The sequence below is a fragment of the Paenibacillus tengchongensis genome (genome assembly GCF_008973665.1).
Taxonomy (GTDB): Bacteria; Bacillota; Bacilli; order Paenibacillales; family Paenibacillaceae; genus Paenibacillus_AQ; species Paenibacillus_AQ tengchongensis.
Genome location: NZ_WACP01000009.1, coordinates 173,015 through 230,685, shown reverse-complemented (window position 1 = coordinate 230,685; position 57,671 = coordinate 173,015). Strand labels below are relative to the sequence as shown.

Annotated in this window: 50 protein-coding genes and 1 other annotated feature (2 of these 51 running past the window's edge); of the genes, 32 read left to right on the top strand and 18 right to left on the bottom strand. The window is 53.6% G+C overall.

Going from position 1 to position 57,671, the window contains the following annotated elements; translation table 11 throughout:
* On the bottom strand, positions 1-333 hold the 5' portion of the coding sequence (gene mnmA / locus F1381_RS16595) for a tRNA 2-thiouridine(34) synthase MnmA (RefSeq protein ID WP_151735962.1). Its footprint begins 789 nt before the window's first position; the window shows 333 of its 1,122 coding nt (coding positions 1-333); it begins with the start codon at positions 331-333; the stop codon falls past the left edge of the window.
* Positions 334-646: 313 nt separating this feature from the next.
* On the opposite strand from mnmA, the gene cymR reads away from it, so the two are divergent.
* Entirely contained in the window at positions 647-1,066 is a 420-nt protein-coding gene (gene cymR / locus F1381_RS16590; RefSeq protein WP_151735961.1) for a cysteine metabolism transcriptional regulator CymR, read from the top strand.
* Between the two features lie 448 nt (positions 1,067-1,514).
* On the opposite strand, the gene F1381_RS16585 is transcribed toward cymR, so the two are convergent.
* The 9 genes from F1381_RS16585 to F1381_RS16545 all read right to left on the bottom strand — a co-directional run bounded on the left by F1381_RS16585 (position 1,515) and on the right by F1381_RS16545 (position 12,612).
* Positions 1,515-2,531 (bottom strand): ABC transporter ATP-binding protein, encoded by a 1,017-nt coding sequence (locus F1381_RS16585; protein ID WP_281349923.1) that lies wholly within the window; start codon positions 2,529-2,531, stop codon positions 1,515-1,517.
* A complete protein-coding gene (locus tag F1381_RS16580; protein ID WP_151735960.1) occupies positions 2,528-3,544 on the bottom strand; it encodes an ABC transporter ATP-binding protein in 1,017 nt (338 codons plus the stop codon). The genes F1381_RS16585 and F1381_RS16580 overlap by 4 nt, the downstream gene beginning before the upstream one ends.
* Positions 3,511-4,521, bottom strand: a complete 1,011-nt coding sequence (locus F1381_RS16575; protein WP_151735959.1) for an ABC transporter permease — start codon at positions 4,519-4,521, stop codon at positions 3,511-3,513. Before F1381_RS16575 ends, F1381_RS16580 begins: the two co-directional genes overlap by 34 nt.
* A complete protein-coding gene (locus F1381_RS16570) occupies positions 4,518-5,489 on the bottom strand; it encodes an ABC transporter permease (RefSeq protein ID WP_151735958.1) in 972 nt (323 codons plus the stop codon). Before F1381_RS16570 ends, F1381_RS16575 begins: the two co-directional genes overlap by 4 nt.
* A 115-nt stretch (positions 5,490-5,604) precedes the next feature.
* A complete protein-coding gene (locus F1381_RS16565; protein WP_151735957.1) occupies positions 5,605-7,344 on the bottom strand; it encodes a peptide-binding protein in 1,740 nt (579 codons plus the stop codon).
* Positions 7,345-7,853: 509 nt separating this feature from the next.
* On the bottom strand, positions 7,854-8,288 hold the full coding sequence (locus tag F1381_RS16560; RefSeq protein WP_151735956.1) for a hypothetical protein: 435 nt from the start codon (positions 8,286-8,288) through the stop codon (positions 7,854-7,856).
* Between the two features lie 36 nt (positions 8,289-8,324).
* Complete coding sequence (locus F1381_RS16555) at positions 8,325-8,774, bottom strand: hypothetical protein (protein WP_151735955.1); 450 nt, start codon at positions 8,772-8,774, stop codon at positions 8,325-8,327.
* A 205-nt stretch (positions 8,775-8,979) separates the two neighbouring features.
* The gene (locus F1381_RS16550; RefSeq protein ID WP_151735954.1) at positions 8,980-9,648 is read right to left on the bottom strand and encodes an SOS response-associated peptidase; all 669 of its coding nucleotides are present in this window, start codon (positions 9,646-9,648) and stop codon (positions 8,980-8,982) included.
* A gap of 105 nt (positions 9,649-9,753) precedes the next feature.
* Positions 9,754-12,612 carry a glycosyl hydrolase 115 family protein gene (locus tag F1381_RS16545; protein WP_151735953.1) on the bottom strand — a complete coding sequence of 953 codons (2,859 nt, stop codon included), beginning with the start codon at positions 12,610-12,612 and terminating at the stop codon, positions 9,754-9,756.
* A 324-nt stretch (positions 12,613-12,936) separates the two neighbouring features.
* Here F1381_RS16545 and F1381_RS16540 point away from each other — a divergent pair, with 324 nt between their 5' ends.
* The 5 genes from F1381_RS16540 to leuS all read left to right on the top strand — a co-directional run bounded on the left by F1381_RS16540 (position 12,937) and on the right by leuS (position 19,059).
* A complete protein-coding gene (locus F1381_RS16540) occupies positions 12,937-14,082 on the top strand; it encodes a cysteine desulfurase family protein (protein WP_151735952.1) in 1,146 nt (381 codons plus the stop codon).
* Positions 14,083-14,180: 98 nt separating this feature from the next.
* Positions 14,181-14,702 carry a PRC-barrel domain-containing protein gene (locus tag F1381_RS16535; protein WP_151735951.1) on the top strand — a complete coding sequence of 174 codons (522 nt, stop codon included), beginning with the start codon at positions 14,181-14,183 and terminating at the stop codon, positions 14,700-14,702.
* Between the two features lie 14 nt (positions 14,703-14,716).
* The gene (locus F1381_RS16530; RefSeq protein WP_150266502.1) at positions 14,717-14,926 is read left to right on the top strand and encodes a hypothetical protein; all 210 of its coding nucleotides are present in this window, start codon (positions 14,717-14,719) and stop codon (positions 14,924-14,926) included.
* Between the two features lie 193 nt (positions 14,927-15,119).
* Positions 15,120-16,199 (top strand): AI-2E family transporter, encoded by a 1,080-nt coding sequence (locus F1381_RS16525; protein WP_151735950.1) that lies wholly within the window; start codon positions 15,120-15,122, stop codon positions 16,197-16,199.
* Between the two features lie 66 nt (positions 16,200-16,265).
* Positions 16,266-16,527 (top strand) — a binding site (T-box leader).
* Between the two features lie 81 nt (positions 16,528-16,608).
* A complete protein-coding gene (gene leuS / locus F1381_RS16520) occupies positions 16,609-19,059 on the top strand; it encodes a leucine--tRNA ligase (protein ID WP_151735949.1) in 2,451 nt (816 codons plus the stop codon).
* Positions 19,060-19,203: 144 nt separating this feature from the next.
* Here leuS and comER read toward each other — a convergent pair whose 3' ends face one another.
* Positions 19,204-20,055 carry a late competence protein ComER gene (comER, locus tag F1381_RS16515; RefSeq protein WP_151735948.1) on the bottom strand — a complete coding sequence of 284 codons (852 nt, stop codon included), beginning with the start codon at positions 20,053-20,055 and terminating at the stop codon, positions 19,204-19,206.
* 186 nt (positions 20,056-20,241) lie between these two features.
* On the opposite strand from comER, the gene F1381_RS16510 reads away from it, so the two are divergent.
* From F1381_RS16510 to F1381_RS16500, 3 genes are all read left to right on the top strand, one after another.
* Entirely contained in the window at positions 20,242-20,853 is a 612-nt protein-coding gene (locus tag F1381_RS16510; RefSeq protein WP_151735947.1) for a ComEA family DNA-binding protein, read from the top strand.
* 91 nt (positions 20,854-20,944) lie between these two features.
* Complete coding sequence (locus tag F1381_RS16505) at positions 20,945-21,463, top strand: deoxycytidylate deaminase (RefSeq protein ID WP_151735946.1); 519 nt, start codon at positions 20,945-20,947, stop codon at positions 21,461-21,463.
* A gap of 140 nt (positions 21,464-21,603) precedes the next feature.
* A complete protein-coding gene (locus F1381_RS16500; RefSeq protein WP_151735945.1) occupies positions 21,604-24,255 on the top strand; it encodes a ComEC/Rec2 family competence protein in 2,652 nt (883 codons plus the stop codon).
* A gap of 275 nt (positions 24,256-24,530) precedes the next feature.
* On the opposite strand, the gene F1381_RS16495 is transcribed toward F1381_RS16500, so the two are convergent.
* A complete protein-coding gene (locus tag F1381_RS16495) occupies positions 24,531-25,106 on the bottom strand; it encodes a hypothetical protein (protein WP_151735944.1) in 576 nt (191 codons plus the stop codon).
* Positions 25,107-25,122: 16 nt separating this feature from the next.
* The gene (locus F1381_RS16490) at positions 25,123-26,052 is read right to left on the bottom strand and encodes a M43 family zinc metalloprotease (protein ID WP_151735943.1); all 930 of its coding nucleotides are present in this window, start codon (positions 26,050-26,052) and stop codon (positions 25,123-25,125) included.
* 87 nt (positions 26,053-26,139) lie between these two features.
* Here F1381_RS16490 and F1381_RS16485 point away from each other — a divergent pair, with 87 nt between their 5' ends.
* From F1381_RS16485 to F1381_RS16465, 5 genes are all read left to right on the top strand, one after another.
* On the top strand, positions 26,140-26,805 hold the full coding sequence (locus F1381_RS16485; protein WP_151735942.1) for a hypothetical protein: 666 nt from the start codon (positions 26,140-26,142) through the stop codon (positions 26,803-26,805).
* Between the two features lie 179 nt (positions 26,806-26,984).
* A complete protein-coding gene (locus F1381_RS16480) occupies positions 26,985-28,217 on the top strand; it encodes an MFS transporter (RefSeq protein ID WP_151735941.1) in 1,233 nt (410 codons plus the stop codon).
* Positions 28,218-28,417: 200 nt separating this feature from the next.
* Positions 28,418-28,954 (top strand): RNA polymerase sigma factor, encoded by a 537-nt coding sequence (locus F1381_RS16475; RefSeq protein ID WP_246188069.1) that lies wholly within the window; start codon positions 28,418-28,420, stop codon positions 28,952-28,954.
* A complete protein-coding gene (locus tag F1381_RS16470) occupies positions 28,951-30,048 on the top strand; it encodes a hypothetical protein (protein WP_151735940.1) in 1,098 nt (365 codons plus the stop codon). Before F1381_RS16475 ends, F1381_RS16470 begins: the two co-directional genes overlap by 4 nt.
* Before the next feature lie 102 nt (positions 30,049-30,150).
* A complete protein-coding gene (locus F1381_RS16465; protein ID WP_151735939.1) occupies positions 30,151-31,173 on the top strand; it encodes a LacI family DNA-binding transcriptional regulator in 1,023 nt (340 codons plus the stop codon).
* Between the two features lie 453 nt (positions 31,174-31,626).
* On the opposite strand, the gene F1381_RS16460 is transcribed toward F1381_RS16465, so the two are convergent.
* Positions 31,627-32,580: a sugar kinase gene (locus F1381_RS16460; RefSeq protein ID WP_151735938.1), complete on the bottom strand. Its 954-nt coding sequence runs from the start codon at positions 32,578-32,580 to the stop codon at positions 31,627-31,629.
* Between the two features lie 349 nt (positions 32,581-32,929).
* Between F1381_RS16460 and F1381_RS16455 the strand changes: the two genes are divergently transcribed.
* The 5 genes from F1381_RS16455 to holA all read left to right on the top strand — a co-directional run bounded on the left by F1381_RS16455 (position 32,930) and on the right by holA (position 37,353).
* On the top strand, positions 32,930-33,571 hold the full coding sequence (locus F1381_RS16455) for a bifunctional 2-keto-4-hydroxyglutarate aldolase/2-keto-3-deoxy-6-phosphogluconate aldolase (RefSeq protein WP_151735937.1): 642 nt from the start codon (positions 32,930-32,932) through the stop codon (positions 33,569-33,571).
* A 172-nt stretch (positions 33,572-33,743) separates the two neighbouring features.
* A complete protein-coding gene (locus tag F1381_RS16450; protein WP_151735936.1) occupies positions 33,744-33,986 on the top strand; it encodes a hypothetical protein in 243 nt (80 codons plus the stop codon).
* Positions 33,987-34,263: 277 nt separating this feature from the next.
* A complete protein-coding gene (locus tag F1381_RS16445; protein ID WP_151735935.1) occupies positions 34,264-34,812 on the top strand; it encodes an RNA polymerase sigma factor in 549 nt (182 codons plus the stop codon).
* Positions 34,809-36,047 carry an anti-sigma factor family protein gene (locus tag F1381_RS16440; protein WP_151735934.1) on the top strand — a complete coding sequence of 413 codons (1,239 nt, stop codon included), beginning with the start codon at positions 34,809-34,811 and terminating at the stop codon, positions 36,045-36,047. Before F1381_RS16445 ends, F1381_RS16440 begins: the two co-directional genes overlap by 4 nt.
* 283 nt (positions 36,048-36,330) lie before the next feature.
* The gene (holA, locus tag F1381_RS16435) at positions 36,331-37,353 is read left to right on the top strand and encodes a DNA polymerase III subunit delta (protein ID WP_151735933.1); all 1,023 of its coding nucleotides are present in this window, start codon (positions 36,331-36,333) and stop codon (positions 37,351-37,353) included.
* A gap of 172 nt (positions 37,354-37,525) precedes the next feature.
* On the opposite strand, the gene rpsT is transcribed toward holA, so the two are convergent.
* Complete coding sequence (gene rpsT / locus F1381_RS16430; RefSeq protein WP_151735932.1) at positions 37,526-37,798, bottom strand: 30S ribosomal protein S20; 273 nt, start codon at positions 37,796-37,798, stop codon at positions 37,526-37,528.
* A 270-nt stretch (positions 37,799-38,068) separates the two neighbouring features.
* Between rpsT and gpr the strand changes: the two genes are divergently transcribed.
* The 10 genes from gpr to dnaJ all read left to right on the top strand — a co-directional run bounded on the left by gpr (position 38,069) and on the right by dnaJ (position 50,638).
* Complete coding sequence (gpr, locus tag F1381_RS16425; protein WP_151735931.1) at positions 38,069-39,085, top strand: GPR endopeptidase; 1,017 nt, start codon at positions 38,069-38,071, stop codon at positions 39,083-39,085.
* Positions 39,086-39,860: 775 nt separating this feature from the next.
* Positions 39,861-41,228 (top strand): stage II sporulation protein P, encoded by a 1,368-nt coding sequence (locus tag F1381_RS16420; protein ID WP_151735930.1) that lies wholly within the window; start codon positions 39,861-39,863, stop codon positions 41,226-41,228.
* A gap of 55 nt (positions 41,229-41,283) precedes the next feature.
* The gene (locus F1381_RS16415; protein WP_151735929.1) at positions 41,284-41,778 is read left to right on the top strand and encodes a hypothetical protein; all 495 of its coding nucleotides are present in this window, start codon (positions 41,284-41,286) and stop codon (positions 41,776-41,778) included.
* A gap of 124 nt (positions 41,779-41,902) precedes the next feature.
* The gene (gene lepA / locus F1381_RS16410; RefSeq protein WP_151735928.1) at positions 41,903-43,717 is read left to right on the top strand and encodes a translation elongation factor 4; all 1,815 of its coding nucleotides are present in this window, start codon (positions 41,903-41,905) and stop codon (positions 43,715-43,717) included.
* A gap of 90 nt (positions 43,718-43,807) precedes the next feature.
* Positions 43,808-44,980, top strand: a complete 1,173-nt coding sequence (gene hemW / locus F1381_RS16405; RefSeq protein ID WP_151735927.1) for a radical SAM family heme chaperone HemW — start codon at positions 43,808-43,810, stop codon at positions 44,978-44,980.
* Positions 44,981-45,054: 74 nt separating this feature from the next.
* On the top strand, positions 45,055-45,567 hold the full coding sequence (locus F1381_RS16400) for an N-acetyltransferase (protein WP_151735926.1): 513 nt from the start codon (positions 45,055-45,057) through the stop codon (positions 45,565-45,567).
* Between the two features lie 165 nt (positions 45,568-45,732).
* Positions 45,733-46,764, top strand: a complete 1,032-nt coding sequence (gene hrcA / locus F1381_RS16395) for a heat-inducible transcriptional repressor HrcA (protein WP_151735925.1) — start codon at positions 45,733-45,735, stop codon at positions 46,762-46,764.
* A 50-nt stretch (positions 46,765-46,814) separates the two neighbouring features.
* Entirely contained in the window at positions 46,815-47,390 is a 576-nt protein-coding gene (gene grpE / locus F1381_RS16390) for a nucleotide exchange factor GrpE (protein WP_151735924.1), read from the top strand.
* A gap of 161 nt (positions 47,391-47,551) precedes the next feature.
* Entirely contained in the window at positions 47,552-49,396 is a 1,845-nt protein-coding gene (gene dnaK / locus F1381_RS16385) for a molecular chaperone DnaK (protein WP_151735923.1), read from the top strand.
* Between the two features lie 117 nt (positions 49,397-49,513).
* Entirely contained in the window at positions 49,514-50,638 is a 1,125-nt protein-coding gene (dnaJ, locus tag F1381_RS16380) for a molecular chaperone DnaJ (protein WP_151735922.1), read from the top strand.
* Between the two features lie 182 nt (positions 50,639-50,820).
* Here the strand turns inward: dnaJ and F1381_RS16375 are convergent, their stop codons facing one another.
* Positions 50,821-54,972 carry a S8 family serine peptidase gene (locus F1381_RS16375; protein WP_151735921.1) on the bottom strand — a complete coding sequence of 1,384 codons (4,152 nt, stop codon included), beginning with the start codon at positions 54,970-54,972 and terminating at the stop codon, positions 50,821-50,823.
* A gap of 526 nt (positions 54,973-55,498) precedes the next feature.
* Between F1381_RS16375 and F1381_RS16370 the strand changes: the two genes are divergently transcribed.
* Both F1381_RS16370 and F1381_RS16365 read left to right on the top strand, forming a co-directional pair.
* Positions 55,499-55,870 (top strand): hypothetical protein, encoded by a 372-nt coding sequence (locus tag F1381_RS16370; RefSeq protein WP_151735920.1) that lies wholly within the window; start codon positions 55,499-55,501, stop codon positions 55,868-55,870.
* 29 nt (positions 55,871-55,899) lie between these two features.
* Complete coding sequence (locus tag F1381_RS16365) at positions 55,900-56,085, top strand: YfhD family protein (RefSeq protein ID WP_151735919.1); 186 nt, start codon at positions 55,900-55,902, stop codon at positions 56,083-56,085.
* A 96-nt stretch (positions 56,086-56,181) separates the two neighbouring features.
* Here the strand turns inward: F1381_RS16365 and F1381_RS28905 are convergent, their stop codons facing one another.
* A complete protein-coding gene (locus F1381_RS28905; RefSeq protein ID WP_246188068.1) occupies positions 56,182-56,430 on the bottom strand; it encodes a hypothetical protein in 249 nt (82 codons plus the stop codon).
* On the opposite strand from F1381_RS28905, the gene F1381_RS16360 reads away from it, so the two are divergent.
* A complete protein-coding gene (locus tag F1381_RS16360) occupies positions 56,410-57,342 on the top strand; it encodes an LCP family protein (RefSeq protein ID WP_246188067.1) in 933 nt (310 codons plus the stop codon). The genes F1381_RS28905 and F1381_RS16360 overlap by 21 nt on opposite strands.
* Positions 57,343-57,441: 99 nt before the next feature.
* Here F1381_RS16360 and F1381_RS16355 read toward each other — a convergent pair whose 3' ends face one another.
* Positions 57,442-57,671, bottom strand: partial view of an ATP-binding cassette domain-containing protein gene (locus F1381_RS16355; protein ID WP_187355385.1) — the 3' end only. 1,387 nt of this gene lie beyond the right edge of the window; only the last 230 of its 1,617 coding nucleotides appear in the window; its start codon lies beyond the right edge, outside the window; it ends in the stop codon at positions 57,442-57,444.

Genomic DNA, 57,671 nt, shown 5'->3' with positions numbered 1-57,671 from the left:
CCCGAATTTGATCTCCCGGTTGCACATGACATCCGGATTCGGCGTCCGGCCCGCCTTATATTCATCGAGAAAATAGGAAAAGACTTTATCATAGTATTCCTTCTCGAAATTAACGGTATAGTAAGGAATATCGATCTGCTCACACACGCGGCGCACATCTTCAGCGTCGGTCTCGGCCGTGCATACGCCGAATTCGTCGGTATCGTCCCAGTTCTTCATGAAGATACCGATGACGTCATAGCCCTGCTGCTTGAGCAGAAGCGCCGTAACGGAGGAATCCACACCTCCGGACATGCCGACGACGACACGCGTATCCTGAATTGCTTTGGTCATCGCTTCATCACCATTTTCTATGCGAAAATACCGGTTCTCCTTGCAGAGCATCCGGCTCAAACCATATTATATCATACCTGTCTACCTGTAGCGGTCTCCGGCGGATGAAAGGCCCGGCTGGCGCCATAAATTGTGGGCATTTGTCCGCCAGGGGTGTACATCTGGACAAAAAATTGCGTTTGCCGCTGCAAAAGTAACGGGGGATATGTTAACATAAACTTAGAGCAAATATCGGAATAGGGTGATATCGCCATAACTCATTTTTGCCCAATCCCTGAAATTTAAGCACAACTAAACTGAAAGAGGTGCCCCTTTGAAAATATCGACAAAAGGACGTTACGGATTGACCATTATGATGGAGCTTGCGCTGAAATTCGGCGAAGGTCCGACCTCTCTGAAGAGCATCGCCGAGAAGAATGGGTTGTCCGAGCATTATCTGGAGCAGCTGATCGCCCCTCTGCGCAATGCAGGACTGGTGAAGAGTATCCGCGGTGCTTACGGCGGCTATATTCTTTCCCGCGATGCCGGCACAATTACCGCCGGTGATATTATCCGTGTGCTGGAAGGCCCAATCTCACCGGTGGATTTCACCGAAGAAGACGATCCGGCCAAGCGCGACCTGTGGCTGCGCATCCGAGACAGCATCGCCGGGGTGCTGGACTCCACGACGCTACTCGACCTGATCAATTACAAGGAAGAGGCGCATGTGGACAACTACATGTTTTATATCTAGAGGTACAAGCAAGAGTCCACCGAATGCGGCGGGCTCTTTTGATTTAACCAATACCTCTAGGTAAATTGTACGAAGGTCAGGGAGTTGGAAAAGCGGGTCTCGGAATTGGAGAAAACAACCGGTCACGGCCCGCGAAAATTTGTATGGATTACTCTGAGCATATTCCTTACAGTATTTGTGTTATTAACGTTACTTGGCATAATTCAATTCGTGTCTGCAGGCTAGGATATCATTCGGATAAACTATTTCTTACATTTCCCGGATATTCCCTTAACAAACGGATGGTAGTCTAAACCTATCCCCAGCATGTATGTAACGCATACGTTCATGAACCTCTTGGCCCTGCCGGTTTCCCGGCGGGGTCCTTTTTTTGGCGGAATGCGCATAGGCCAAAAAAGCAGCGCCTGCCTGAAGCCGGCAGGTGCTGCTTCTGATAAGAGGCCGGGCCTCAGCCCAGCGGATAATGACAGGCGGCCCAGCGTCCCGGGACCTTCTGCTCCAGCGGAGGCTCCTCCCGCCGGCATTTATCCTGCACGAAGGGACACCGTGTATGGAAGCGGCAGCCTTCGGGCGGATTGGCCGGTGACGGCACATCGCCCTGCAGGACGATCCGTTCCTGCTTGCGCCGTACGTTCGGCTTGGGAATGGCCGAGAGCAAGGCTGCCGTATAAGGATGCAGCGGTGCGGCGAACAACGCCTCCGTTTCAGCGACCTCCACGAGCTTGCCCAGATACATGACGCCGACACGGTCGGAGATATGGCGGACGACATTCAGGCCATGCGCGATAAACAGAAAGGTCAAACCCAGCTCGCGCTGCAGCCGCATCAGCAGATTGATTACCTGAGACTGTACGGATACATCCAGCGCGGAGACTGCTTCATCGGCAACTATGAACTGGGGATTCAGCGCAATCGCCCGGGCAATGCCGATCCGCTGGCGCTGGCCGCCGGAGAATTCATGCGGGTAGCGGTTTCTGCGGCTGGCATCAAGACCTACCAGTTCCATCAGCTCCACGACACGGGCGTCAATCTCCCGGGCTGACATGCTGCGGTGAATTCGCAGCGGTTCTCCAATAATGTCATTGACGAGAAAGCGCGGATTCAGTGAACCGAACGGGTCCTGGAAAATGATCTGCATCTCTTCGCGCAGCTTGCGCAGGTCCTTCTGGCTGACCGCGTGAATATTGCGCCCGCCAAACAGCACCTCGCCGTCAGTCGCACTCTGCAGCCGCAGCAGCACGCGCCCGAAGGTGGATTTACCGCAGCCGGATTCACCGACAAGGCCGAAGGTCTCCCCTTTGCGGATGGACAGATTGACCCCGTCCACGGCCTTCACCTGGCCGACGGTGCGGTTGAACAAGCCTTTGGTGATCGGAAAATACTTCTTAATATTTTTAGCTTCCACCAGAATCTCATCCGGTGAAGCAGGACGTTGCTCCGGTAGAGCAGCTGGCTCTTTCATCATCGCTTTCCACCTCGCTCGTTAGTGCCGCTCCAGACCGGCTTATCTTCAAACAGCCAACAGGCCGCCCGGTGCTCTCCGGAGATCAGGAAATCCGGCGGCTCCTGACTGCGGCAGATGTCCATGGCATGGGGGCAGCGCGGATGGAAACGGCAGCCTGACGGAAGCTGGCCGAGCGGAGGAATGGTACCCCGGATCGTATACAACTCGCTGCCCCGTTCGCCTTCAAACCCGGGGATGGACTGCAGCAAGCCTACGGTATAAGGATGGCTTGGCTGGTCGAAGATTTCCAGGGCGCTGCCTTCCTCCACGATGGCACCGGCGTACATGACGGCGATCCGGTCTGCCATCTCTGCGGCTACGCCCATATCGTGAGTGATGAGCAGAATGGACATGCCGAACTCCTCCTGCAGGTTGCGCAGCAGGTCAAGAATCTGCGCCTGAACCGTCACGTCCAGCGCCGTCGTCGGTTCGTCGGCAATCAGCAGCTCCGGCCTGCAGGCCAGTGCAATGGCGATGACCACCCGCTGGCACATCCCGCCGGACAATTCATGCGGGTATTGCTTGGCCCGGATTTCGGGCGCGGGAATACCGACCAGCCGCAGCAGCTCTACGGCCATTTTCATCGCTTCCCCCGCGCTTTTATCCTGATGCAGCCTTAGGCTTTCGGCAATTTGCTCGCCTACCGTAAAGACCGGGTTCAGGGAGGACATCGGGTCCTGGAAGATCATGGCGATCCGGTCCCCACGGATACTGCGCATTTCCTCCTGTTTCTTGGAGGCCAGGTCCTGTCCCTGGAAGTGGATGTCGCCGCCGAGAATCATGCCTCCGGCATATTCGATCAGCCGCATAATGGCGAGCGAGGTGACGCTCTTACCGCTGCCGGATTCGCCGACCAGACATACCGTCTGGCCTTTGCCGATGGATATGGAGATTTCGTCTGTTGCTTTGACGAGCCCATGCTCTGTTGCAAAGCCGGCGGTCAGTTTTCGGATTTCGAGTAGGTTTTCCGCCATTTGTCGAGCCTCCTCCGGGATTGGATGACTTGCTGTCTGGGATCAAGGGCATCCCGTATGCCATCGCCGATAAAGTTGACGGCCAGCACTACAATAAGAATGCACAGGCCTGGATACAGGGCCTGTCTGGGATCAATGAGCATAAATTCCTGGGCGTTACTGAGCATCAGTCCCCAGCTTGTGGCCGGTGCCTGGATGCCGAGGCCCAGATAGGACAACGCCGATTCGCTTAAGATCGCGCTGCCCACCATAAGGGTGGCATTGACAATAATCGGAAAGCTCGAATTGCGCAGCAAATGCCGGAAGATAATATCCCAGTTTGACACGCCGATCGCTTTGGCGGCTTCGACATACTGCATTTCACGCAGCTGCAGAAAGTTTCCGCGCACCAGCCGGGCAATGCTCATCCAGCTGGTCAGCGCCAGAATCATAATCATATACTTGATCTGCGTTCCGAAGATCGCCATCACGAGAATGTTCAGGAATAGGGTGGGTACGGAATTCATGACATCGACAATCCGCATAAATACAGTATCTACCCAGCCGCCAAAATAGCCGGAAACAGCTCCGATTACCGATCCGACAAGCACGGAGACGAGCGCAACCGAGAATCCGATAAGCAAGGAAATACGTGCACTGTACAGCAGACGGGTAAAAATATCGCGGCCGAGTTCGTCTGTCCCCAGCAAGTGTCCGGCTGCACCTGGACCCAGATTGGCGTTCATCAAATCGATTGCCGCCGGATCATAGGGAGTCAGCAGAGGAGCGATAGCGGCAATGACGATAAAAAAGAGCAGCACCGCCAGTCCGCCCATGGCAAACGGGTTACGGGAAAACTTCTTCCACAGCATGATCCAGGGTCCGGGCGGACGTTTGCCAACAGCTTCTGCCGGCGTTAGGGGCTTCGGATCAAGCGGAGACGGGCCGGGGCTATGGCCGGACAGGACTCCGGAAAGTTCGGTTTTATCGATACTCATGCTGCTTTACCCCCTTGCTTGCCCAGCTTCACGCGGGGATCGACGATAGAGTAGAGAATATCGGCCAGCAAGTTGCCAATGACAACCATAACCGAGATGACGATCGTAATCGCCATCAGAACTGAATATTCGCGGGAGATGGCCATATCGACGTACCAGCGGCCCATGCCGGGCCAGTTGAATACGTTTTCGGTCAGCACCGCGCCGCCGACAAGAATTGGCAGATCCATCCCGAGAAGCGTAATGATGGGAATCAGGGCATTGCGCAGCGCATGGCGGAAGATCACCTTGCGTTCCACGACTCCCTTGGCGCGTGCGGTGCGGATATAGTCCTGATCCAGCACTTCCAGCATACTAGCCCGTGCGTATTTCATATAAGAAGCCAGGAAGCCGAGCGATAATACCGTAACAGGCAGCACCAGATGCATAAATAAATCGCCGAGATCACCCTCGCGGCCTCTGGAATGCATGTCGGAGAGCGGAAACCAGTCCAGCTTGAGAGAGAAATACTGCTGGAGCAGGATACCAAACCAGAAGGTGGGCATGGCAAAGCCTAGATATGAAATAAAGGAAGCCGTCTGATCCGAGAGCCCGTACACCTTGGTGCTGTTATAGATCCCCCAGGGAATGGCAATCAGGATAGAGACCACCCAGGCCGAGCCCATCAGTATGAGTGTGTTGGCGATTCTGGGCCACAGCAGCTCGCCGATCGGAAGATGATTTTTAAATGTATACCCGAGATCCCCCTGCAGCAGACCGCTGACCCAGTGAAAATATTGCACAGGCAACGGCTTGTCGAGCCCGAGGTTCTTAGCCTGCTGTTCCATGACCTCAGGCGTAAGCCCCGGTGAAAGCATGATCTGTGTAGGGCCCCCGGGAGCGGCGTGGATCAGAATAAAGGTAACGATGGTGATCAAAAAAATGACCAGTACAGACTGCATAATTCGACGGATCAGATATTCTGTCATGGATGCTCCTCCTAGAAATTAAAAGGGGGATAAGAATCCCCTCTGGAAATAAAAGGAGAAGGAGAAAGAGAAACTCTTTCTCCTCCGCAATTTCATTTTCCTGAATCCGTATAGCCTAGTCTGTTACCCACCATTTAATAGCGTGGAAGAACTGGCCGTAGCCGAGCGATGGTTCCGGAGCATCCTCCTCCGCCCACTGCACTCTAGGACCGGTGCCGATGGCTGTTCCGTACTGGTACATGAAGATATATGGCAGGTCAGTGGATATTTCCTTGCCCAGTTCCTTGTATACAGCCTTGCGTTCTTCTTGATTGACTGTGGAATATCCGTCAATCCAAAGCTGGTCAAGCTTCTCGTTCTTATACCAGCCGGTGTTTTGTCCGGCAGGCGGGAAGTACTTGGAGGAGTAAATGCTTTCAGCGTCTGGGTCCGGGTTATTGAGCGACCAGGACAACAGGATCGCCTGGTATTTACCCGGGTTCACGTTGTTCTCAATCCAGGCGGCGAAGTCAATCGCCTTCGGCGTAACTTCGATGCCGACTTCCTTCAGGTTCTGCTGGATGACTGCAGCTACCTGCTCGCGGCGGCTGTTCCCGGCATTGTACTGCAGCTCAAAGGAGAAGCGGTGGCCGTCTTTGGCCAGAATGTTGTCCGTGCCGGCTACCCAGCCGTCTTCGGCCAGCAGCTTCTTGGCGGTTTCCACATTGTAGTCGTAGTTAACGGCGGCTTCACCGGGATCTGCCCAGGTATCAGGCAGGAAAGGCGCGTTCATCAGGGCGCCGACACCTTTAAGAATGTTGTCGACCATCCCTTGACGGTTCAAGGCATGGGCAATGGCCTGACGGGTCTTCTGGCCTTCGAACAAACCGAAGTTGCCTTCAAAGTTCTTGGGATCGAAGTTGAAGCCCAGGTACTCATAGAGAGGTCCCGGTTTGTCGATAACGGAGATGGAGTCATTGGCTTTGACAGCTTCAACCTGTGTTACCGGAATTGCACTGACAAAATCTACGTCACCCTTAAGCAGGGCCTGAACCTCGGTGTTCTGGTCGGCGTAGATTTTGTAGACGATTTGGGCGATATGTGGCTTCACTTCGCCCCAGTAGTTCGGGTCCGCATCCAGGGTCTGGCCTTCGCCCTGCTTCCATTCCGTCCATTTCCAAGGACCGCTGGTTACCGTCTTGGCCGGGTCTGTTCCGAAACCGCTCTTCGCGATTTCAGCCGGGGCAACATCCTTCAGTACATGCTCAGGCACGATAGCCTGGTAAAGGGAATACAGGAACGGTGCATATACCTGCTTCAGCGTGAACTTGACAGTCTGGTCATCCACTTTCTCGACCGTTTGGACCTTGTCGTATTGGCTGATCAGCGGGGAGCCCGTTTCCGGGTTGATGGCAGTTTGTATGGTATAGACAACATCGTCGGCCGTAATGGCTTCGCCGTCGGTCCACTTGATGTTATTTTTCAATTTAACGGTATAAGTAAGGCCGTCCTCGGAAATTTCCGGTAAATCGGCTGCCAGGGACCAAGGCTCAGCAACTACATTGCCGGAGCGGTCAAGGTCATACAAGCTGGCAAAAACAAATTGGGCAACATCGCCCGAGCTGGTGTCACCAATCAGGAGAGGATTAAGATTGACGATATCGGAGAAGGTACTGAAGACGATCGTGCCACCGTCAACCGGGCCGTCTGCGGCCGGTTCAGCGCTTGCCGGAGCCTCGCTGGCGGTGGGAGCTTCAGTGCTTTCCGCCGTAGCGTTAGGGGTATTTGCGGTGTTGTTGGTGCTGCAGCCTGTAAATAAGATTCCGATTAATGAAACGATAAGTAAGATGGACCACCAATTTCTCTTTTTCGCCATTCCTGTTACTCCTCCTTTTTACGATTAGGAAAATGAGTACTGCCGGAGATTGGGCTTGGAGGTGTTAATCTAAGAGGTTATCCAATCTGAATGTTCCACATGCTGTTATAACTTTGTAAGCTTGGTTCGACCTCCTCTGTATCCTCAGCGGCTATGATAATAGTGTCTTTAAATACAAGAAGAGTTCGGCTTCCAGTTCAGGCAGCCAAATGACCGAAGGTCAATTCACGGCAAAACTCCAGCCCCGGATTGGTAAGCTCATCCTGTACGTTTAAATTATGGTTTATGATACATGTGAATAAATATTACGTCAATATATAATTATTCTTTTTTGGGGCTGTTTTTTGACGGTTGAATATGTAAACACTTAACTTTTAATAGGACATTGGTTGTAACGGTTTCATTAAGTTATATAAATGTATTTATATGGTTGTTATCTTTAATTACTTTCTTAAAGAAAGCTCCCTTGGCTATAACGCCGATACGGGAGCTGTAAGATAAATATATGATTATCCTGCCACTGCTATACCGCTGAAGCTGCGGGCTCCAAGGTCTGCATTACGGATCGCCGATACGACAGCGGTATATTGAATTTGGCCGGCCAAAACATCCGCCGCAGGCGGATAATCGACGGCTGTAATGTTCACCAGTTTGTATATGTTGTTCAGTTCTGTAATATCTCCGGGATATACCGTAGAGAAGATCAGTGAGTTGTTGCGGTAGATTCCGAAGGTAATATCATTGCTTACAATCACGCTGGGATAGACGGTCAGGCGTACATAAGCACTAAGGGTAACTCTGACCAACGCGGCGTTGCCGGGCGCAAGGCCCGCCGTCTGAAGTCCGATGTTACCGAAGACATAACCGTTCCTCGCCAGGCTGACTGGCGGGGTATCCATGGTGCTGTCTTGTGACATTCGCATATCGAGGAATTGAATGCTCATTCCGATCTCCCTTTCTGCAAGCCGCAATACGGCATATTAATTCGTGCCCGCAACAGCAAAGCCGCTGAAGGACCTGGCGCCCAGCGTAACGTTTCGGAAGGTCGTGAGTACAGCCGTGTACTGTATTTGCCCTCCCAGAACAGCGGCTGCAGGCGGATAGTCGACGGCCGTGACGCCTGCAAGCTCGTACGCGGTTCCGGCAGCGGTTAAATCTCCGGGATAGCTGCTGGCAAAGATCAATGTGCCGTTGCGGTAAATGGAAAGGATGACATCGTCTGTTCCCATACCGGTGGAGGGCCCTACGGCCATCCGCACGAAGGCGTTCAGCGTTACGCGGACAAGACCGGTGTTTCCGGGAGCGGCCTGAACGGTCTGAAGACCGATATCGCCAAAAGTATAAGGCGCGGCCCCGGCTGCCAGCGGCAAGCCCGGTAAATCACTGGTGCTGGTCTGCGCAATCCGCATATCCAGGAATTGAATTGCCACTTGTCCTCACCTAACCTTTCATAGAACATAGTGCAATCTATGATTAAGGTTAATAGAGTGTTTGGATTGCTGCTGATGGCTAGCAGAAAATGAGAAATTTGGCGAAAGGAAAGAGAGGAGGGGAGTGCCGGGGGCTGGGACGGCCTGGAAAGCAAGTCTCTGAAGCGCCTTGCGGGTAGGAAGAGCCCGGACAGGCTTGTCCCTGTTACGCTTCCTTGATGAGTTCCTTGTAATTATTGCGTACATTGCCGACCTCGGGCGAGACCGGATATGCGCGCATAAGCCCGGCGTCAAAAGGCCGCAGCAAATCCATCAGTGCCGGGACATCGCGGTTGCCGCGGTCCAGCCACTCGGCCTCCGCTTCCCGGGGGAGGATGACCGGCATGCGGTCATGGATTTCAGCCATTAAATGGTTGGGCTCGGTAGTGATAATCGTACAGGTGCCAAGCTTGTTCCCGTCGGTGTCGACCCAAATATCATAGAGTCCGGCCAGTGAAAAGATGCTCTCATCCCGCAGCATAATCCGCATCGGTTGCTTGCTGCTGCCTGAGGACTTCCACTCGTAGAAGCTGTCTACAGGAATAATGCAGCGCCGCGAGACGACGAGCTTGCGGAATGAAGCCTTTTCCAGGAGCGTTTCAGCGCGGGCGTTGATCATTTTGCTGCCGATCCGCGCGTCCTTCGCCCAGGAGGGGACAAGGCCCCAGCGCAGTTGGCCGAGCTTGTTATGCATGCCGTCGTGAATCACGGCCGGTACCATCTGCATCGGCGCTGCGTTGTACATGGGTGCATAATGGACGAGCGCCGCTTCGCTGGTCAAATAACGCAGCATGAGTTCATCCATGGTTACAGTTATCGTATATCTGCCGCACATATGGGCTTCGCCTCCCCGAATTGTTTCTGATCGAATGCATCTTCCTTCAAATTGTAACGAATACCGCCCGCCGGTTCAACACGGCGGGCGGTAACGGGAAATATTTCATTCCGGAAGCCGATAATAGCTTTCCGGAGGGCCTAAATAGCTTGGCTGCAATCCGCCTGTGTCGATAATGATCTTCTGCAGAACGGCGATCGGATCGACCATCCAGATCCGGAGGGTGTGATAGCCGGCTTCAGCCAGCTCGCAGATTGCCGAAGCCGTGCGGATATTATAAATGACGCTGTGCTCCCAGTCCTCCGCTTCGGTGGATACCTCTTCGCCCGGCTGCAGCGCGGCTGCGATCGTCACCGGTCCGCCGTCAAAGGATACGCCGGCACGCAGGCCGGAGCCCGGCACGAAATTCAAAGAAGGGGCGAGCAGCAGCGAGACTACGACTTTGCCCGGCCGGCGCAGATACACCCTATACTCCAGACTCGGCGAACCGGCCGGTTCCGGATGATCCGCAGCCGGTATATCAGGCGGGAACACGGCTACAGCCGACAGCGTGCGCCCGTAATCGGGAATTACCTGCCACTGCGCGCCGCGCGCCGTATGCCTGGCGGTGTAATGCTCCGCTTCAATGGAGATGAAGCCGCCGCTCTCGATATGCCCGCTGACCTCTTCGCGCTTCGGAGCGGCCGGATGGTCGAGGACAACAGTGATCGGGACACTCACGCCTTCCGGCCCTGACACGTGCAGCGCAACTTCTTCTTCCCTGTAGCCGACCGGCGCCAGCGCCCAGTCAATCTCCACCCAGACGACGGTTTGTTCTGTGACTTCCCCTGCAGCCGTAGAGAGCAAAATCCAAGGTGCGCTGCTCTCCACGGAGTAAGCGAACGGATCTCTGCGTTTGTTGAAGATTTCGATATAATGCTTCTCGCGGGCGTAGACACTGAATTCGGGGAGGCGGCAAGGGATACCGTCCGCTGACGGCCACGTTAGCTCGGAGCCTTCGACGGCGATGCCCATCTCGGACCCTTCAAGCAGGTCGCTGGACCCCAGTTCCGGCATTTCATTAACTGGCGGCTGATTCCAATAGGTATACCCGATATGGGTCTGATCCATCATATGATTCCATTTTCCGCCGGCTAGCACATGGTTGTAATAATAAGTCAGCTCTGCATCCGCTTCGAACAGGCGTCTTGCCGCCGCAGCTTCACTGTCGGCTGCGGCTCTGCCCTGCTTGGCGTACAGCAGGCTGCGCGCCGCCCGCAGGTGCAGCTCCAGCACGGTTGCCGAAGCCTTGGCCGGATAAAGTACGAGCTGATAGAAGGCATCCCGGGGGGCTTCCGGCATCTCCCGGTATAGGCGCTCCGCCTCGCCGGCGATTTCGTTGAAATCGGACACTACCGTTTCAGCTTCATTGTAGTGGAGCAGACTGTACTGGGAAACAGCATTCAGCAGCTCCGGCTTCAGGCGCCCATTGTATTTGGTGTAGCGGAGCAGGATATCGGCCGCCGCTTCGCCGTAAGCCGCGCCGAACTGCCGTATGCTCCATTCCACGGCGTATTCTTTAATATTGTCTGCAGTAAAGGCGTTGATGTTCCAGGCGAGGCGCAGGAAATACTCCAGCGGAAATTCCATTGGCTTTAAATCGCCGACATTCAGTACCCAGATCCGGTCGGCGCCGAAGGTATAGGCTTTATGCATCTGCTCCCAGATTTTCGGAAGCGGAACCGTGCACAGCCATTTATAGGAGCGCGGTCCGCCGACATAATCCAGATGGTAATAGATGCCTGCACCGCCCGGACGGGAACGCTCGCCTGCAGCAGGGACACGCCGCAGATTACCATGGTTGTCGTCCGACCACAGCAGGGTTACATCATCCGGGACAGTCATGCCGTGATTGTAATAGTCCTGTACCTCTTTGTACAGCGCCCACAGCTGCGGGGTGTCCGCCGGTTCACGGCCGGTTTCCTGCGCAATAATTGTACGCTGGTCCTCCACGATCCGCTCCAGCAGGGCGATTTTGCCTTCAAAGGTCAGATCGCCGCCCATGGCCTCGTCGCCGTCGCCGCGCATCCCAATGGTGACAATATTCTCGTATGCGGCACTGCGGCGGATGCCTTCCTGCCAGAAGGGATACAGGTTCTCTTTGTTCACGGCGTAATCCCACGGGCCTTTCTTGTGCTTCTTCCAGTCGCCGTGCGGACGCTGCATCGGCTCATGATGGGAAGTGCCCATTATAATCCCGTATTCATAGGCGGCTGCGGCATTGCGCTCATCGTCTTCATAGAAGGTGTTGTCCCACATGGCCGGCCACAGAAAATTGGCCTTCAGCCGCAGCAGCAGTTCAAACACCTTCTCATAAAAGCTGTGGCCGAAGTCACCGAAATTGTCGCGGACCCAGGCCATGAGCGACGGTCCTTCATCATTCAGGAAGATGCCGCGGTATTTCACGGAAGGCTCACCCTGCTTGTAGACACCTGGTTTGACATACAGGGATTCCTGTGCCGGCACAGGTACGTCTGCCCACCAGTACCAGGGGGAGACACCGATTTGCCCGGACAATTCATAGATACCGTAGATGGCGCCGCGCCTGTCGCTTCCGGCGATCACCAAGGCCTGATCAAGGCCTGCAGCGGGAGCGGATACCGTCTGGATGACAAAGCTTTCCCATTTTCCGGCCAGGCCGGCCGCATCCAGCTTTCCATCCGTGATCAGTGAACCAATCAGCTGATCCTGGACAGTTCCGATGATGACAAGCGGGCCATGAGATTCTTTCTGCGGGTCCAGCCGGGAGATCAGCTGCGGCCTAACCCCGGTAACCCGGGAAATATCCTGCACCAGGTCTTGAGCAGCGCGCCGGATGCCCGGCGGTTCTTCCGGAGCAACCAGTAAGGCTGCCGGTATATGCCCGTGGACAAGCGGAAAGTAACCGGTTTGTTCCGAGTTGCCGATAAATTTTGCAGTAAACATTCCCATCCTCCAAGTTGATTTTTACATGAAACGCTGTTCTGACTGCACAATGCCCCATCATGCTAACACAACCGTACGGCCATCCGGTAGAATAAATGAAAAGGGTTACACGAGATAATTATAGGTATTATCCGTACCGCTCTATGCGCGGACCGGTTTATATCAACTATTTGTTATTTAAACAATTTAATGAAGGAATCGGAATGCGCTTTTCCTAAATGTTACAATATTGTGTTTATTGGTCGGTAGCAATGGAGACGGTTCAGCAGTATAATCGAATAGCCTGTAAGAACTTAGAGAATGAATAGAAGCGGAGATTAATATATGAAGCCAATCTATCTGGATCACGCCGCCTCAACCCCGGTTCATCCCGAGGTGGCCAAGGTCATGTATCATATGCTTATGGAGCAGTACGGCAACGCCTCCAGTGTGCACGCATTCGGACGCGCCGCCAAAAAAGTCGTGAACGGCGCGCGCGATACCATCGCGGGCTTTTTGGGCTGTGCGCCAGATGAGTGGATCTTCACGAGCGGAGGCACGGAGAGCGACAATCTGGCGCTGTTCGGGGCAGCTGCAGCGTCGGCGCATAAAGGCAGACATATCATCACCACAGCCATCGAGCATCATGCGGTGCTGCATACTTGTGCAGAGCTGGAGAAGCAGGGCTACAGCGTAACCTACCTGCCGGCGGATGCCACGGGACGTGTCTCGGTTTCCGATGTGGAGACAGCGTTACGTGAGGATACGGTTCTGATCAGCGTCATGTATGCGAACAATGAGGTCGGTACAGTACAGCCGGTTGAAGACATAGGCAGACTGGCGCGTGAGCGCGGAATTCTTGTTCATGTCGATGCCGTTCAGGCTCTTGGCGCATTGCCCATAGCTCTACGCGATCTGCCGGTTGACTATATGAGCTTTGCGGCACATAAAATCAACGGCCCGCAGGGCATCGGCGGACTCTATGTACGGCGCGGCGCTCCGCTTGCGTCCCGGCAGCACGGCGGATTGCAGGAGCGCGGCCGGCGGGCCGGTACGGAAAGCCTGGCCGGTACCGCCGGCTTTGCCAAAGCGGTGGAGCTGGCGGCCGGCGGTGTGGCCGAACGGCGGGCGAAAGCACTGGAGCTGCGGAACACGCTGCTCGCTGAACTGAACCTGCGAATCGGCGGGGACAGGTATGTCCTGAACGGCAATCCGGAGCATTTTTTGCCTGGCATTATCAATGTAAGCTTTCCGGAGGTCCGGACTGATGTGCTGCTGATGAACCTGGATATGGAGGGGATTGCGGCCGCCAGCGGCTCCGCCTGCACCTCGGGTTCGCTGGAGCTGTCCCACGTGCTGCAGGCGATGCAGCTTCCGGAGGAAGTTTTGTACTCGGCGGTTCGCTTTAGCACAGGTTTGGGTAATACTAATGAAGAAATGCGGCTGGTTGCTCAAAAAGTTGAAACCATTCTGAACCGGCTGCGTAAATAACACTAGGCTTTTTCCAGTCTTGTGTCCGAAATGATGTAGGTATGCGCTTAATAGCCCTGCAAACACGTAACAATTTACTAAGTAAGGGGACTGGGGCCATGAAACTTCAGGACATGATCGGCCTGACTGTATATGAGGTTGAAGAAGGTAACGAAATCGGCAAAATTGTTGATTGTTTACTGGATTCAAATTGGAATATTACGGGTATTGAACTGGAAAGCAAATCTTTCTTCTCCGGTCATGTGAAAGTTGTGGCATGGGAAGACATCGTCGCTTATGGCGAAGATGCGGTGATGATCCGCAGTAAAGATGCTATTGTTAAGGCCGACACTGACCATATACCATATACTTTTCTTTCCGGAAAGAACAAACTGAAGGATATGCAGGTGCTTACCGCCTCCGGGACGATACTCGGAAGAATATCCGATGTTTATTTTGACCAGAAGTTGGGAAACACAATAGTAGCGCTGGAAATCAGTGACGGACTGGTTACGGATTTGATCGAAGGCCGCAAATGGCTGCCTTGTTCTCACGAAATGTCCATTGGGGAGAATGCGGTATTGGTACCCGCCAAGAGTGAAGAACGGCTGCAAAAAGCCATTAATATTGCAAACGGATAGGTGGAATGTATGTTATGAAGTGTCCAAACTGTGGCTCCAAGGATATCGGCAAGATCGGTTCACACCAGTTCTATTGCTGGGGTTGCTTTATCGAACTGACGGTTAACGGCGAGAAAATGTCGGTGTATCAGGTGGAAGAAGACGGCACACTCAGTTCTCTGGACGATTTGTTCTCGGGAGAAGATATTGCGCAGGATTTCCCGCAAATTCACGCGTCTTCCTAAGTTTGAACGTCTGTAAGCTGCCCTGAGCGGGTACATATTATAGTCAGAGGAAGCGTCAATTCCCTTTCAGCAAGCTATTTGCTGAGGGGTATTGGCGCTTTTTGCATTTGCCGTTCCTAGAGCGGTTAATTTGGTTCAAGCGGACACATACTTATGGAGAAGCCTGTCCAGATTGCCGTTAGGAGGTTCACTCATGGAGCGATGGTTCCAAAGCAAAGGGTTCCGCTGGATGATCGGATTGCTGCTGGCCCTGATCATTTTATATTTGGTATGGCTGCTTCGGCCGATGTTGCAGGTCATTTTCCTGTTCCTGAAAGCGATTCTTGCCCCGTTTCTGGCGGCGATTATTCTATCCTATGTGCTGAATCCCGTCGTCAAAATGCTGGGCAAACGCAAGATGCCGCGCGGGGTCGCGGTTCTGCTGATTTATGCCGTATTCCTGCTTGCGCTTGCGGTCATCGCCATCAATCTGATTCCGATGTTCATCAGGCAGCTTGAAGAGCTGAACGAGCATCTGCCGGAGATCACACTGCATGCCCAGGGCCTCATGAATAATATGAACACCGAGCTGATGCCGCGCGGTGTGGAGATGGGGATGAACAATTGGTTCCTGCAGCTGGAGAGCCGGCTGGCCAAAGGCATTTCGCATTTTCTCGATAATATCGGCACCACGATCGGCCTGGTATTCAATGCGTTCATTGTGCCGTTTCTTGTCTTTTATATTCTCAAGGATTTCGACGTCTTTGAACGGCTGCTTGTCTCCTGTCTCCCGCGGTCGCGCCGTAAATCGATCGTCCGTCTGCTGAAGGATATCGACGATGCGCTGGGGAGCTATATCCGCGGCCAGCTGTTTGTCTGCCTGATCATCGGCATCCTCGCTTACATTGGCTATGCATTGATCGGTATGCCTTATCCGCTGCTGTTTGCCTGCCTCGTGGCGCTGTTTGATATCGTCCCTTATCTCGGGCCGTTTCTAGGGGCAGCTCCTGCCGTAGTGATGGCTTCGACGGTTTCTTTCAAGCTGGTGCTGTACGTAGTGGTTGTAAATACCCTATGCCAGATGATCGAGAGCAATATTGTCTCGCCGCAGGTGGTGGGGCGGACCCTGCATCTGCATCCGCTGCTGATTATTTTTGCCCTGCTGGTCGGCGGAGAACTCGCAGGTATGCTCGGGCTGATCCTGGCCGTACCGGTGTTTGCCGCCGGTAAGGTAGTCCTTCAGCATTTGCTCACCTATTACATCCGGCGCAAGCCGGTAAGGGGAGACGGTTAATCATTGACTCCGGCCGCGGCTTTTGTATATAATATGTTGTAATCTTATGAAAAAACATTGCCATATTGCAATTCGATGATGAGGAGCAGTAATTCGCGGGACGTTATCCAGAGAGCCGGTGCTTGGTGGAAGCCGGTTAATGAATCGGAATGAACTCGCCTCGGAGTAACGGCGCAAGCCGCGTATCCTCCGCAGTGACATGCGGAATACGCCGGTGAACAGTTGTCGGCTCACCCCCGTTAAAGGGTGTCTAAAGTGAGTGGCCGGATAAAGTATATCCGACGCTAACTAGGGTGGTACCACGGGAATTCAACCTCTCGTCCCTAGCGATCATACGCTGGGGATGGGAGGTTTTTTGTATGACCTTAAAGTTGAAGAATAGCAGCTATACTCCAAGGAGGAGCGTATCATGAGTGACAACCAACAGAGCGGTGCAGCCCCTGCGGGCTACCGCGCCCAGCAAATCGAGCCGAAATGGCAGAAGTACTGGGACGAACACAAGACCTTTAAGACCGGAGAAGAAACGGGCAAGCCGAAGTTCTATGCCCTTGACATGTTCCCTTACCCTTCCGGCGCCGGCCTGCATGTAGGCCACCCTGAAGGGTATACTGCTACGGATATCGTCTCCCGCTACAAGCGGATGCGCGGCTACAATGTGCTGCATCCGATGGGCTGGGATGCTTTCGGCCTTCCGGCAGAGCAATACGCTATGGACACCGGGCAGCATCCGCGGGAAATCACGATCAAGAACATCGACAATTTCCGCCGCCAGATCAAATCGCTCGGGTTCTCCTATGACTGGGACCGTGAGATCAGCACTACCGATCCGGGCTACTATAAATGGACGCAGTGGATCTTCATCCAATTGTACAATCGGGGCCTGGCTTACGTGGATGAAGTGTCGGTGAACTGGTGCGAGGCGCTGGGCACGGTGCTGGCCAACGAAGAGGTTATCGACGGCAAGAGCGAACGCGGCGGCCATCCGGTAGTGCGTAGACCCATGCGCCAGTGGGTGCTGAAGATCACCGAATATGCGGAACGCCTGCTCCAGGATCTCGATGAACTGGACTGGGAGGAAAGCATCAAGGATATGCAGCGCAACTGGATCGGTAAATCGACCGGCGCCGAGGTGACCTTCGCCATCGATGGCCACGACGCTTCGCTGGAGGTATTTACGACCCGTCCGGATACATTGTTCGGTGCAAGCTATTGCGTGCTGGCTCCGGAACATAAGCTGGTTGACCGGATTACGACTGATGCGCAGAAGGCTGCGGTAGCCGACTACCGTGACCAGGCTGCCCGCAAGAGCGATCTGGAGCGGACCGACCTGGCCAAAGAAAAGACCGGGGTATTCACCGGCGCTTATGCCGTCAATCCGGCGAACGGCGCCAAGCTGCCAATCTGGATTGCCGATTATGTACTCGCGGGTTACGGAACAGGCGCAATTATGGCCGTCCCTGGCCATGATACGCGCGACTGGGAGTTCGCCAAGCAGTTCGGGCTGGATATCATCGAAGTCGTTGAAGGCGGCAACGTGCAGGAAGAGGCTTACACCGGCGATGGCCCGCATGTCAATTCCGGGTTCCTGAACGGCCTGAACAACGCTGAGGGTATCGCCAAGATGATTGCGCACCTGGAAGAGCAGGGCAGCGGCAAAGGCAAAGTGACTTACCGGCTGCGCGACTGGCTGTTCAGCCGCCAGCGCTATTGGGGCGAGCCGATCCCGATCCTGCATCTGGAGGACGGTACGATGAAGACGGTTCCTGTAGATCAGCTGCCGCTCCTGCTGCCTGAAGTGGATTCTATCCGCCCTTCCGGTACGGGCGAATCTCCGCTGGCGAATGTGACCGAATGGGTTGAGACCGTCGATCCCGAGACCGGTATGAAGGCCCGCCGCGAGACGAACACAATGCCGCAATGGGCCGGCAGCTGCTGGTACTACCTGCGTTACATTGATCCGCACAACGACAAGGAGCTGTGCTCGCCGGAGCTGCAGAAGGAATGGCTGCCGGTTGACCTGTATATCGGCGGCGCAGAGCATGCGGTGCTTCACTTGCTGTATGCCCGTTTCTGGCACAAGGTGCTGTACGATATCGGAGCGGTCGACACGAAGGAACCGTTCCACAAGCTGGTGAACCAGGGAATGATTCTCGGCAACAACAACGAGAAGATGAGCAAGTCGCGCGGCAATGTCATCAACCCGGATGAGATTGTTGAGGCTTACGGGGCGGACACACTGCGCGTTTATGAAATGTTCATGGGACCGCTGGAAGCCACCAAGCCGTGGAATGAAAAAGGCGTGGAAGGCATTCACCGCTTCCTCTCCCGCGTCTGGCGCCTGTTCGTCGGCGAAGACGGCCGTCTGAACGCCAAGATTACCGAGGGCGGCGGTACCGATGAATTCAAGCGGACCTGGCATAAGACGCTGAAGAAGGTGACCGAGGACTTCGAGCATCTGCGCTTCAATACAGCGATCAGCCAGCTGATGATCTTCGTCAACGATGCCTACAAGCAGGATACCCTGTCCCGCGAGGCCGCAGAGAACTTCGTGCAAATGCTGTCGCCGCTGGCGCCGCATATCGCCGAGGAGCTGTGGCAGCTGCTGGGCCACGAAGAGAGCATCACCTATGTGGCGTGGCCGGCCTACGATGAAGCCTGGACCGTGGATGCCGAAGTGGAGATCGCGGTGCAGGTCAACGGCAAAATCGTACAGCGCGCGATGATTGCCCAGGATATGGGCAAAGAAGCCATGGAAGCATTCGCACTGGAACTGCCGAATGTGAAGACGGCGACTGAGGGCAAAACCGTACGCAAGATCATTGCGGTTCCCGGCAAGCTCGTAAATATTGTAGTGGGTTAAGCGAAAAACGCATGATTGCCCGCAGCTACGGAGAGATCCGTGCTGCGGGCTTTTATGGTTATTGCGGCCCCGAAAGAGATGCGGAAGCCTCCGGGCAGCGTTCTGGACAACGGCAGCCCGGCTTACAGGAAGGGGTTAACGTGTTCAGCGGTCCAGCGGCTCTTGAATAAGGGCGGATGTGCCGAACAGCGCGTTCAGCCGTTCTACATCTTCGCCGTATTTGTCGTGGGTGGTCGTAATGAGCCGCTCGAATACGCCCTCCAGGCTGCTGCGCAGATGGTTCAGCGCTTCGGCTGTAATGCCGCCGCGCACGGCTACCCTCTCCTGCAGCTCTTGCGGGGAGAACTGGCCTTCTGTCAGCAGCCTGCCTGTGCCAAGCAGCATTTCCCCGGCCAGCCGGCTGACCAGCGCTTCGTCAATCCCGGTTGCTTCTACGGCCGATGCGATCCAGCGCTCCAGAAAGAAGCTGATGAATGCCGGACCGCAGGAGGAGAAATCGGAGGCGATCCGCGTGTGGCTTTCAGGAATTTCCGCTGGTACGCTGATGAAAGACAATAGCTGCAGCAGTAGCAGCCTGTCTTGTTTATTGATCCGGCCACCGAACACGCAAAGAGATGTGCCGCTTCGCACGCAGTGGGTGATGCTGGGGATCACCTTGGCTATTTTGGCCGGCAAAGCCGCCTCCAGATGAGACAGCTGCACAGGGCTTGTAATGGAGACGACAATTTGCTCGCTGTGCAGGCAGGGGGCGATTTCATCCGTCAGCGCCTTGAATTCCAGAGGTTTGACGCAGAGGAAGAGAATGTCGCTACCGGCTGCAGTCTCCCTGTTGCTTCCGCACAGGTTGATGCCCGGGTACCGGCTCTCCAGCTGCAGCAGCTTATGCCTGCTGCGGTTACTGGCCAGCACGTCACCGGGAGCCAGCGCGCCTGCAGCCAGAAAGGCATTGATCAGCAGACCGCCCATGCTGCCTGTTCCGATAAAACCCACCTTCATTCAGTGATACCTCCTTTCTGGTATTTCCCTGAGCTTACAAGAATGCTCTTTGTTAAATGTATGCAGGCGCAACTTGGACTAATGCCTGTTGCCGGAGCGGAGTGCCTAATAATTTCTGCCGCTGCCGATGAATAAGTATGTGATAGATGTTTATAAATAATCATTTTGCGTTAGGAGGATGTGACGTTGAATAAAGGCGCAATATTTACCGGTGTGGTGGCGCTGCTGCTGGGCGGAGGGCTGGTGTGGGCCGGGGACCACAGCCGGGAGGGGGGCATAGACGGCTGGGAAACGATGAATGAGGCTATGGCGCAGGCTGTGGGAGCAGCCGGAGATGATACTGCGGCAGCCGGATCGAACAGCGGCAACGGCGGAAATAACGGGGCTGACAGTACTGGGCCGGGTGAAGGAGCCAAGTCTGGAGAAGCCGCCGGTAAAGGTACGGTACAAAGCAGTACAACAGGTACGTCTGCTGTGCCAGCAGGTTCGGGTGCAGAAGCCGGAGAGGGTGCGCCGGGAACAGCCGGACTGCCGGCGGAGGTCGCTACGGATCATCCGGGAATTGCGACGGCAGAGGACCAGTCCGGCCAAACGGCCGCTGCGGACGGTAAGATTAATGTCAATACCGCCGGAGTGGCCGAGCTGATGGACTTGCCGGGCATCGGCGAGAAGAAGGCGCAGGCCATAATTGATTACCGCAACCAGAACGGTCATTTCCGCAGCTTGTCCGATCTGGGCGAAGTCAAAGGCATCGGTGATAAGATGCTGGAGAAGCTGAAGGACAGCGTGATGTTCTGATGGTCTATAAGCAGCGGTTCATCATAGTGTCAAACCGCCTCATTATGCTACAATAGGGAACAACATTAACGAGAGAAAGTGGAGAACGACAATGACAGTAGCTTACCGCAAAAACTGGGATACTTACTTCATGGACATTGCCTGCATGGTCTCCACCCGATCGCGCTGCCCGCGCCGTCATGTCGGCGCCGTACTGGTACAGGGCAAGAAGCTGCTGGGCACGGCATATAACGGAGCGCCGATGGGCGTTCCCGACTGCTCCGAGGCGGGCTGCATGGTTTCCGAGCAGTATGAACGGGAGATGGTGGACGGTGTGGAGACGGTTGTCATGAAGCAGCGCTGCATCCGCACGATTCATGCCGAGCAGAACCTGCTGCTGTTCACCGACCGGAGCGACCGGGAAGGCAGCACCGTGTATGTGACAGACGAGCCTTGCTGGACCTGTGCCAATATGCTGGCCAACAGTGGCATTGTGGAGATCGTCTATTTGCGTCCTTACCGCAAAGATATGGAGAAGGTGGAGGCGATGCTGGCCTCCAAGGGGATCATCTTCCGCCGGCTGGAGAATTACGAGCCGCCTAAGGAAACGATGATCACCGTATCCGAATAGCCGCGCGAAGCGGCTTGAACTAGAAGAGTAGCTGATGGGGAAGAACCCCTGCAGACGCGCACTTGCGGATGCAGGGGTTCTTTGCTGTGTTCAGGGTTGCGGAATAATTGGAAGCAGGATTACTCAAGGAGGGATGAAGCGTGAAAGCAAGACCTCTGCTCAGTTTTACTGTATGGTGGATTGCCGGAAGTGCGGCCGCCTGCCTGTTCTCAGGCGCGCGGCTGCTGCTGGCCGGGGCCGGCTGTCTGCTGCTCATCACGGTGTGGGCGCTTAGCCGCAAATGCGGCTGGAAGTATGCGGCCGCCCTGGGGATAGCGCTGCTGGTGTCTGCGCTGTATTGGGAGTGGAACGAGGGACGGAATCTCAGCGAGCTGCCGGAGCTGTTATCAGCCCAACCCTCTGCCGCAGAGCTTAATGAAATGCTGGTGCGGGCTGAAGGGGTAATCGTGTCTGCCGTAGAACGAGACGGCGACCGGGTGGACTTTACCCTGGAGCTCAGTGGAATTGCGAGCGTTTCAGACGGGGGGCAGTCCGAGGCAACTGCAGCCGGGTGTGCGCTTCGGCCGGTGCACGGAGAACTTGCAGCCGTACAGGTCAAACTCCAGGCGGAGTCAGAGATTGCCGTGACTGCCGGCTGGCAGCGGGGCGACCGGGTGGCGATCACCGGGGAACTGGCACAGCCGTCTGAAGCCCGCAACTTCGGCGGCTTTGATTACCGCGCTTACCTGCATACCCAGCGCATTCACTGGCTGCTGAAGGTTACCGGTGCGGAGACTGTGCGGGCGGAGGCGCCGAGCTCCTTGAGCCCAGTTCTGCTGCTGCGCTGGAACGATGCCGCGCGGGCGGCGCTCGGCGCGGAGCTCGATCAGCTCTTTCAGCCCATTCACGCCGGGTATATGAAAGGACTGGTGATCGGGATACAGGACGAACTTGATCCGGAGACCTTTCGTCAGTTCTCCCAGCTGGGGCTTACCCATATTCTCGCCATATCGGGGATGCATGTGGCGGTATATGTCGGCGTCTTGCTGTTTATTCTGCGGCGGCTGCGGCTGAGCAGGGAGACGGCTTTGACGGTGGTCTTTCTGCTGGTGCCGCTGTATGTGCTGCTCTCGGGTGCGGGGCCGTCCGTGGTCCGCGCCGGGCTGATGAGCATGACCGCTCTGCTTGCGGCCCGGCTGGGTCTGCTTAAGGACGGGATGAATATCCTGGCGCTTGCGGCGCTGCTGATGCTGATATGCAGCCCCTATCTCCTGCTGAGCGTCAGCTTCCAGCTTTCGTTTCTGGTCACGGCCGGCCTGATGGTTTACGTTCCGCTGGCGGCACCGCTGCTGAGCCGCTTGCCCAAGTGGCTGGCAGGATCCTTGAATGTTACCCTGGTCGCGCAGCTAGTCTCTTTTCCGCTGACGATCTATTATTTCAACCAATTCTCGCTGTTATCCTTTGCGGCCAATTTGGTGCTGGTGCCGTTTATTACTTTTCTTGTGCTCCCGCTGGGTACGGGGGCGCTGCTGCTGGCCCGGCTCTGGCCTGCAGCCGCGCACAGGGCAGCGCAGGCGGCAGAGCTACTGAATAACGCCACCTTCAAGCTGGTGGAGTGGATCAACGGGTATTCCGGAGGGGTACTTATCTGGCGGTCGCCGTCACTGCTGTGGATTGGCGCTTATTACTTGCTGCTGTACGGCATGCTGTATGCGCTGAAGTGCCGGGCCGATGCCCGGAAGGTTCCGCAATATATGGAAGATGAGACACGCCCGCTCGCAGAGCTGGCCACGGGTGCCGGCACTCTCACCGGGAGCGGCGGACACTTCGGAGGCAAGCTGCAGCCGGGCGGAAAGCAGCTGGCCGCCATGGGCTGCGTCGCCGCGCTGGCCTTGCTGTTGTATCTCGGCTACCGGCCGTTCAGCCTTGGCGGTGCGGGGCAGATCAGCTATCTCGATGTGGGCCAGGGGGACAGCATTCTGATTACAACGCCTGCAGGAGCCCACATTCTGGTCGACGGCGGCGGCACGCTGAACTTTGGCCGGAAGGAGGAATGGCGTATCCGCCGCGATCCGTTCGAGGTGGGGGCCAAGACCCTGCTGCCCTTGCTCAAGGCACGGGGAATTCACCGGCTGGACGCGGTCATTCTCACTCACGGGGATCAGGATCATGCCGGCGGCCTCCAGGCGGTGCTGGAGGGAATGCCTGTCAGTGCGCTGCTGTTCAACGGCACGCTGGCCGACTCGGAGGCTTACGGGGAGCTGATGCGGACAGCCCTCCGGAAGGAGGTGCGCCTGTATGCGGTACACCAGGGCATGACGCTGTCACCGGATGGCGGTACGAAGCTGCACTTTCTGTGGCCTGAGACACCAACGGCAGGCAGCTCAAGTGATGCCGGAGTGCCGCTGATCGAAGAACAGAACCATGATTCTGTGGCTTTCCGGCTGGAGATGAACGGATACAGCTTTCTTTTTACCGGGGATATGGATAAAGCGGCGGAGACGGAGATTGTAGAAGCAGCAGAGCTTGCTGGTATCTCAGCAGCAAATTCAGTTGAGGTGCTGAAGGCTGCCCACCACGGCAGCAAGACCTCAACCGGTGCAGGGTGGCTGCAGTTCTGGCAGCCGAAGACGGCGGTGATTTCCGCCGGTGTGAATAACCTGTACGGTCACCCGAATAGCGAGGTGCTGGAGCGGCTGGCCGCCGCCGGAATCCGGGTGTTCCGCACTGACCTGCACGGGGAAATCCAGATCCGGGTGGAAGAAGAGGGAATCAGGTTACGGCATAAGCTGGGTAATAGTGGCGGAAAGTGACGGATTTTATATTTTTTATATAGGTCTGCTCGTATGCGGATTGTTATTCATAAATTATTACAATGCCAATAAAACCGGCGTAAATTATATATTGATTTACATCTGTTTTGTCACTTTATTTTTAAGCTTATTGGCACATAAATATGAAATACAACTAAAGCAAAACGATAAGAATTTTAGTGGAGCCTTTGTGCCCAACGATGAATGTAGCTAAAAAAGAAAATGTCCCAGGCAGCCGTTTTATGGCTTATGGGACAGGTGTGGGAATAAAAATCCTAATCTTTGTAAATTCCTTTAACTTGTTGTTTTAATTCTTTGTGATGATCCTTGCTGTCTTTCGAATCAAAAAGAACGGTTTCAGAATCTTTGCTTAAGTTGTACTGTCCTTGATACATGCCTACAATACGATACCCTTCTTCATCCGAATTATTCAGGAAAAGAACATATTTGTCTGAGGTATTCATCAAGTTATAACCCTCAATTGTGTAGATTGCATCGTCCTCATCAGATGCAGGCTCAATAACAAATATATTTTTATCGTTTATAGAGCCCTTAACAACTTTATTAATTTTAAAGCTTGAGATACTTGCACGGATAATGGGGGTATTATTTTCATCTGTATATATTTTCGGGGTTCTATCTCCGGTGAATTTGCCTATTACAATCAAGTCAGCCTTATCTGCTAGTTGGTAAACGTTATCAAGAACAGGATAATCGGCATTCGCGCTATATACCTTTTTAGGAGGAGGATTTGAATGGTCAATTTGAATGTACCAGTACGATATGACGCTTACGCATAAAAGCGCGATAATTAAATAAGGTCTTTTTATCTTTTTGAGGTATACTGACATATTTTTAATCCTCCATTTACCATTTGTATTGAATATTAGAAATATCAACTGAAGATGGTGAGGTAATTGTTAATTTACCGGTTTTCATAATAGAGTTAACATCTAAGTTGGTTTGATGATTTAAAGATAGAATATGACCCAATTCATGGGTTATTACTTTTTGTTTATTGGTTGTTGTAAGTCCCCATGAATTCATTACAGCATTATTAATAACTACTGTTGCGTATCCCCATGTAGTAGTTTCAATACTGGAAATTGCTTTGCCGGAAGAAGTGTAAGGTTGAGTTATTGCAAAAAAATCGAGGCCACTGGTGTTATTTGCAGAAATGCGTACTTGTGCTGTTGTCGAAGTAGAGGCTGTAAAGCCAATATTAGCATTTGTTATTGCATCATAAGAATTCAGGCCATTTGTCACCATTGTGGAATATCCGTAGGTAGCTACTGAGGGGGCCTGATAAACCGACAAATTACTTACCGATGAGAAAGAATTTGGATAAAAAGCGTTCGCATTTATAAGAGGAGATGAAGTTCCTGTATACTCGATATAATCGACTACAAACCCAGTGCTTACATTGCCATCATTCGTTGTTATTAGATTTATATACGCTGGACCTGTAATCCATGGTGTCCATATATCAGTAGAGTACCCGCTAGATGTCAGGTAAATAGTACCAGCTTCTTGTGAGGTGCCGCTATACGAGGATGTAACTGATACACGATCATTCGCTGCTGTAGCTATTCTTGCAAAATGAAGTCTATAACTGCCTATAGTTGAAGAGACAGAAACACGCTGGTCATAAATATTCATTCCATCAATATAATTACCTGGATAGTTAGCAGAGCGTAAATCAACTTCTTGAACTGTAGAGGCATAGGCACTTGATTCAAATACAGAAGTGAAGAAGAGGACTAAAAGCACAGTGCTTAGTAAATATTTTCGCTTCATACATTTCCTCCAAAATTATTGAAATTATTCCCATGGGTATCTATAATATATTATAATATTACATTTATTTCAATAGGAGGTCCAAAATTGAAAATAAAGTCGAAATTTTGTTTATTGGCAGTCTGTTTATTAGTAACTTTTTTAAGTGTGACGACTAATGTATGGGCTGATAGTGACTTTAAAGTGTTTTGGGGGAAAAAAGAATTAAAACAAACGTCAGGAAAGCCAGTAATTTTTAACAACAGATTGCTGATTCCTGTGAACCTTTTGACACAAGCTAATTTTTCTGTCGATTTGCAGGGAAAATCCTTGTTTCTGTCAGATAACCGGACAAAATATATAAATAATTTGTACTTGCTGGACAAATACAGAAAAGAATTCTCGGATAAAGTAAATGAGCTGGATAAAGAATCATTAAGCTTATTAGGGGATATTGTACTGGAGAGAAATGCGGATGACACTAAACTAATGGATTTAATAGATGAATTACAAAAATCCGCAAAAATATCTTATGAATATATTAATGAATTAACGATTATTGGTGATAGGCCTGACGGGTTCCTGGGCTCACTTACCTGTGTGGATAATTACCGCTTAGCGGTTGATCATCTGTTGAGTTATAAGACAAGCCGTGCTAGTGACGAATTAGAAGATTTTTATCAGTACCGTCTCAAAGCTTTAGAAGCATTTGATACAATAAGCAATGAATATAATCAATATTATAATATGAGTTTAGAAAAATCACTTCACTGAGTCCGGCTATTTTACTCATAATGCGGGTAATACCACAAGACCTTAATTGGAGCTTATGATACCTCCATTGAAGGTCTTTTTTTGTGGCGATTATCATATGAATTTCATTTCAATTTACTGGATAATAAGCTCTAAAAAAGAAAAGATGCATATCAACCTTTTCTAAAGGAGGGCTGCAAATGAAAGCTTTGCCTGTAGTTCCGCAAGCCAGCTACAAGAAGATCAGTATTTTTTACATTCTGCTCATGGGGATTTATCAGCTGGCGGATAAAATGTACGGTTCAGGCTTTGTGGTCTTTATGAATACGGGCGGGCTGACTGCTGTGCAAATCGGGTTTGTACTGAGCTTTCAGGATTTGGCCCTGGCGGTGTTCGACTATCCTTCGGGAAATCTGGCTGACCGCCAAGGCCGTAAGAAAACCGGCAGCGCCGGACTTCTCATCTGGGGAATCAGTCTGATCGCTTTCGGCTTATCCTCCGGCTTTGTCAATTTTCTGCTCTCTTCTTTACTGATGGCCATCGGCCTTGCCCTGTTCAGCGGGTCTCATTTCTCCTGGTATATCGACGAACTGATCAGGCTGAACAAATATGAATTCCGGGCCAAAATCCTGCCGTGGAACCGGGGCATTATCATGAGTTTTTCCGTTGGCGGGGCGCTCCTGGCTTCTTTTCTGGTAAGATGGAGCATTCAGACCCCAATTATTGTTGCCGGAATATTGGCTATTGCAGGCGGTATGATATCCTTCCTGTTTTTCCGGGACAATTACGGGGATGGGGAGAAGACCCGTTTTTTCAAGCAACTGCACTTCAATACGAAGCAATTCGCCAAGGATAAGGCAATGAAGATTATACTGGCGAAAAATATATTGTCCACCTTTGGATTCTCGATATTTATTCTTTTTTGGCAGCTGTATGCCGTTAATGTGTTGAAGCTGGATTACCATGTGCTGGGCATTGTACTGATTGCAATGACGGTGATTCTGACCGTAAGTAATTTCATCGTCTCTTATCTGACACGGTTTCTGGATATGTATCGCATTACGATTTTGGGAGAGGTGTTTATTGTCGCGGGATTCGCCGTACTGTCTTTCCAGGAGAGTCTGCCGCTCTTTTTCACCGGTATCGTCTTGCTGGAGCTTGGTCTCGGTATTGACGGGGCCTCCATGAATACTTGGGTGCAGGATCATATCGGCAGCCTTAACCGTTCCAGTTATAACTCGGCGCTGAGTGCGCTGGGTTCACTGACCGGGTTCATCATGCTGATGGTTTCCGGCTTCATCGTGGATCATGCTGCCCCTTCGCTGATTTGGCTGATGGCGGGAGCGGGTTCCGTACTGTCCTTGGCTGTTCTGATCCGGTATGTTTCCTTTCTCCGCAACAATGGGGATGAGCTGGCCGAGGAGAATATATGAACCAATACACATGTTTTTTGTTAGAACGGTGACTCGTCCGGAGGTCTGAGGAACCTGTTATTATGACAGATTAATTCCCCATCCAGCCGCTCAATTCCCATCGCCAGATGGGAATTTTCTTTTAAGGCAGCAATTATTTCCCGGTGGCGGGAACCAAATGTAATCCGGGGAGTCTTATTGGGCAAGGGGGGACAGCAATAATGCAAAGCAAGGAAGCTGCACTGATACTAACCAGGACTCAGATCGTTCCGCTGCAGGAAATGATGGAGCTTTACGGTTCGGATGTTTGGCATTATGCCTTTTTTCTGACCCGCAGCCGGGATGCGGCGGATGATATCAGCCAGGAGGTATTTCTGAAAGCGTACCGGAGCGCTGGAGCTTACCGGGGACAAGCGAGTTTTAAAACGTGGCTGCTCACCATTACCCGCAATACGTGCTTCAGCTGGAAAAGAAACTGCTTCTGGCGACGCTTCCTGCCGCTCGGCAGCCATGGTACTGCGGAGTATACGCGATCAGCCGAAAAGGAGGCTCTCGGCAAACAATACACGAACCGGATCTGGGAGCTAATTATGGAGCTTCCGGATAAGTACCGGGAGGTGCTGGTGCTGGATATGCGGCAGGAGCTGTCGGTAGCTGAGATGGCTGCACTGCTCGGCGTGGCCCAAGGCACGGTGAAGTCCAGGCTCTCCAGAGCGAGAGGGAAAATCAGAGCGGCGATTAAGGAGGAACAGCTATGAGGAAGGAAACGCATGAGGAACGGCAGCAAATGACACCAGGAGAACAGGAATGGTATTTCAAGGCAGGCCAGCGCCCATTCGCAGAGGATGGCTTCACCCCGGAGCTGATGACACGGATCGGGCTTGAGGCAGAAAGCCGGTCCACAGGTGCAGGCATAAAGAGCCATAAATCTATGCGGGGCTTTGCTGTTGCAGGTCTGGCTGCAGTTCTGCTGTTGGGTATTTTGATCTCGCCGCTCGGGGAGTGGAAGCGGGAAAGCGGGCCCGCCATGCTGACCGCTATTCCCGCTCCGGGAAGTGCTGTAGAGGAGGCGCCTTCCGCTCAGGCGGCGGCTTCTGCACAAGATGACGGCTTCCCTCCGGGCTCGGCGCCATTTGAAATGGATGGACAGCAATATTACATGCCGCTGCCGCTAAACCGGGACAAGTCACGGGCTCTAGCCGTGGAGACTTCGGCAGGGATTGTCTGGTCGCCGCCGCCGCCGATGGTTAATTATATCAAACCAAAGCTGATGCATAATACCGAGCCTTATTCAATTTACTTGACGCCAAAGGGGCAAGCGGAGCTGTCGAAGGATACGGCACAACGGATTTACACGTTTCCGCTTTATGCCGGCGGGTCAAATTCGTATTACTTATTGGACAGCTTCTATGGCGCAGGTGATTATGTTGTAATGTTTTATGGCAGTTATACGATCGGCGATTCTGGAAATTATAACGGAACAAAGCTGGCATTTATTGACGTTAGACACGCGGCGGCCGGAGAGTCCGCGCAGCTGCACGATATTTTGGATATAACAGGCTCGTTTTCCGATAAACCTTCTTATATTGCTGTTGATAAAACTATGGGGTCCCTGTTGTTTGTGAACTACGCTGAAGATATAGGTCACCCAAATTCTATGGAAGCCGAGATATTAAACCTCAAGACAGGCACTAAGCGCACGGTCGATCAGGTATCTGAGCTTAAGGCTCCTGTTCTTAACGCTAAAATTGAATATCAGCTTGACGGACAAAAGCACAATGCGGAAGCTGTTGTTTATTTAGGAGGATGGCCGGCCGAGCAGCTATTTCCATTAATGTTTAACAAAAATTAATGAATTGAAACAGGAATTCCTGCTTGTTTAGGGGGGTTGCTGTAGTAAATTTACTAAAAAAAAGCTATACTCTTTGATATACCAAGGAGTGGAGCGGGTACGATGAAGAAGCTGACCATTGAGGATGTAGCCCAGAAAGCGGGCGTGTCCAAAAGCACGGTCTCACAGTTTTTGAATAAACGGTTCAAGTATATGAGCGAAGCGACCCGGAACCGGATCGCTGAGGTTATCGAGGAATTGAATTACCAGCCCAACGGCCTGGCCCGCAGCCTGAAGCAGAACCGGACGCATATGGTGGGCATCATTGTCGCCAACATTGATTATTCGCTGTCGATTCAGTGCATCCGGGCAATCGAGCATGAGCTGCAGCGGCACGGGATACAGGTCATTATCGGCAACGCGGACGAGAACGCGGACAAGGAAAATACGTATGTGGAAACCTTGATCGCCCGGCAGGTGGATGGACTGATTATTTTCCCCACCGGTCATCATCCTGAAGCATACGGGCGGCTGGTGGAGGCGGAATACCCGCTTGTCTTTATGGACCGGCTGGTGGATGGCGTTACAACGCAAAGCTTGCTGCTCGATAATGAAATGGCCGCCAAGACAGCCGTGCGTGAGCTGGTACGGAAGGGGCATAAGGATATCGCGATTCTGTCGCTGCCGCTGGGTGAACAAGCGATTACACCGCGCAAGGAAAGAATGAGCGGTTATAAAAAAGCGATGGAGGAAGCGGGGTTTACTCTTAGCACCGAATATATGCGCAGTGTGTCCAGAGAGGAAATTTCCGCCGCACTTGACGAATTGCTGCGTTTGCCGAAGCCGCCTACGGGGCTGATCGCCGCCAATGATCTGGTGCTGGGCGAAATCCTTAAATACGCCAACCGCCAGGCCATCGCCATTCCCGGACAATGGTCTGTAATCGGCATTGACGATGCGGAGTTTGCGCAGATTTATAATCCGCCGATTACGACCATCCGCCAGCCGGCGTATGAGATGGGGGTACAGGCGGCCAAGCTGATGCTTTCCCTGATTGAAGATCAGGGGGCGGCGGTACCGATTACGTACCGTTTTCCCCCTTCCTTGCAGCCGGGCCAGTCGGTCGGAACTCCTGTGCGGGGTTAAGGGGCTGCGAGAGCAGGGGGAGTGAGCGGATGTTCGGATAGATTGCCCATTACCGTGTTGGCGGTGATGGGCTTTTTAGCGATGCGGGAGTTTGAACTGCGGAAGCGGCCGTGAAGGAGTCGTTTCGGAGAACTGGATGCAGGCCCGAGGGGCTAGTTGGATTTCCGCCACTTATTTTCCGAGTAACATTGCATTTTCCGGATTTAGTTGGATATTCGCCACCTATTGTGGAGGAAATTTGCTCCGGCCATCGCCTTCCCTAGAATTAAGTGGTGATTATCAATCTAGACTGCAGCTAATGGCAAAATGGGGTGATTTAAGTGGCGATAATCCAATTAATGCCCAGGCCCCGCAGGCAGCATGGCCCGCAGGCAGCACAAAATCCCGCCAGTATCTCTGGCGGGGGGGGTTGCAGACGGCGGTCCGCAGGCGCCGTCCTTTAGAGCTGCCGCGCTACGCGCCGGCGTTCATGAACGCCTCCAGTGCGGCGCGGGTCGGCAGGCCGTCCATGTCGCCGGGCGACATGACGGCCAGGGCGCCGATGGCGTTGCCGCGGCGTACCGCCTCGGCCGCCGGCAGCTGCTCCAGCAGCGCGCTGATGACGCCGACGGCGAATCCGTCGCCTGCGCCGACAGTATCGACGACTTCCTTCACCTTGAAGCCGTCTACATAGCCTTCTTCACCGCTGGCCGCCTTATAGTAGGCGCCTTCAGGTCCGAGCTTGATGACGACGAGGGAGACGCCGCGCTGCAGATAGAAGCCGGCGATCTCTTCCGGCGTATCAAGTCCGGTCAGCTTCCTGCCTTCGCCCAGGCCCGGCAGGAACCAGTCGCAGCGGCCGGCCAGGTCGTTGATGGTGCTGACCATCGTTTCGGTATCCGGCCACAGCGTCGGGCGCAGGTTGGGATCGAGCGAGACTGTCTTGCCCTGCCCCTTCATGAATTCCATCGCATGCTTGGAGAATTCAAGGCAGCTCGGCGAGAGCGCCGCTGAAATGCTGGTGACATGCAGATGTCCTGCCGATGCGAAGTAGTCGCCGTCGAAATCGGACAGGCTGAGCTTGGAGGCGGCGGAATTTTTGCGGTAATATTCCACCTTGGGGTCACCTTCTGTCACCTTAGATTTCAGGAGCATGCCGGTGGAGAATTGCTTGGTATACGAAATACCGGCGGTATCGATGCCTTCCCGGTGCAGCGTATCCACAATAAACTGGCCGAAGCTGTCTTCGCCGAGTTTGGTTACATAGCCGGTAGGGTGTTCAAGGCGGGACAGGCCTGTAGCCACATTGCTTTCAGCACCGGCGAGTGCCCGCGAGAATGAAGAGATCTCATGCAGCGGTCCGACTTCATTGGCGTAGAACATTGCCATCGGCTCTCCGAATGTAACAACGTCGAGTGATTTACTCATCAATGGTTCCTCCTCAGGGGATCAAGGATATTCCCTGTATAAGTGATTGTGATTCAAAATTATCACATAAATCGGTTTTGTACAATGATCTTCGGTGGAATAAAGGTCGTGTATAGGGATGGAATGATAATGATTAAACCCTGAAACCCTTAACGAATCCTGTAATATTGCCGATATTCCGGGATCCGGCGAAATGCTGGGCAGAAATAAATATTGACTGCGGGCCTTTTTATTATTACTATTTTGTTAGAACGAGCGGTTGACGATTAGTAAATATAATAAATTATTTTATCTAAACTATTATTCTATTGCTTCCTACAAAAGTTAAAGCAGAGAGGAATGTTCATCGATGAAAAAATTAAAAGTGCTCGATAACCTGTTGTCTGTCGGGGTAGTGGCCGTTATCCGCGCCGACAATGCCGATGATGCGTACCGGATGTCCGTGGCGTGTATCGAAGGCGGACTGAACAATATTGAAGTGACCTTCACCACTCCGGATGCCGATGCCGCCATCAAGCGGCTGGCCGCGGAATACGGCGATAAGGCGGTCATCGGCGCCGGTACGGTGCTTGACCCGCTGACTGCCAGAATTGCCATTCTCGCCGGTGCAGAGTTCGTGGTCAGCCCTTCTTTTGAAGAAGAGAGCGCCAAGATGTGTAATCTTTACGGCATTCCTTACATGCCGGGCTGCATGACGCTGAATGAAATGAAGGAAGCGCTGAAGCTTGGGGTGGATGTGCTGAAGCTGTTCCCGGGCAGTGCCTTCGGTCCGGATTATGTCAAGGCGGTGAAAGGGCCGATGCCGCATGTCAACATTATGCCTACCGGCGGCGTGGATTTGAACAATATGGACAAGTGGATCAAGAACGGCTGCATTGCCGTCGGTATCGGCGGCAATCTGACGGCGCCGGCCAAGGAAGGCCGTTACGATCAGATCACCGAGCTGGCCGCACAATATGTGGCTAAGTTCAAAGAAATCAAGGGTGCATAATTATATAGAGATGATTCCGCTCCAGTCGGCGGAGCAGGCCGGCCAGATCTTCTGGCCGGTCTTTTCTGTTCGCTCTGCATATTTTTTCCGCAAAATGCCCAAGGATAGGATACGAACCAAGACACAGCTCATGCACAGTATAGGGTGCGGGCTTAGGGCGGAAGGAGCCGAGATGGCGGAGCGCGATAACGACCAGCGGAAACTGACCCGGACGGATAATGAAGAGGAAGCGACGCATGTGCTGATCCGCACCTCCGCGCATGGCTGCAAAGTCACGGCAGGGCAGGTGTACCGGCTGGAGCGGAATTTCAACAATCCTCACTTGTTTCTGTACGGGGAGGGGTATGTAGTCGATGATCAGCAGAAGGATAATTTTGCGGTGCTGCTGCTGTGCAGGGTACACTATCTTAAATAAAAGACGGCAATTGCCGTCCCGTTCCGGCGCCGACGCGGTGCCGGTTTACTTTACATTTTTGTAACGGATTTTCAAAAAAAGAGTATTTGAAGATTTCATTCCGCCCCTGTATGCTTAGGAAGGATTATGGACGCTTCCGCAGCAAGGCCTTGCTGAAACGGAAGAACGGATAAGACGTAACTAGTAAAGTTTGGTATGCTGAAAATTAGATTTACAGGCTTGCAACAAATCCGCAGTCTTGCCCGTCAGTAAGATTGCATAGAGAGGGGGAACCTTCGTGGTGGAGCAGGGACTCATCAGAGCCGCTCAAGCGGGCGATCGCGACGCTCTAATCACCCTATTGCGAGAAATTGAAGGACATGTGTACAAAACGGCATTTTACATTTTGCATAATGAACAGGATGCTCTGGATGCCTCGCAGGAGGCGCTGATCCGGGTGTATACCAAGATTGGTTCCTACGAGGAGAAAGCCCAGTTTAAGACCTGGGTGCAGCGGATCGTCACCAATATTTGCATCGACAAATTCAGAAGGACGAAGCCGACGGTCTCCATCGAGGAGCATGAAATGGTATTTAAAGATAAGAGCAATGTGGAACGCGAGGTCATGTCCGGTTATTTGGCGGAGGATATCCGCGAGGCCATCGACCAGCTTCCTGAGCATCACCGGACGGTGATCGTGCTGCGTTATTTGCAGGATTTATCTTACAACGAGATTGCGGATTGTCTGGACCTGCCGCTGAACACGGTGAAATCCTATCTGTTCCGGGCCAGGCAGCAGCTGCAAAATAGACTCCAAGAGTATCAGAAAGGTGGTGTATCGGGATGAATTGTGCGGAGGTGACAGAATGGATGCACCGCTATTTGGATCATGACCTCAGCCAGGATGAGATGATCGAAATGTTCCGTCATATCGATGATTGCCCTGCCTGTGCGGAAATGTTTGAACGGCTGAATCTGCTCTCCAAGCAATTGGAAGAGCTGCCGGATGTCAAACCCCCTTTCAGCCTGGTGGATTCCATCCTGCCGCGCTTAGACGAACTGGATCGTGAAGCGGCGGCGGCACCGGCGCAGCCGGCTGCGGTGGAGGATGAACGGGTTATACCGCTTGCCGGCCGTTCCGGCCGCAGCAAAGCAGCCCGCAAGCGTTCGACTCTGGCTACGCGGACAGGCATCGGCGCCGTAGCGGCAGCTGTGCTGCTGTTGATAGCTATCGTCAGGATGCCGGAGAGCATGCCTGCTGCTGATACGGATGAGGCTTTGCAATATTCCATGAATACGGCTGCGGAGAACAGTGCAGCCAGCCCGGAATTTACGGAATCAACCGCTGACCAAAGCGATATGGCGAAGATGAGCACCTTTAGCGGCGATACAGCGGCGGATAGCGAGCCGGCGGATAATGCCGCTGACGCCGGCGCTGCGGATCAGGCGGCACCGGCAGAGCTGGCCCCGCCGGCAACGGAAGCGCCTGCTGCAGAGCCGGCGCCGCGGGCAACCAAGAAGCCGGCCAGCGCGAAGCAATCCGCTCCGGTGAAGTCCGGAGGCGGAGCCGCCACAGCAAAGCCGGCGCAGGACAACAATGCGACGGACAGCGCCCCGGCGGCGATTACGAAAGGCGCTGACGCGGCTGACGTCAGCCCTGAACGGCAGCCTGAAGACCGGGCCGCGGCGGCGAACATGGAATACGGCGTGATGGGGATATTACCGGGGCTGACCGCAGCCGATGAGCCGATGACTTCACCGGACGGACGGTACGCGGCAGAACTGGCCGGACAGCAGCTGGTGATCTACAGCCTGCCTGCTGATGAAGGGGAAACGGAACAGAAGGCCATTGCTACGCTTCCGTTAAACGGTGTGTGGGTATCCGGTGCCTGGTCAGAGGACAGTCTGGAGTTTACCTATGTAACGGAAATTGACGGTGTACAAACCGCAGGCCATTACAGCGTTACGGCAGAGGGGGCGGCTACCCCGGCAAGTTCGCCGGAAGCGCCGGCGGCGGCAACGCCTTCGGCCGGCGCGAGCGCCGCGCCGGGAGCTTCGGCAACCCCGGGAAGCAGCAATTAATCGGCGGAGCGAGGAACTTTTCGGCACCCGCCGGAATATGCTATGTAAGGAATGATAGACCCGCAGCCTTCATCGGTATGACCGGCGCCCGGAAAGTTTCTAGAGCTTTTCCTACCGCCGTTTATATAGATGCGCCGCCCAAAACGGAGCAACTGCCCGGCACCCGGTGCCGGAGTTGCTCTGTTTTGCTGTGCAACGCCAATTGCTGCCGGCGGCTATTTTTACGGATGTTTTTTTGATAAAATATTTAAATACGACTTGAATGACGAAGGGGAAATGGCGGATGGATGCCAAAACGGCGGCTAAAGACATTAAACAAGGGAAGATTTCACCGCTGTATGTGCTCTACGGCAGCGAGAAATTCCGGATGAATGAATTTGCGGCCTTTCTGGAGGAGCATCTGATTGCCAAAGAGGACCGTGATTTCGCAGTCATTCCGTTTGATCTTGCCGAGACGCCGGTGCAGGCGGTGGTGGAGGAGGCGGAGACGGTGCCGTTCATGGTGGAACGCAAGCTGCTGCTGGTGAAGGATGCCTCACTCTTCATGGCCGGCGGTAAGGAGAATGCCAAGCTGGAGCACCGGCTGGAGGCGCTGAGCGATTATTTGCAGCATCCTGCGGAATTCAGCGTGATGGTGTTCCTGGTCGCGGGCGACAAGCTCGATGAGCGCAAAAAAATCGTTAAGGCGGCCAAAACCGCCGGCACGGTTCTTGCCTTCAACCCGCTCGGCGCAGAGGAATTGCTGCGCTGGGTGGAGAAGGGCTTCCGCGACCGCGGATGCAGCTCGGCTCCGGGGGCGGCGGAGGCGCTGGTCGCCAGTGCCGGAACCGGACTGCAGGGCTTGTCGGCAGAGATGGACAAGCTGAGCCTGTTCGCCGGCCCCGGTGGCACGGTGGATACGACGGCGGTAGAGAGCCTGGTGCACCGCGGAACCGAACAGAACGTGTTTAACCTGGTGGAGGATATAGCCAACCTGCGGCTGGACAAAGCCTTGGCGACGCTGTACGAGTTGCTTAAGCAGCGAGAGGAGCCGATCAAAGTCGCTGCGCTGATTACCCGCCAGTTCCGGATTATCCTGCAGGTGAAGGACTTGTCTGCGCAGAGCTATGCGCAGGGGCAGATTGCCTCCCAGCTCGGACTGCATCCGTATGCGGTTAAGCTGGCCGCCGAACAGGGGCGCAAATTCGAAAGCCGGCGGCTGCGCCAAATCCTCAGCGAGCTGGCCGACCTGGATTACCAGATGAAGACGGGCGGGATCGAAAAGGTATTGGGGCTGGAGATGTTCATGCTCCGCCTGGCCGCGTGATCAGGCCTGAGGCTATATAACACTTAAGCCGGTTCCCTGCCGCGGTTGCGGCGGCGAACCGGCTTATTCTGATATGACCCTAGACAAGCACAAAAAAACCCAACCGTATGCAGCATAACGGTCAGGTTCTTATCGTTGCTGGGTATCATTGTCACTCTGTGGATTAGGCGGTTTACGCTTCAGCCTTCAGAGCGTTCAATTTCTTCGCCAAGCGGGATTTCTTGCGGGCAGCCGCATTTTTATGAATCAGACCTTTAGTTACGGCCTTGTCCAGCTTCTTCGAAGCAGCTTGGAAAGCAGCTTGAGCAGTTTCAACTTCCGTTCCGGCCAGAGCGGCATCGGCAGTCTTCACGGCTGTGCGCAGCGCGGATTTCTGGGAAGCGTTCAGGGCACGGCGTTTCTCGGTAGTCTTGACACGTTTCACCGCGGATTTGATATTTGGCATTACATTCACCTCCTGAAAGACATTCGAAATCATCAAATGATTCACAACTTAAAATATCTTAGCATGACCACCCGCAAAAAGCAAGACTAAGCTAGAGAGAAAAACTGCCTAAGGCTGTGGCCAGAAAAACTCCCAAAGCTGTATAAAGCGCCCGCTTCCCTCGCACACTACCCGTGAACAAGCATGATGCTCCCCGGCGGCTGAGGCGGTTGTCAGGCTGCTGTACGGAAGTAGAATGCTTAATAACTTTGGAGGAGGCTAAAGCGAGCAATGGAACTGGATCTTCAGCTGTATTCGGTACGGACGGATCTGGCGCTGGAAGCCAAAGAACTGGCTCAGGGGCCGCAACAGACCCCGATCCCGGGCGTCAATGAAGAAGTAGATGAGGCGGACGGCATCAAGGTGACGAGGCTGGCTGTGGCCAATCAGGTTGGTTCCCAGGCCATCGGGCGCGCCATCGGCAATTATGTCACTCTGGAAGTGCCGGGGCTGCGCGGCGGAGATACGGGACTGGCGCAGCGTGTCTCCGAGGTGTTCGCCCGTGAATTTGAGCATTTTCTGGAGCGGATCGGCATCAACAAGGATTCCTCTGTGCTGATTGTCGGTCTGGGCAACTGGAACGTTACGCCGGACTCTCTGGGTCCGCTGGTGGTTGAGAACACGCTGATTACCCGGCAGTTCTTCGAGCTGCTTCCCGATCAGGTAGCCCCCGGCTACCGGAAGGTCAGCGCAATCGCTCCCGGGGTGCTTGGCCTGACCGGCATCGAGTCGAGCGAAGTCGTGCAGGGCATTGTGGACCGTACGAAGCCCGATGTCATTATTGCCATTGACGCGCTGGCCTCCCGCTCGCTGGAACGGGTGAATACAACGATTCAAATTGCCGACATCGGCATTCATCCCGGTTCGGGCATTGGCAACAAACGCCGGGGTCTGACCAGGGAGATTTTAGGCGTTCCCTGCATTGCCATCGGCGTCCCGACGGTGTGCTATGCCTCGACCATCGTAAACAATGTGCTGGAGATGATGAAGAATCATTTCGGCCAGGTTGCCAACGGTACCGGCGCAGCGCATACGAAGCAAATTATGGGGATGCTGGACGATATTTCGGAGAATGAGCGCCTGGCCCTAGTGAAGGAAGTACTGGAGCCGCTGGGTCATGATCTTATCGTTACTCCGAAGGAAATCGACGAGTTCATTGAGGAGATTGCCAACATTGTAGCCAGCGGGCTCAATGCCTCGCTGCATGATGCCGTAGATCCCGGCAATGTCGGCGCGTATACCCATTAGCTGTAATACAGGAACCAGAGCCTGCACTAAGGGTCCGCTTCATGCGGCGGGTGCGGGCTTTTTTACGTATCAGAGTACTATCGGTCTCCGGTCAAGGTCCTGAGCCGGCTTCAAGGTGGCTGCAGGCGGACCCCGTATTTATCCGGGAAGCCAAACGGGAGAGGTTCCGGCTGGGGCTGGTTGCAGAGGATGAGACTTCAGTTACCTTTGCCAGTGAAGTATGCGACAGTACATATCTTCTATAAAAATACGACGACCAACAGCGGCCAAGTAGATTACTTGTTCGATACCTTGAAGCTTACCTATGTGGGTAAACGATTCTGCGTGATCGACCTGCCAGCGTTTAGTCCTTGCCCCGCTTAGCGGGGTTTTTTGTGTTGCCGGCTGTGGTAAAAACCCCCTCTGATTTTAAGTCAATACCTTGAATGGCTGTAATTTACCGAATTATAGGTAGAAAATCCCTCTAATTTCTTCACGCATCTATTCTGGGGGAGTAGGGGATCGGGGGGGGCGTGGTTTCGCTGTTTCGGGTCTCTCTGTTTCGGGGTCCCCGCAAAGTACTAGGAATAAGCATCGTAAGGATTGCTTCACTTTGTGGGGCTATTTGGGGTCCCCGCAAAGTACCGGAAATAAGCATCGTAAGGATTGCTTCACTTTGTGGGGAATTCTCTGTGGGATTTCTTTACGGAGAGTTTTTATAGTTCTATCACCTCCCTTCCGCTCATAGATTTGAAGTATAAGAGATTACAGTGGGCTGGAGGAGGACATAACAATAATGAACAGAAAATGGTTTCAGCTATGGAACATGGCCCGGCTGCGGGACAAGCTGCTGGATGTTCTGGCGCTGGGTAGAACGCTGCTGCTGCTGGCTGGAGGATCGCTTGTGTTTTTTATGCTGCTGGGTGCCGGCGGAGTGGCCGGACAGAAGCTGAATAATTCACCTGTTCCGTCGATGAAGGGGCTGGCCGCATCGCTTTCCAGCGGATTTTTTATGGAGCTGCTGGGAATGGAAGTGCCGCATCTGCCCAAGGGTGAAGAACCGTCGTCCTTTTCCGCGCAAAATATATCTTCCTTCGCCTTCCGGCTGTTGACCAGCATCGATCCTAAGGATCCGAAGAGCCTGCTCTCGCGCGAGGTGCCGGGCATGGGAGCGGATGATCCGTTCCTGCTCCGCGAGGGTTCGGGCGGCTCAGGCGGCGCTCCGGCTGATTACCATCCCGGAACGGAGGAGCTGGCCGGAGAAGTCCCGGCGGACGACAACGCGGGTGCCGGCAGCCCGGACAAGCCGGAGCCTACCCCGGCTGCAGAAAATTCGGATGCCTCTGTCCCGACGGCTGCTGCGCAGACACCAGAAGCCCCAGATGGCACAGGGGCCGGCAGACCCGGTGAACAAGACGGCGGTGCCGCCGCTCAGGATACTTCCATTAAGCGCATACTAATTTATCACTCGCATCCGCGCGAGGCATACAATCCGCTGCTTGGCGCTGCGACTGACAATCCCAGTTCGGCCGTGCCCAGCAAGAATGTTATGCTGGTAGGCTCCTATATTACGAAGCAACTGGAGAAAAGAGGCATCGGAACCGTTCATGCACAGGAGGATTACGCGACTGAAGTGGCCGATTACAATTGGAATTTCTCTTATAAATATTCACGGATCACCGTTAAAGCGGCGATGGCGGCCAATGAAGAGATGGACGCGCTGATCGATATTCACCGGGATTCCCAGCGGCACAGCAAAACGACGGCGGAAATCAACGGCGAAAGCTATGCACAGGTGTATTTTATACTGGGTCATGCCAACAAGAACTGGAAGCAAAATGAGGCATTCGCGAACAAAATCCATCAGCGGCTGGAGAGCCGTTATCCCGGCCTATCGCGCGGCATCTGGGGCAAGTCCTCGGGGAACGGCAACAACGGCGAATACAACCAGTCGCTGTCCCCGAACAGTGTGCTGATTGAGGTCGGCGGCATCGACAATACGGCCGAAGAGCTGGAGCGGACGGCGGAAGTGCTGGCCGACACCATTGCTGAAGTATACTGGGAGAGCCAGGGGGCGCAGCAGGCTTCTGTCTCAGGCGCGGAGCAGGGGACGGGAGCCGGTGCCGGAGAAACGTCCTCCGCAGACCAGGGAGAGGCCTCCTAAACTGCACGGAGATGAATGGGTCCGATTATTAAAAGTTGCCAAAGGAGGATACGCAATGTCACGGATAGGCAGAAGGCTGGCGGTGGCCGGAATTTGGGCGGGGGTCGGGCTGTTGATCGGACTGCAGTTCGGCAGCGGCGGCACCGGAGCGGCGGATGCGGCTTTGCCGGCATGGAACGAAGTGAACGGGACCTTACCCTACAGTCCATCAGCCGGGACGCTGCCGTCTGCCGCATCCGGTCAGGCGGCGAAAGGTGAGCAGAACGGTTATGTGTATGTGCCGGTAGTCATTGATCCGGATACGGGAGCTTACACGCTGGTTCCAGCCCGGCAGCCAGTATCCGGAAATACCAATGGGACTGGAAAGGAACAGCAGGCGCAGCAGGAAATCCCCGGCTACAGCACGCTGAGCCCGGAACAAATCCTCATTCCGGATGACCGGAAGCCTACAGTGGACAGGCTGGCGGATAAGACCGCCGGGCTGCTGCAGCACGCCTCACAGAAAGGGATCCGCTGGGTGGTTTCTCTGTTTGCTTCGGCGGAAGATTAGAATGAACGCGGTCATTTCCGGCTTAAACGTAACTTTTTAATTGGCTGCAGGGGCCGGGATTGCTGGGGGCAGCTCGTACTGGTATAATAAGAGGATTAACATAGGCTGTCTGTGGGGGTAAGGAATGACTGACGTTCAGAAAAGACAACAACAAATCCGCAATTTCTCGATTATTGCACATATAGACCATGGAAAGTCGACGCTGGCTGACCGTATCTTGGAGTACACGGGGGCTTTGTCCTCGCGTGAGATGCAGGAGCAGGTGCTTGACCAGATGGATCTGGAGCGCGAACGCGGAATTACCATTAAGCTGCAGGCTGTGCGGCTCACCTACCGCGCCGACGACGGTCAGGAGTATTTGCTGAACCTGATCGATACCCCGGGGCATGTGGACTTTACGTATGAAGTATCCCGCAGCTTGGCTGCCTGCGAAGGCGCGCTGCTGGTAGTAGACGCAGCGCAGGGCATTGAAGCCCAGACGCTGGCCAACGTGTACCTGGCGCTGGACAACAACCTCGAAATTCTGCCGGTCATCAACAAGATTGACCTGCCGAGCGCCGATCCTGAACGGGTGAAGCAGGAGATCGAGGATGTCATCGGACTAGATGCCAGCGAAGCGGTACTGGCTTCGGCCAAGGCCGGCATCGGAATCAAGGAGATTCTTGAGCAGGTCGTCAAGCAGGTTCCGGCGCCTACGGGCAATGCCGATGCACCGCTGAAGGCGCTGATTTTCGACTCTCACTATGACCCGTATAAGGGCGTTATTGTCTATGTGCGCGTCATTGACGGCAAGATCCGCTCTGGCTCCAAGATCAAGATGATGGCCACCGACAAAGTGTTCGAGGTCATCGAGGTCGGGGCCTTTATGCCGCGTATGAGCATCGTTGACGAGCTGAACATCGGCGATGTCGGCTTCATCGTTGCCGGGATCAAGCATGTCGGCGACACCCGGGTCGGGGATACGGTAACGGATGCGAAGAATCCGACACCGGAGCCGCTGCCCGGCTACCGCAAGATCAATCCGATGGTATACTGCGGTCTCTATCCGATCGAGACCTCCGATTACAACGACCTGCGTGAAGCGCTGGAGAAGCTGCAGCTGAACGATGCTTCGCTCAGCTTTGAGCCGGAGAGTTCAAGCGCTCTCGGCTTTGGCTTCCGCTGTGGCTTCCTGGGCCTCCTGCACATGGAGATCATTCAGGAACGGATTGAGCGGGAATTTAATCTCCCGCTGATTACAACCGCGCCGAGCGTTATTTACCGCATCAAACTGACCAATGGCGAGACGCTTCAGATCGACAACCCGTCGAATTATCCGGAGCTCAGTACCATTGATTATGTGGAAGAGCCTTATGTCAAGGCGGCGATTATTGTCCCGAACGATTTTGTCGGCACCGTCATGGAGCTGTGTCAGAACAAACGGGGCGAATTTATCAACATGGAGTATCTGGATACGAACCGTGTCACGATCACCTATGAAATTCCGCTCTCGGAGATCGTCTATGACTTCTTCGACCAGCTCAAATCGGGTACGAAGGGTTATGCTTCCTTCGATTATGAGGTTTCCGGCTACCGCCAGTCGAATCTTGTGAAGATGGATATCCTGCTTAACGGCGAACAGGTGGACGCCCTGTCCTTCATCGTACACCGCGACCGCGCCTACAACCGCGGCAAGATCATCTGCGAGAAGCTGCGCGGCATTATCCCGCGCCAGATGTTCGAGGTGCCGATCCAGGCTTCGGTCGGCACGAAGATCGTAGCCCGCGAGACGGTTAAGGCGATGCGCAAGAACGTACTCGCCAAATGCTACGGCGGCGACATTTCCCGTAAACGGAAGCTGCTGGAGAAGCAGAAGGAAGGCAAGAAGCGCATGAAGCAGGTCGGCAGCGTGGAAGTGCCGCAGGAAGCGTTCATGGCGGTTCTGAAGATTGACGAATAAACAATCAGTGATGCCCTGCCAGAGAGGGAAGCCGAGAGGCTTCCCTTTTCTAATGATGGCGAGCGTGAACTGGAAGCAAAGGAGACAGCTATGATACAACCTGACAATGGCCGTCCCCCGGAGGCCGTATATATTCATATCCCGTTTTGCACCAACAAGTGCTTTTATTGCGATTTCAATTCTTACGTCCTGAAGGACCAGCCGGTGATGGACTATTTGCGCGCGCTGGACCGCGAGATGGAGTTAACGGTGCAGCAGACGCCGCCGGGTGTCATCAAGACAATCTTTGTCGGCGGCGGAACGCCGACGGTATTGCAGCCCGAGGAAATGGCCTTTTTCCTGGAGTCGGTCCGCAAGCATTTCCCGCAGTGGGATGAGAATATCGAGTTCTCGATGGAGGCTAACCCCGGCACCACGGACATCGATAAGCTGAAGGTTATGCAGGAAGGCGGTGTCAACCGGGTCAGCTTCGGCGTACAGGCGTTCCAGAATGAGCTGCTGAGCGGAATCGGCCGGATCCACAATGTCGACGATGTGTACCGCAGTCTGGAGAATGCCCGGGCGGTGGGTCTTACCAACCTTTCGGTCGATCTCATGTTTGGACTTCCCAATCAGACGGTGGATATGCTGCGTGAAAGTGTACGGCGTGCACTGGAGCTTGGTCTTCCGCATTATTCCATCTACAGCCTGAAGGTTGAGGAGAATACGCTGTTCCACACGCTGTTTAACAAGAACAAGCTGCCGCTTCCAAGTGAAGAGGACGAGCTGCAGATGTACCTGCTGCTGATGTCCGAAATGGAGAAGGCGGGCTATGTCCAGTATGAGATCAGCAATTTTGCCAAACCGGGCATGGAGAGCCGCCACAACATGACCTATTGGCGCAATGAGGATTACTATGGCCTGGGAGCAGGAGCCCATGGTTATGTAGGCCGGAGACGGCATATGAATATCAAAGGGGTCAACCCTTATAATGAAGCGACGCTTGGCGGACTCCCTCGCCTGGACACCTTCGAGATCAGCGAGCAGGAGGCGATGGAAGACTTTATGATGGTCGGCCTGCGCATGCGTGAGGGCGTGTCTGAGCAGGCATTCCGGGCACAGTTTGGTAGAACGCTGGAGGAGATTTTTGCCGCCCCGCTGCATAAGATGATGAAGGCCGGACTTCTTGAGCATACCGGGGAGACGTACAGCCTGAGCAAGCAGGGAATCCTGTTCGGCAATGATGTGTTCGGCGAATTTGTCGGTGCGTTGACGGAAATTTAATTTTAAAATACCTCTTGAATTGTAATTCACCTTGTTGTATATTTATTCATATTAATAACGAGGGGTGAGTCAGAGTGCCTGTCAAGACGGAAACGGTCCGCAAGGAGGCTCCCAAGGGAGACGCAGCAGCAGTAATTTGCAGAAAAGCTACGGTGGAGGATGTTGAGCCGCTGTACTTAATGATCGAGGAATATGCAGAACGCGGAATTATGCTGCCCCGTTCCAGGCAGGCGCTGACCCGCCAGATTGACCAGTTCGTCGTTGCCGAAATAGACGGCAGATTCGTCGGCTGCGGCTCGCTGTTCAGACTCGGTGCCGATCTGGTGGAGGTTCGTTCCATCGGCCTGCGCGATGAAGGCAAGGGCAAGGGCGTCGGCTCCAAGATTCTGCAGCTCTTGACTGAGGAAGCCCGCCGCCAGGGAATTCCGAAGATTATGGCGCTGACTTATGCGGTTGATTTTTTCCTGAGAAACGGCTTTACCGTCGTGGAGAAGGAGATCTTCCCGGAGAAGGTCTGGACCGATTGTGTAAACTGCAAAAAGCAGCATGCCTGCGACGAAATTGCCGTACTGAAAATGCTTCAATAAAGCTTGTCCGGATTTAACCGGATAATCACATAGAAAGCGCGTCCAAATACTGAACTGATCTTGACAATGTCAACGTCAGTTTGGTATTTTTGTATTAGTGGTTAGCACTCATCTGGATAGAGTGCTAACGAAGCGAAGGACAACAGCCGGACAGGAGGGAATAATATGTTGACCGAACGCCAAAGAATGATACTGAATGCGATCGTAGATGATTATATTTCTTCCGCCGAGCCGGTCGGCTCGCGCAGCATCTCCAAACGCGGTGACGTAGGATACAGCCCTGCCACCATCCGCAATGAGATGGCTGATCTGGAGGAGCTGGGTTATCTCGAGCAACCCCATACATCGGCGGGAAGAATTCCTTCCCATAAAGGCTACCGCTACTATGTGGACCATTTGTTGCCGTGGACTTCCGCCAATCCGGCCGAAATCGGCGCTATCCGCGCTTTTTTTGCCGATAAGCTGAACCAGACGGAGCAGGTCGTCCAGCATGCGGCGATGATCCTTTCCAATATGACCAACTATACTTCCATCCTGCTGGGACCGGAGGTTTTTCATACTTCCTTGCGCCATTTTCAGCTGCTGCCGCTGGACGGCAACCATGCCGTGGCGATAATTGTAACAAGTACGGGACAAGTGGAGAACCGGACGGTACAGATCCCGCCCGAAATCTCCGTTTCCGAGATGGAGAAGGTTGTGAACCTGCTCAACAGCAAGCTGGTCAACGTGCCGCTGTATAAGCTGAAGAGCCAGCTGTACTCTGAGCTGGCCGAAGAGATGCAGCGCCATATTTCCCATTATGAGGAATTGATGAAGGTGCTGGATACGGCGCTTGAAAGCGACCATGAACAGCGCATCTTCCTCAGCGGGGCCACGAATATGCTAACCCAGCCGGAATTCAAGGACGTTGACAAGGTTAAGACTATTCTCGATCTGCTGGAAGAGACGCCGACACTGCTGAAGATGCTTACCCCCGCTTCCGAGGGTGCAGGTATACAGGTGCGGATTGGTACGGAGAATAAGCATGAGGCGTTTGCCAACTGCAGCCTGATTACCGCCACGTATTCGCTGGACGGCAAAGCGCTGGGCAGTATTGGCATTCTGGGTCCGACGCGGATGGAGTACGCGCGGGTCATCGGCATTTTGGGTGTGCTTTCCCGAGATTTGACAGCAATGCTGGCGCACTGGTATAAGTGAACAGAGTGAATATTATTGTGAGTGGATGATTTTAAGGAGGTGAACACAACTTGAAAGAGGAACAGGTTCAAGATTCCCAAGAAATTAAAGATCAGGTTATAAATGAAGAACAAGCTGCCGAAGAGGGTGGGGGCGCTGCGGATGCAGCGGCTGAGCCGGCTGAAGCTTCCGCTGGCGGTGAACCTGCCAAGAAGCTGCAGGAGCTGGCTGACGAATATCAGGCCCGCGTGCTGCGCGTGCAGGCTGATTTCGACAACTTCCGCCGCCGCACCCAGAAGGAGAAAGAGGATTTGGCGCAGTATGCCACCTCCAAGCTCGTCACCGAACTGCTTCCGGTGCTGGACAACTTCGAGCGGGCAATTGCCACGGCTCCGGCCGGTACTGAAGCCGAAGCGTTCGGCAAGGGTGTAAATATGATTTTCCGCCAATTGGAAGGGGTACTGAAGTCTGAAGGGCTGCTCGCCATGGAGACGGTAGGACAGCCGTTTAACCCCGAATATCATCAGGCTATCATGCAGGTCGAGAGCGAGGAGCATGAAGAAGGCATCGTGACGGAAGAAGTCCAGAAGGGCTATTTCCTAAAGGATAAGGTGCTTCGTCCCGCCATGGTCAAAGTCAGCATGTAGTCTGTTTAAATAACCAAGCATACTAACCGTCAGAGGGGAATGGACCAGCCGGCAGTTCAGCGGCCGGGCAATTTCCTGCGCGGGTACTTACAAAGATATTTTGACACCAAATATTGCAGGAGCCTTGGGCTCCAGATACTTAATCAAGGAGGCACATTACAGTGAGCAAAGTTATTGGTATTGACCTTGGAACAACCAACTCTTGCGTTGCCGTTATGGAAGGCGGCGAAGCTGTTGTAATCCCTAACCCGGAAGGCGCGCGTACAACCCCTTCGGTGGTAGGCTTCAAGAAAGACGGCGAACGGATCGTCGGCGAAACGGCGAAACGCCAGGCCATCACGAACCCTGACCGCACGATCAGCTCGATCAAGCGTCATATGGGCACCAGCCACAAAGAAAGCATTGACGGCAAAGACTATTCTCCGCAGGAAATTTCGGCTATGATTCTGCAAAAGCTGAAGTCCGATGCCGAAGCCTATCTCGGCCAGCCGGTAACCCAGGCGGTTATCACGGTTCCTGCTTATTTCAACGACGGACAACGTCAAGCAACCAAGGATGCAGGCAAAATTGCCGGTCTGGAAGTGCTGCGTATCGTCAACGAGCCTACAGCGGCTGCTCTGGCTTATGGCCTCGAAAAGTCCGAAGACCAAACGATCCTGGTGTATGACCTGGGCGGCGGTACCTTCGACGTATCTATTCTGGAACTGGGCGACGGCTTCTTTGAAGTTAAAGCCACGAGCGGCGACAACAACCTCGGCGGTGATGACTTCGACCAGAAGGTCATTGATTTCCTCGTAGCTGAATTCAAGAAAGAGCAGGGCATCGACCTGAGCAAGGACAAGGCTGCCGTACAGCGTCTGAAAGATGCTGCTGAGAAAGCGAAGAAGGAACTTTCCGGCGTACTGACTACAACGGTATCCCTGCCGTTCATCACTGTAGTCGACGGTGTTCCACAGCACTTGGAGGTTAACCTGACCCGTGCCAAGTTCGAAGAACTGACTGCTGATCTGGTGGAACGTACACTGGGACCAACACGCCAGGCGCTGAGCGATGCCGGCATGACTCCGGCCGACCTGAACAAGATCGTTCTGGTTGGGGGCTCTACCCGTATTCCTGCGGTACAGGAAGCCATTAAGAAGTTGACCGGTAAAGATCCGCATAAGGGTGTTAACCCGGATGAGGTTGTAGCTCTGGGCGCTGCTGTCCAGGCGGGCGTACTGACCGGCGACGTGAAGGACGTTGTCCTGCTCGACGTAACTCCGTTGTCCCTGGGTATCGAAACCGCAGGCGGCGTGTTCACGAAGATGATCGAACGCAACACTACCATTCCTACCAGCAAGTCGCAGGTATTCTCGACCTTTGCCGACAACCAGCCGAGCGTGGAAATCCACGTGCTGCAGGGTGAACGTCAAATGGCGAACGGCAACAAGACGCTGGGACGCTTTATGCTGAACGACATCCCGCCGGCACCTCGCGGCGTACCGCAAATCGAAGTTACCTTCGACATCGATGCCAACGGTATCGTGAATGTATCTGCAACGGACAAAGGCACAGGCAAGAGCCAGAAGATCACGATCACTTCTTCCAGCGGTCTGAGCGATGCCGAAGTGGAACAAATGATGAAGGATGCCGAGCTGCATGCCGAAGAGGACCGCAAGCGCAAGGAACTGGTGGAAGCGAAGAACTCCGCCGATCAGCTGGTATACTCCACCGACAAAGTGATCAAGGATCTCGGCGACAAAGTGGATGCTTCTGAAATCGAGAAGGCCAATGCTGCCAAGGAAAAGGTGAAGGCGGCGCTGGAAACTGATAACCTGGAAGAGATCAATGCAGCTGTAGAAGAGCTGAACGGAATTGTACAGCAGCTGTCCGTGAAGCTGTATGAGCAAGCGGCCCAGGCGGAGCAAGGTGCTGAAGGAGCTCAAGGAGCTGCTGAAGGCGCGAAGAAAGATAATGTTGTAGACGCCGACTACGAGGTTGTTGACGACGAGAAGAATCAAGGGTAACCTTAAGCGATAAGCTGCATTTTGTAAAAGGGAAGGTCAAACCGGGGCATCCCGTGTTTTGGCTTCCCTTTTAAAATGTCAGGGAGCAATGAGTATTGATGTGCGGAGGTGAAGACAGTGGCAGACAAACGCGATTATTATGAGGTCCTCGGACTCGGCAGAGATGCATCCGACGATGAGATCAAGAAGGCATACCGCAAGCTGGCGCGCCAGTACCATCCGGACGTCAATAAGGCCGGCGATGCGGAGGCTAAATTCAAGGAAGTGAAGGAAGCCTACGATGTGCTGAGCGACGGCCAACAGCGCGCCCGTTATGACCAATACGGGCATATCGACCCGAACCAGGGTATGGGCGGCTTCGGCGGCGGCGGCGGCGGAGATTTCGGCGGCCTGGGCGATATCTTTGATATGTTCTTCGGCGGCGGCGGACGACGCGACCCGAACGCGCCGCAGCGCGGCAACGATTTGCAGTACACGATGACCATTGAATTCAAAGAAGCGGTATTCGGCAAAGAGACGGACATTACGATTCCGCGCACGGAGACCTGCGATACCTGCTTCGGCTCCGGGGCGAAGCCAGGCACCAAGCCGGAGAACTGTTCGGTATGTCATGGCAGCGGTCAACAGGAATTCGTGCAGAATACTCCGCTGGGGCAGATGCGCAACCGCCGTCCATGCTCTAATTGCAGCGGTACAGGCAAGATTATTAAGGAAAAATGCACCACCTGCGGCGGCAACGGCAAGGTGAAGCGCCAGCGCAAGATTCATGTGCGTATCCCGGCCGGCGTCGACGACGGAGCGCAAATGCGCCTGAGCGGCGAGGGCGAGAGCGGTACGCGCGGCGGTCCTGCCGGCGATCTTTACATCGTATTCCGCGTGAAGAGCCATGATTTCTTCGTCCGTGAAGGCGACGATATTATGTGCGAGGTTCCGCTGACCTTCGCCCAGGCGGCGCTCGGGGATGAAATCGAAATTCCGACGCTGACCGAAAAGGTGAAGCTGCGGATTCCGGCCGGAACACAAACAGGCACCTACTTCCGCCTGAAGGGTAAAGGCGTGCCGCGCCTGCGCGGCTCCGGTACCGGCGATCAGCATGTGAAGGTTATTGTAGTAACGCCAAGCAAGCTCAGCGACGAGCAGAAGGATCTGCTTCGCCAGTTCGCTTCCTTTGACGGGGAAGAGACGCATGAACAGGAGCAGTCGTTCTTTGACCGTGTGAAGCGGGCGTTTCGCGGGGACTGATTCATAAGCGGATTCACGGCAAACAGCCCTGTCTTCAGCACGATGTGTGCAGAGGACAGGGCTGTTGTTGCTGGATGCGAACAACAAGGATCGTGTATGGCCGTTTGGCTATACACGATCCTTGTTCGTTTTTTCAAACTGCTGCCTGCCTCCGGTAATGCCGGAGACAGGTTAGCTTCAGGTTATTGTTGCTCGATCAGACCGGCTTTGCTCAGCAATTCGTAGAGAGCAGCAGCGGCCGTCTCACGGGTTGCCGGAGCAGTCGGATTGAAGTTGTTGCCCACATCTGCGCCGACAATACCTGCGGCAGACAGAACCTGCAGGCTGTCCTTGGCATAAGAGGCAATCTTCGCGCTGTCGGCGTAAGTGATGATGGACGGATTAGCTGGCTTCAGCTCGGTTCCGGTCAGCTTCAGCGCTCTGTCCAGAATCACGGCCAGCTCTTGACGCGTTACATTCTGGGTTGGTGCAAATTTGCCATTGCCGATACCCAGAATAAGTCCGGCCTTAGAGGCGGCTGCTACATCCCCGGCATACCAGGCGGACGCACTTACATCAGTGAAGTTCACGTTCACGTCTGTGCGCAAACCAAGCGCCCGGGTTAACAGTGCGGTAAATTCAGCACGGGTCAGGTTGCTCTTCGGCGAGAAGGTTGTGGCCGAAGTCCCCTGGATAATCAGTTTGTTGGCCAGGGCCTGGATAGCGGCAGCCGAACTTGAGGCTGCAGTATCCGTAAAGGCTGCGGCCGGTTTGCTTACTGCGGCATAAGTCGAGAAGCCCGGACGGGTTACAGTAACCAGTGTAGTTCCGTCGGCTTGTGTTTTGAATACGGAAGCGACTGGAGTTACCACACCGTCTTCTTCAAACAGCACGCCTGCGGTCTGCGGCTTGATGTCGCCCGGTACCGTAAAGCTGCGCGGAATGAAGACATTGTTTGGTACTTCGAGATAAGTGCTGCTTGTGGCAGTCGTCCAGGAAGCATCGAATGTAACCGGAGTTCCAATCACGCTGGATCCGGCAACGCTGGCTGTCAGAGTGCCGGCAGCAGCAGGAGCCTGTTTGATATCCAGTTTGAGGTTTCCGCCGGCCGGTGCTTTGGCCAGCAGGGATACCGGCAATGCTACGGAAGAACCGTCAACGCTGACAATAATCTGGCTGTCGCTGTGGATCGCGGACAGCTGTGCTACCTGAGAAGCGCTCAGTACCAGTTCAGCCGACTTCCCTGTAGTTGACGCCAGCGGGATAATGACAGCTGTCTTCGTGTTCGCGGCATTGGCCAGTGCAGTCTTCAGATCATTGTCGGAGACGCTGATCGTTGTAACTCCGTCTTGCAATGTAGCCGTAGGTGTAACCGAAACCTGTTGAGCGCCTTCCTCTACAAGCGCTGCAGCGCCGGCTGGAGCCGTCGGAGCTGGTACGACGGTACCGCCGCCACCGCCACCGGTATTGCCGCCGCTGCCGGACGAAGGAATATTGCTGTCAATGTAACGGAAGGAAGTGTAAGTGACATAATACGTATCACCATCTTCGCCTGTATCGACCTTGGCTGGAGTTTCCGAGTTATCTTCGATATTGGCAGCCAAGACTTGAAGCTTGTAAATACCATCAGTTAAAGTTGCGGATACCGGTTGGCCGCTGGTGTCGAGAACCGGATCGCCGTTCTCATCATAAGGATGATACGTGGCGCCGATCACTGTTGTATAGTTGCCCGGCTTGAAGTATTCATCTGCCGAAGAGGTGGCTTCGGCCTTGAAGTAGCCTTTGGTTTCATCATCCAGTCCAACCAAATCCACTTCATAATAGTTAACGTCTTCTGCCTTCAAATTGAAATTGAGGATACTGAACGTATCTTTGTATACGATAGGATTGCTGATCACGGCTTCCTGAACGCCGGTACCTTGATTCGGCTGCTGATCAACAGTATCCACGTGGACGGTGAACGGCAGATGCAGCGTCGGCTGGCCATCCGCTTTCAGGACCACATTGCCTTGATAGGCCAGATCCGGATCGGCATCGGCGGATACGTTAACTTTCAAGTTAAAGTCCGTCGTACCATAAGCCGCAGCGGTTACGGTTTCCTGGTTCAGCGTTGCAGTAACCTCGTCGTCACCATAATTCCATTCTACAGAAGCGGTATAAGTCAGCTCGCCGTTGCTTACATTCTTAAGCTGCAGCGTCTTGCTTGCTTCAGAGCCCGGCAGCAGTACGCCGAAGCCGGTGGACGGGTTGTAGTTGGTTACATCCTGCCAGTTGTAACTTTCGTCCAGAATGCGGATATCCTCGACGGCCTGCAGCAGTGCAGGGGTCAGGATAGCATTCTCGACATTGGCGCGGCCCGGACCTTGGAGATACAGATCCTGAGGATTTCCGTTATAATAAACATAATCTGCAGTATTGGCAAGTACAGCCCGGACATCGAACGGCGTATATTCCGGATGTGCCTGTTTGATCAACAATGCAAGACCTGCAACATGCGGTGTAGCCATGCTTGTTCCGCTGATGCGGTTGTAAGCCTCGCTGTAGTCACCACGGTAAGCCGGCCATGTAGAAAGTACGGCGTAGCCTGGTGCGGTAATGTCCGGCTTAATGCTCAGGTTGCCGTCAACATTTGGACCCGCGGAAGAGAAATACACTATAGAGTCGCCTTCGGTGGCTTGTGGCTCATACTCCCCTTTAAATGTGAAGTATACATCCTCACCATCATGGGCCAGAATCTCTTTTGCCAGCTGACGTCCGACCGTTCCTTGGAGATCAATGGTCGGGATGAACTCATAGGAATCGCCTTGAATGGAATTGATATATCCATTGCGATCGTTCAAATCCAGGTTGGCATCGTACTCCGGGTTGCCGTCTGCGCCGATAACGGGATTTCCTTCGTCATCCAGCTTCGGTTTGGCGTTGCCGTTGAAGATCACGATGGCTCTGGCACCCTTGTCTTTGGCATTGGCAATCTTGTCTACAAATGACAGGTCACCGCGGGACACGAGTACAATAGCATCGCTAACGTCCTTACCCTGATAATCTTCAACGTCGCCCAGATCCGCATAGACCACTCTGACAGGATCGGTGCCGATAACCTGGGCCAAGTCAGGTTGTCCCAGTCTAAAGGCCATTACGTTAAATGGCAGGTACGTATCTTGAGTTACCGTGCCGACTTGTGGCTTCAGCTCGCCTGTGAACCATTTTACCGGGCTATCCACGGCCCCGACTGAAATCGCCAGCTGGGAAGCAGCAGGGGAACCCAGAGAGAAATATCCGGCTTCACCGTTGTTCCCATTCGCGATAACGGCGATTACTCCAGACAGAACAGCGTTATTAATGGCGATAATATCAGGAGAATTCACATCCTTCTCGCTGTCGGAGCCGAGGGAGAGGTTGATAACATCCATTCCGTCCCGGACGGCGCGTTCAATACCGTCAATGACCTGGGCAGAGGAGCCGGAAGAGGTGCTTGGATTATCAAGATTACGGCCGAGAACCTTGTAAGCATACAATTCCGCACCAGGTGCAACACCCTTCTGGGATACTTCAAAGGCTTGAGTATACTGCCCGATAATTGTGCCAGCTACATGCGTACCGTGATAGGTACCTGCATAGCCGACACCATAGGGATCTTCTTCTTTAGTGAGCGGTATTTCTTCAAAAGGGTCATCATCCTGATAGAAAGAGTCATACCCGCTTACATAGGCATCTTTAATATCCGGATGATCATAATCTACCCCGGTATCAATGACGCCGACTTTCAGGCCTGCACCGGTGTAACCCTGATCTGCAGCCCAAGTAGCACCGATCTGCTGCAGCGGCGCGATGTCGTTAGTGTAGGTTGCATCTGTAACGGTAACGTCAGGCAGCGCGTACCAGGTGCTGTTCGGATAAATGGAGGTGACACCGGAGATCTTCGCCAGCTCAGGAATCTTGTTGGCAGGAACCGTTACTTCAAAACCGTTAAGTACGGTATCGTACTGGTAGTTGACCGTGAGGTCGATCCCCTTCTTCTCTGCAGACTTCAGCACAGAGCTTTGCTGACTCTGTACGGTGGCTTCCGTTGCTGACTTAGCCAGGGCGCTTAAGCCCTGCTTGGCGGCGTACTGCCCGACAGCAGCCGGCTGGCCGCTCAGCTGTACGATAACGCGGACATCCTTTGAAGAACTGGTGTCGATCTGTGGAGAGATGTAAGATGATTTCGAGCTTTGCGTTAGAGAATTCAATTCGATGGTTGATAATGGCGATTGCAAGCTTCTGGCGGCAAATGCCGAGCCTGGAACCAGACTGGCTGTCACTCCGAGTGACAGGGTCAGGATTGATAGCTTGCGAGGTAGTTTATTCCACTCCAAATGTAATCCCCTCCATGTATGTTTGTGTTCATCCCCATTTTTCCGACCGCTGACGGCAGCTTCCGGATTCTCCTTTATACTAATCCTCTTAATTTCCGTCTAATCTAGTGGGAAAAATATTAAGAAGATTTTACCACCGGTAAAATGTAAAATCCACTGCAAATTCATCTCTCTTTTGAATTAATTTAAGATAGTTGACATCGACCTATCAAAGGAATAGTTCTATTGGCGTATAATTCAGAAAGATAAGGAAGTCCTGCGACCGTATAATGACTAAAAAGTCAGGAAAGATAACATACTTTAGTAGGAGGCAGTGTCAATGAATTAAAGGGTTGAAATGTGAAAATGATGTAACTATATGTAGAAATATAAGAAAAATCGTCTATACCCGATAATCTATGTCGGAAATATGCTGTGAATTTCGATTTGCAGGGGTTTCGTAAATGCGCATAAAAAAATAATACCTCCGCACAATAATCAGGGATCGTTTAATGCTTGCCATTTCAAGTGGAAAGTAGGGATAGCCTTGTCGGAAAAAAGTATACTTGCCTACTTCAAATCCCCGGAGGAGGCTGAGGGGGTATCGCGGAAGCTGCAGGCGCTGCGTGTGATTGACATGTCCATCGACAGCTTCAGCAAATATCCCGGCGGCGCCCAATATTCGGGGAATAATCCGCTAACCGGAGATATTCCCAGCTTGGCAGTGATGACGCTGAATTCGGCGATGGACAGCCATTCGGCGGGGATTCTGGCGGCAGCGGATGCCAGCGCAAGCGGGATGTCCCACGGCGGCGACGGCGGACCTACCGGGCGCAATATTCTGCTTACAGTTGTAATTGATGCTGAAGTCCATGACCAGGCCCTGCGGATTATTGAAGAAGCCGGGGGATTGATTTAGCCTCAACAGCATAAAAGAACGGGAGATGAATGACAATGGACCGGGAAAATTCAAAGATTTTCTCCAAAACCGACAAAATGAAAATGCTGTACGAAGCCAAAGCTGAGGATGTGGAATTCTCGGCAGCGGAAGCCGACGCCGAGGATCTGGAGGCGCAGGTCCGTGCACAGGAAGCGGATAACCGCCAGCTGCACGAGATTTTGAAGAAGGAATAGCCGGCCATCGAGACCTTGCGGTAGCAGCCTGTGCCATGCGGCACAGGCTTTTTGGCGTTATCGTATCTAAATATAGAAGTAAAAGTCATAGTAACATTAGCCTTCTGTGATAAAATTTACATAATGCTGTATATTATTTTGCAGAAAGAGGTAACCAAAGACACAATGAAAAATAACGACAAGACCAAGTCCTTGTCCCCCCTGAACCGCAGTACCAGGCAACAAGCCAAAAGGCGTAAGCAAAGAAAAAAGAAGTGGGGCTTGATTCTTCTGGGCTTTGTGGCAGCGGCGGGCCTTCTCTCTTTTATTTTCCGCAAAGAAATAATGCTGTTCGGATTTGATCATGTGGTGGCGCCGACCGTGGCAGAAACGCTTGACCAATCCTATGTTTCCCTGGATGGCAATCATACGCCGGACAACGACGAAGCCGTCTCCCGGGATGAGAACGCCCCTTTCTCCCTCCTTCTGCTTGGAACCGATCAGCGGAAGAATGAGAATGGTCTGTCGGACTCCATCATTTATACCGTCGTGCGGCCCAAAGACGATAAGGCATTATTCGTTTCTATTCCCAGGGACTCTTATGCAGCTATTATCGGAGCAGACAAGGTCAAGGGAGCCAGAAGTGAGACGAAGATTAATGCTGCCCATTCTTATGGCGGGCCGCAGATGAGTGTGGATACCGTAGAGAATTTGCTGGATGCGCCCATCGATTATTTTGCCACGATCAATTTCCACGGGCTGGTGGATGTCGTGGATGCACTGGGCGGGGTGAAGCTGCCGATCACCAAGGTGATTGAGAATAAGAACCCGGCTCATGAGAAGCTGCGGATTGAACCGAATAAACCGATTTACTCGGGCGAAGAAGCGCTGATGTATGTCAGATACCGCGAGGATTCCGATTTCAAGCGGACGGAGCGGCAGCGGATCTTCCTGAAGGCTGTGCTGGATCGGATGAAAAATATCAACAATATTATGAGTATTAAGGATATTATGGGGATCGCCGGCGAGAATTTCAAAACCAATATGAAGGCCGATTTCATGCTCGATCTGGCAAAGCTGGTGATTTTCGAGAACGGGACGCCTGAGATCACCAGCCATATGCTGCAAGGCACCGACAAGCGGACGGACCAATGGTATTATATCCTGGATGAAGATGACGTACAGCAAACCCATGATTTAATCGAATTATGGCTAAATCCGGATACGGAGGAGAGTGCGCTGACAGCTGCAGACAGTGGGGAGGCTGCCACGGAGTAGCAAGGAATGGGAAGGAATAAACGGTCTATTGCCGGCATATCGGTATAGACCGTTTTTATGTTGTTGCGGGACGGCAAAGCAGTGATTAGAAACAGCCGTTTACTGTGCATGCTCAAAGGCTCTGGATTCATCAAAGAACAACCGGCTCTCCGCAATTTGAATACGGGCAGTGATTCCGGTATCCGGCATGTCCTCGTGGGTAACGAGCAGAATCAGGCGGGTCTGCGCTTCTTGAAGCAGAAATTCTCTGAGCCGGGCCGCAGTATCTTTGTCCAGATTGACAAAAGGCTCGTCAAGCAGCCAGACGGTCTTATCCCACTGATTCACGA

Coding starts and splice junctions, on each gene's coding strand:
- F1381_RS16480 (WP_151735941.1), top strand. CDS start 26,985: ATGAAAGCTTTGCCTGTAGTTCCGCAAGCCAGCTACAAGAAGATCAGT.
- F1381_RS16450 (WP_151735936.1), top strand. CDS start 33,744: ATGGCGGAGCGCGATAACGACCAGCGGAAACTGACCCGGACGGATAAT.
- F1381_RS16475 (WP_246188069.1), top strand. CDS start 28,418: ATGCAAAGCAAGGAAGCTGCACTGATACTAACCAGGACTCAGATCGTT.
- holA (WP_151735933.1), top strand. CDS start 36,331: ATGGATGCCAAAACGGCGGCTAAAGACATTAAACAAGGGAAGATTTCA.
- F1381_RS16360 (WP_246188067.1), top strand. CDS start 56,410: ATGCTGTTCGGATTTGATCATGTGGTGGCGCCGACCGTGGCAGAAACG.
- F1381_RS16490 (WP_151735943.1), bottom strand. CDS start 26,052: ATGAAGCGAAAATATTTACTAAGCACTGTGCTTTTAGTCCTCTTCTTC.
- F1381_RS16365 (WP_151735919.1), top strand. CDS start 55,900: ATGACAATGGACCGGGAAAATTCAAAGATTTTCTCCAAAACCGACAAA.
- F1381_RS16575 (WP_151735959.1), bottom strand. CDS start 4,521: ATGAGTATCGATAAAACCGAACTTTCCGGAGTCCTGTCCGGCCATAGC.
- F1381_RS16540 (WP_151735952.1), top strand. CDS start 12,937: ATGAAGCCAATCTATCTGGATCACGCCGCCTCAACCCCGGTTCATCCC.
- F1381_RS16470 (WP_151735940.1), top strand. CDS start 28,951: ATGAGGAAGGAAACGCATGAGGAACGGCAGCAAATGACACCAGGAGAA.
- rpsT (WP_151735932.1), bottom strand. CDS start 37,798: ATGCCAAATATCAAATCCGCGGTGAAACGTGTCAAGACTACCGAGAAA.
- F1381_RS16560 (WP_151735956.1), bottom strand. CDS start 8,288: ATGAGCATTCAATTCCTCGATATGCGAATGTCACAAGACAGCACCATG.
- F1381_RS16550 (WP_151735954.1), bottom strand. CDS start 9,648: ATGTGCGGCAGATATACGATAACTGTAACCATGGATGAACTCATGCTG.
- hrcA (WP_151735925.1), top strand. CDS start 45,733: ATGTTGACCGAACGCCAAAGAATGATACTGAATGCGATCGTAGATGAT.
- F1381_RS16495 (WP_151735944.1), bottom strand. CDS start 25,106: ATGTCAGTATACCTCAAAAAGATAAAAAGACCTTATTTAATTATCGCG.
- leuS (WP_151735949.1), top strand. CDS start 16,609: ATGAGTGACAACCAACAGAGCGGTGCAGCCCCTGCGGGCTACCGCGCC.
- F1381_RS16455 (WP_151735937.1), top strand. CDS start 32,930: ATGAAAAAATTAAAAGTGCTCGATAACCTGTTGTCTGTCGGGGTAGTG.
- F1381_RS28905 (WP_246188068.1), bottom strand. CDS start 56,430: ATGATCAAATCCGAACAGCATTATTTCTTTGCGGAAAATAAAAGAGAG.
- F1381_RS16585 (WP_281349923.1), bottom strand. CDS start 2,531: ATGATGAAAGAGCCAGCTGCTCTACCGGAGCAACGTCCTGCTTCACCG.
- lepA (WP_151735928.1), top strand. CDS start 41,903: ATGACTGACGTTCAGAAAAGACAACAACAAATCCGCAATTTCTCGATT.
- F1381_RS16565 (WP_151735957.1), bottom strand. CDS start 7,344: ATGGCGAAAAAGAGAAATTGGTGGTCCATCTTACTTATCGTTTCATTA.
- comER (WP_151735948.1), bottom strand. CDS start 20,055: ATGAAGGTGGGTTTTATCGGAACAGGCAGCATGGGCGGTCTGCTGATC.
- F1381_RS16420 (WP_151735930.1), top strand. CDS start 39,861: ATGAACAGAAAATGGTTTCAGCTATGGAACATGGCCCGGCTGCGGGAC.
- F1381_RS16415 (WP_151735929.1), top strand. CDS start 41,284: ATGTCACGGATAGGCAGAAGGCTGGCGGTGGCCGGAATTTGGGCGGGG.
- F1381_RS16460 (WP_151735938.1), bottom strand. CDS start 32,580: ATGAGTAAATCACTCGACGTTGTTACATTCGGAGAGCCGATGGCAATG.
- F1381_RS16505 (WP_151735946.1), top strand. CDS start 20,945: ATGACAGTAGCTTACCGCAAAAACTGGGATACTTACTTCATGGACATT.
- F1381_RS16570 (WP_151735958.1), bottom strand. CDS start 5,489: ATGACAGAATATCTGATCCGTCGAATTATGCAGTCTGTACTGGTCATT.
- F1381_RS16580 (WP_151735960.1), bottom strand. CDS start 3,544: ATGGCGGAAAACCTACTCGAAATCCGAAAACTGACCGCCGGCTTTGCA.
- gpr (WP_151735931.1), top strand. CDS start 38,069: ATGGAACTGGATCTTCAGCTGTATTCGGTACGGACGGATCTGGCGCTG.
- F1381_RS16535 (WP_151735951.1), top strand. CDS start 14,181: ATGAAACTTCAGGACATGATCGGCCTGACTGTATATGAGGTTGAAGAA.
- F1381_RS16530 (WP_150266502.1), top strand. CDS start 14,717: ATGAAGTGTCCAAACTGTGGCTCCAAGGATATCGGCAAGATCGGTTCA.
- hemW (WP_151735927.1), top strand. CDS start 43,808: ATGATACAACCTGACAATGGCCGTCCCCCGGAGGCCGTATATATTCAT.
- F1381_RS16525 (WP_151735950.1), top strand. CDS start 15,120: ATGGAGCGATGGTTCCAAAGCAAAGGGTTCCGCTGGATGATCGGATTG.
- F1381_RS16440 (WP_151735934.1), top strand. CDS start 34,809: ATGAATTGTGCGGAGGTGACAGAATGGATGCACCGCTATTTGGATCAT.
- F1381_RS16465 (WP_151735939.1), top strand. CDS start 30,151: ATGAAGAAGCTGACCATTGAGGATGTAGCCCAGAAAGCGGGCGTGTCC.
- F1381_RS16545 (WP_151735953.1), bottom strand. CDS start 12,612: ATGTTTACTGCAAAATTTATCGGCAACTCGGAACAAACCGGTTACTTT.